This is a genomic window from Stenotrophomonas sp. STEN033 (assembly GCF_056856655.1).
Genome location: NZ_JBXFWM010000022.1, coordinates 1 through 54,567, shown reverse-complemented (window position 1 = coordinate 54,567; position 54,567 = coordinate 1). Strand labels below are relative to the sequence as shown.

The window sequence follows — 54,567 nt, the reverse complement described above, 5'->3', positions numbered from 1 at the left end:
TCGGTCGGCTGTGCACTGGCCACCGACATGACCACCTTGCTGTTCTTCCGCGCGCTGCAGGGGTTGTCGGCCGGCGTGGGTTACATCATCGGCCGCGCCGTCATCCGTGATCTCTATGATGGCGATGATGCGCAGCGCCTGATGAGCCAGGTTTCGATGATCTTCTCCATCGCCCCGGCCATCGCCCCGATCATCGGCGGTTGGCTGCTGGGCTGGAGCAACTGGCAGGGGATCTTCTGGTTCCTGGTGGCGTTCTCCACGGCCTTGTTGCTGATCACCATGACCTGGTTGCCGGAAACCCATCCGCCGCATGCGCGGCTGTCCCTGCATCCGGCACGCCTGCTGCGCGATTACATCAGCATCGCCCGCAATCCACGCTTCCTGCGGTTGGCGGCGGCGGGCTCGTTTGGCTTTGGCGGCTTGTTCCTGTACATCGCCTCGGCACCGGCCTTCATCCTGGATCTGTTGCAGCTGAACGAGCGCCAGTTCGCCTGGCTGTTCATCCCCACCATTGGCGGTATGGCCCTGGGTGCCTATGCCTCGGGGCGTGCGGCCGGGCGCATGGACGGCGCGCGCGCGGTGCGCATCGGCTACGGCTGTATTGCCGTGGCGACGTTGTACAACATCGGCTACAACGCGCTGGCAACGCAGATGAGCGTGCCATGGGCGGTGCTGTCACTGCCATTGAGTTCGTTCGGGGTGGCGCTGATCTTCCCGATCCTCAGCCTGGCGATCCTGGACATGTACCCGCGCCAGCGCGGTACAGCCTCCTCCATGCAGGCCTTCAGCACCTTGCTGACCAATTCCATCATCGCTGGACTGTTGTCGCCGCTGCTCAGCCGTAGCGGGCTGTGGTTGGCGATCGGCGCAGGCCTGTTTGCCGTAGCCAGCGCAGCGGCCTGGAAATGGGAACGCAACAGCCTGCGCGCCCAGCGTGCGGCGGTCGAACCCTGAGTTCACCACCACGTCATCACCTCCATAAGCGACAATAGCGTCGCCGCCATCACCGGCGACCGTTCACGAGTACTCAACGATGTCGATCCAATCCAAGGGCCGCCGCGAGGCGAAGAAGAAGCTGGCCGAGCGCGAGCGCAACCAGGCCGAGGCCAACCCGCCGGCAAAGGCCAAGGTTGAACCACATGCCGAGCTGCGTGACCAGCACCGTGCGCTGTTGGCCGGCATCGTCCGCCGCGATGGTGAATGGGTGCTGGGCATGGACGGCAAGATTGCCGGCGAGACCACCAGTGCCGCACGCGTACTTGCGCTGATCATGCAGGCCGCCGAATGGCATGAGAACAACGACACCCCGGTACGGCTGATGTATTCGGATGCACTCAAGGACGCCGCGCACGCGGAAGCGGCCGAGCAGGGCATCGACTTCGATACCTACAAGCGCAATCTGGCTGGTGAGCTGGGTGTGACCGGCAAGGCGGCGGCAGGTACGCATTGAGGCTGCGCGCAAGCTTGAAGCCGACAAGGGCGCCGTTGGCGCCCTTGTCGTCTGCAAACGGCACAATCTGCGCTATCCATTGTGGGAGCGGCGTAGGTCGCGACACACGTACAGAGCCCCCACCGCAGCGGGGCTTGGCCGTTGCTGAAACTGTTGCCAAGGCTGGTTCGAGGTCCTGCTTTATTCCATCGGTGAAGCCCCTGCCGAGCACGGCTCGGTGCTTTGGATCATTCCATCGGTGAAGCCCCTGCCGGGCACGGCTCGGTGCTTTGGATCATTCCATCGGTGAAGCCCCTGCCGAGCACGGTTCGGTGCTTTGGATCATTCCATCGGTGAAGCCCCTGCCGAGCACGGCTCGGTGCTTTGGATCATTCCATCGGTGAAGCCCCTGCCGAGCACGGCTGGGCACTACGGGGAATACGCGCGGGCAAGCGGCTTGCACTGCGGAATTCGGCAGGGGGCAACGCCTTGGCTGCAGCGTCGTCGGATATCAAGGCTTCCCTGATCTGCCGCACCAGTGGGTGATCGCGATTGGGTTCTGCCTTTCCCTGGCAAGCGCGCAGTTCTCCCTGGTGGCGGCGGCATCCGCAGGCGACGGGCTGCCGGCAGGTGTGGAACTGCATGCCATCAGGACCAGCAGCATTGGCATTGCGCACGGCAGGCGGGTGAGAAGCGTCATCGATTCGCTTGTTCCTTGAGCGTGGGAGCCGTCTGGAGATTCCGCGGCAGCCGCAGGCCTGTGCGGGCTCGGTATTGGAGTGTAAAAAGTCGCAGGCGCCGTTGTGGCTATAATCCTGCCACGACGTCCCCTGAGCATGGAGGCACACCCGATGTCTGTTGCAGCTATTCCCGATGTCTCGCTGGTTGACAACAGCGAGCAGCGTACCCCCTTGATTCTGGTGCTGGACTGCTCCGGCAGCATGAGCGGGGCGCCCATTGCGCAGTTGAATGCCGGGCTGAAGCTGCTGGAGCAGGAGCTCAAAGGCGATGTGATCGCCGCCAAGCGCGTGCGTGTGCTGCTGATCGAGTACGGCGACATGGACCATGCGGCGATCACCGGTGACTGGTGCGATGCGATGGATTTCAGTGCGCCGGAGCTTTCCGCCAATGGCACCACGCCGACGGGTGCGGCGGTGGAACTGGCGCTGCAGGAAATCGAAGACGAAAAAGCCCGCTTCCGCCAGGCTGGCGTGGCCTATACACGGCCATGGCTGTTCCTGATGTCCGATGGCAATCCCACTGACGCCTGGGAGGCGGTGGCCGAACGTTGCCGCGATGCCGAACAGGCGAACAAGGTGGCGGTGTTTCCGATTGGGGTAGGCAACGCCGACATCGGCGTGCTCGGTCAGTTCAGCCGCAACGGCGAGCGCGGCGTGAAGCGGCTGCAGGGGCTGCAGTTCAAGGAACTTTTCATGTGGCTCAGTGCCAGCATGCGGGTGGTGTCCAACTCGACCCCCGGTGGCCAGGTACAGCTGCCGTCGACGGACAGCTGGTCGCACGTGTCGGTTTGAACATGCGCTGGCGGGTGATGGCCGCATCGGCCACGGGGCGCTCCCATCTTGATCGTGGGCAGCCCTGCCAGGATGCCTATGCATCCTCCTGTGTCGGCGGCGTACTGGTTGCTGCTGTCTGCGACGGCGCGGGCTCGGCCTCGCATAGTGATGCGGGGGCTGGGCTGGTGTCTTCGGCGGTGGTGGCCGCGGTAGCCGCGCACCGTCAGCTGGGCAGTCATCCTGCCGGGCTGGAAGTCGATGCGGTCAGGACGATCATCGAGGCGGCACTCGTCGCGGCGCGTGAGCAGCTGGCCGCCATGGCGGCGGCACGTCAGTTGACGCTCGCCGACCACGCCTGCACCTTGGTAGGTGTGGTGGCGGACGCGCGCGGTGGCTGGTTCTTCCATGTGGGTGATGGCGTCGCGGCCTGTGAGTTCGCGCCGCCGCAGCCGGCGGCGGTGTCGTTGCCAGCCAATGGCGAGTATGCCAACGAGACCTGGTTCGTCACCGGTGGCAACTGGCGCGAGCAGTTGCGTCTGACACGATTTGCCGGCAGCGTGCAGGCCATTGTGCTGATGTCCGATGGCGTGCAGCCGTTTGCGATGACGCGTGATGGCAGCGGTTTGTTCCAACCCTTCATCGCACCGGTGCTGCGCTACCTGGGCGGCGTGGATGCCACGCATGGCAGCCAGGCCTTGCAGGCGACGCTGGCCGATCCACGTACCGATCACATCACCGGCGACGACAAGACGTTGCTGGTGGCGTTGCCGGCCTAGGCGCATGGCTGCGCAAGCCGGCGACCTCATCTACGACGAGCAGCGTACGCCGCTGTCCCTGGGCCGGCTGCTGAAGAGCGGTGGAGCGGGCAGTGTGTTCCTGATCAAGGAACGCCCGCTGGAGGTTGCCAAGCTCTACCATTCCAACAAGGGCGGTCAGGTCTACGAACGCAAAGTGCGGGCGATGCTGGAGCTGCGCCCGGACCTGCCCGATGTCGAGGACAAGGGCGTGCGCCAGGTGCAGATTGCGTGGCCTACCGGCTTGCTGCGCGACAAGGCGGGCGGCTTCCTGGGCTTCACCATGCCGGTGCTGGATGTGGCAGCCACCAGCGACCTGGAACATGTGCTGCAGGAGCGGCAGGCGCGCGAAGAAGGGCTGCCCACCGCGTTGGGCCCGAAGATGACCCTGGCCGCCAATCTGGCGGTGATGCTGGCAGCGCTGCACGAACGCCAGCACTACGTGGTGGACCTGAAGCCGCTCAATGTGCGCTTCTATCGCAAGTCCCTGTTCATCGCGATGCTGGATTGCGATGGCTTCAGCATCCAGGGCAAGGGCGAACGTTTTCTTTCCGAACAGGTCACTACCGATTACCTGGCTGCCGAATTCCAACAGCGCGGCGTTGTCGCCGGCGAGGAAGAGGCACAGGACCGGTTTGCGCTGGCGGTGATGGTGTTCCAGCTGCTCAACTCGGGCCTGCACCCCTATAGCGGCCGGCCCAACGGGGCGACATTGCCCAGTGATCTGCCTGGGCGGATTGCGGCCCATCTCTATCCCTATGCACAGGGCAAGGGCGAGACGCGAATACTGCCTTCGCCGGTCAGTGGCCATGCGGCGTTCCCGGCCGAGCTGCGTGACATGTTCGATCGTGCGTTCGCCAGCCAGGCACGGCGGCGCCCGGCTGCGGCGGAATGGTCATCGTTGTTGCTGCGCTATGCACGTCGTAGCAACGGCTTGTTGGTGAAATGTGCGAAGGACGGCGCGCATCAACATTTCAGCGGCCTGCCGTGTGCAGGCTGTGCGCGTGCCGAGTTGCTGGCAAGCAGCGCGCGTGCCGCGCAGTCGCGGGCAAGGCAGACGACTGCCACCGGCACGAAAGCTGCGCGTGTACCACGCCGTACCCGCGCCGCCACACCCAATGTGGCGGCGGCCCTGACCGCGGCAACGCCGGCACCGGCGACGCAGCCGATTGGGCTGGGTATGCGGGTGTTTTTTGCGGTCGTTGGGCCGGTGCTGTTGGGCTGGGCAACCACCTGGGGAATGGCGGCCTATCGTGACTACCTGTCGGACAAGGATCCAGGCTGGTGGTTGACGCTGGGGCTGGGCTTCCAGAGTGGCCTGCTGTTGGCGGCGGTGCTGCTGTTCATCGTGTGCGTGCCCGTGCTGATTCTGAGCAAACGTCCATGAAAGTTGCCATCGGCATATTCGTCGCGCTGCTGATGCTGCTGTTGGTGACGGTGTTTGCTGGCTGGGTGGGCGTTTACATCTATGGCGGCGTCGAGTGGATTGGGCATCTGTTCGCCACGGGCATATTGCCGGATGGTAGGGCTGCGTTCCGTGCTGGCGTGCTGGTGGGTAGCCTGGTTTCGGTAGGTTCGCTGCTGCGTGTGGCGATCAAGGACAAGTCCCATGCGTATGCCGGCGCGGCGTTGATTGTGGGGCTTGGGTTTGCCTTCATGCTGTTTGCCACCCGCTTGTCTCCCTACGTCATGGTTGCGGAGGACGCGACGCAGAGCGTGGATGTGGCAACCGCTTCACCTGCAGCCAGGCGCAGCGAGATGCCCGAATGGTATTCGCGCAGCAGCTACGAGCGCGACGCGGCTGGAAAGGTGCATGCATTGGCCAGGGCTGCTGCACGCCAAGATCAGTTGGGGGTAGATGCGGGACTGGAAGAGCTGCAGCGATGGGCGCGCAGCGGAGTGCGTATTGGCGGCGACCGCGAGGCGTTCAACGCCGCGCGGGACAGGTTCAATGCCACCTTCGACATACCGGAGGGCCGTGAAAAAAAAGGAAAGCTCAGCCGGGAGCGGCATGCAGCGCTGAGGGCGATGTGGCAGGCGGTACCCGAGGTGGATATCGCCGGACGGCGGGTGCTCGTGCAGGAGATGACAGTGCTTGCGTTTGCGTTGCGGCTGAAGGCCGAGCGTGGCACCGCTCAGGATGCAACGGCGGACGACGACGGGGTGCTGGATGAAAAACTCATCGAGCTGATTCGGCTGCAGGAGGCCATCCTCGGCTATGCACCGAGGTCTGCCGAGTTCTGGTCCAGTTATGCGGCTACCATCGTGGATGCCGACGAAGAGGTGGCGTTGGGAGCGTTGCTGATTGCCGATCAACTGCGGCGTTCGGCCGCATCCGGTCGCTCTGCGATGCGCATGTCGATCAGCGATGAGATGCTGTTTCAATCGGATATGCGGATAGGCACCAGCCTGTTGCCACGGGCCTCGGTCGCGCGTCTGAGCGTTCTTGAAGCGCGTGCTGCGGCAATCAACGGTACGACCGCGCCGGTAGATGGCGATACCCCGACTGAAGCGGGAGAGACGGCATCTGCAGAGCAGGCGCTGCCCGCACCGCAGTTCGTGCACACCGGCAAGGGCTTGTTGCCTTCGCCGCGACCAACGCCTCCCGGGGGGCTGCCTGCGCACGCTACGGAGGCGTTGGTGCGGGTTGACCTGCCGTCCGCCGGGTTTGAACAGCAGCAGCGGCCGGTCGTGCTGCCGCCATCGGGTTTAAGCAGTGGTGGCAGCGTGCTGGTGGCGGTTGATGTACTGGCCGATGGCAGCATCAGCTCGGTCCTGATCGAGCGCAGCAGCGGCGACCCGGCATTGGATGACGCGGTGCGGTGGTCGGCGCGGCGCTGGAAAGCGCTGACGCCTATCGCCGCGAAGGGCGAGCGGCGGCGGGTGCAGTTGCGCTTCGAATCGCCGGTGCCGGTCGAGGAGATCCCTGGCTGGCCGCCACCGCCCATGGTGCCGGGCAGGGAGCCGGTGGCGGCAGCGGACACGGTGCCGACACCACGCCCGGTTTCGCCGTTCGCCGTGCAGCACTTGCAGGAGCTGTTGGCACGCCAGGCGCGTTTCAATCCGGCGCGCTATCCCGCCGCCGCCTGGAAGGAAAAAGCGGGTGGCAGGGTGGTGTTGGCAATCCGGCTGGCAGGTTCCGGCGAGGTTCGCGGTGTCAGCATCGCCCAGAGCAGCGGCAATGCACTGCTGGATAGTGCCGCCCGCGAAGCTGCCTTGGGCTGGCGTGTCTCCCCTGGGGAAGCGGCAGCCGATGTGGATGAAGTGACGCTGCATCTGCCGGTGGTATTCAGGGCGGAGTAGGGCCGTTGATCAAGATTCGCTCGGTTCCCCGCTACAGCGCACCGTGTGGCCAAGGCCCGGCGAAATCGAAGAAGTGTGGTGTTGTGCTGCAAGAACGGCCGGGAGCCGTGCTTGCGGACCGTTACAGTCCGTGGCGTTCGAAGAGCGCGCGGTAGATGTTCGGCTCTTGCCCGTTGGCTGAGAACATGGGGTGTCGAGGATCGCGCTGCCACACTTCCAGCATGTTTGCGATTCTCAGTAGCTCGGCAATGAACGCCTGCTGCCGTGATGCCTTGGTGCTCTTAGTCGTTGCAGCATGTTCGGCAATGCTCGTGCATTCTTCGTAGAAATCACGGGAAATATTGTCCCGTCGTATGCCAAGCTTTGACAGTTCGTCCGCGAGAATCCTGGGGCCGGACCATTCGATGGGATTGCGGGAAGTCGGGAGGCAGATAGTGATCGCCGCCACAATGAAAGCCATTACAAGGATGAGAAGCGGTATCAATTCTTGGCTCCAGTTGCGTGCATGTTCCAAGCCGTTTCAATGCATCAAGAGAGGACAGGGCGAGATGGCTGCTGTCCGCAGTCCTGCTCAATAGTCACGCGCTGCATCGAACCATTGCTGTGCAAGATCATCGTTCACGCCCAGGCGCAGGGCATGCTCGGAACGGCCGAGCTGCCAGATCGCCTCGCCGAGGTCGTCGCGTTCGGAGGTTTCGATGCCCTTGAGCGTATTGAAGTGTATGGTGAAACGGGTAAGGGCAGCTTCCCCTTCGGCGAGAGTTTGTGCAGCTTTCAATGCCGCCAAAGCTGCATCGAACGCTTCATTGGCCTGCTTCGCCAAGCGCTTTGGCCACGCCGAAAAGGGGCGGCCGAATTCGCTTTCCCACCAACTGGCTTCGCGAAGCTGCGAGACCGACGCATGTCCGGTCCACGGGCGCTGTTGGGCGCGTGCCTTCAGTTGCTGACGCAGGCGCTTGCCTGCAGCTTCTTCGACATTGAAGGCAATCAAACCATCCAGCGCGGGCCAGCAGCTCAGTGCTGGCAGGCCTGCCAATGACGGCATGTAGCGCAGCTGCAGGCTCTGTAGCTGCGGCTGTGCTGCAAGCGCTTCAAGATCGACGAAATTGCCATACAGGCTCAGCGACTTCAGATGCATGAAGCGCGACAGGCATTTCAGCGAGATCGGGCGTGCCATCGGCGTGTTGACCAGCATCAGGTCGTGGACGTCATGCAGTTCGCCCATGTCCGGCAGTTCGAAAACAGTGGCTTGCCTGCGTGAACCCGTATCCGGGGCAAGCGACAGGGAGCGGGGCAGTTGCCCCAGGGTCGAGAAGCGACTGATATCGCCGGAGACACTGAGGTGGAGATTTGCCGCGATTTCCTGCCCTGGCAGGAGCAGCTGCAGGCTGGCTTCAGCGTGGTCCAGTTGAATCGCCAAGGTGCGGATGTTGGATTGGGCAGCATCGACTACGGTGTCCGTATCGAGTACAGGCACCCAGGTCAGCTGCTCGATGGGACGCTGGCGGGCCCATTCGAAGATGCTCTGATCCGCGCCTGTGTAATGGATCACCCGTGGCCAGGGTGACCCAGCGGGCGTGGCGAACGGATTGAAGACTGCCCAGTTGATCCGGAGATCAGGGGCAACCTGAAGATCGGATTTGCCTGCAGCTGCGGCAGGTGCAATCACCAGGCTGCCTACGCCAAGCGTACGCACCAAGGTGTGGCTGCCTGCGCCGGTGAGGTCCAGCGGATAGCTGCCTGGCCCGGTGAGTGTGGCATCAACGCGGTTGTCTGTTGCGGTGTCTCTGCTGCCCATGTTCATCCTTGGCGTGGCCGCCGCTCATCCATGTGGTTCTGGCGTTGCTGCGTGTGCTGGTGCCGGCGCAACAAGACCTGCGGGGAATTGTATTTCTGTTTCCCGATGTGCGTGGATAACCATGCCATGCCAATGTGTCAAGGCGCGCATGCTGGACTGTGGCGTCCTTTGCGTTCGCGCGCGGCTCTGGTCGTTGCTGCTGTTTTGTATGTCTGCAGGGCCGACAGACAAAGGGCGCCATCATGGCGCCCTTTGCTTGCATGACCCGCGGGTCTGCTTACGGTGCCGAAGGCTGTGCCGGTGCAGCGGCAGGTGCAGCCGCGGGTGCCGCTGCCTGCCAGCCACACATCTGGCCTTCGTTCTGCTGCTTCAGCCATTCCTGCAGCGGTGCGAAGTATTCCAGCATCGGGCCGGCGTCGAGCTTCTCGGTGCCGGTCAGTTCCTTCAACGTGGCCTGCCACGGCTGGCTGGAGCCCTTGCTCAGCATGGCCCAGAACTTCTGCCCGGCTTCCTTGTTGCCGTAGAAGCTGCACTCGTTGAGCGGGCCGGTGTAGCCGGACGCGTCGCACAGGCCCTTGTAGAACTGGTACTGCAGGATGCGCGCCAGGAAGTAACGCAGGTACGGGGTGTTGCCCGGCACGTGGTACTTGGCACCGGCGTCGAAGAACTCCTCGCCGCGTGCGCTGGCCGGGGCCACGCCTTGGTACTGCGCCTTCAGTTCCCACCACTTCTGGTTGTACTGGTCCGGCTTGATCGAGCCGTCGAACACGCCCCAGCGCCAGCGGTCGATCATCAGCCCGAACGGCAGGAACGACACGCCCGACATCGCCATGCGCATCTGCGCATTGATGGTGGCTTCGCGGCTTTCCTGCTGCGCGCCGACCAGGCCGATCGAGTTGAGGTACTTGGGCGTCATCGCCAGCACGATGGTGTCGCCGATGGCTTCGTGGAAGCCGTCGTTGGCACCGCCCTGGAACAACGGCGGCAGCGGGTTGTAGGCCAGGTCGTAATAGATGTGGCCCAGCTCGTGATAGATGGTGGTGAAGTTTTCTTCGTTCGGGGTGATGCACATCTTGGTGCGCACGTCCGGGCCAACATCCTTGCCGTCGCCGCCCATGTTCATGTCCCAGGCGCTGGCGTGGCAGACCACGTTGCGGTCCAGCGGCTTGATGAACTGGGTGTTCTGCCAGTAGCTCTCCGGCAGCTTGGGCATGCCCAGCGAGACGTAGAAGTCCTGCGCGCGCTCGGTCATCTGCCGGGCGGTGACCAGCTCGGCCTCACGCTGTGCCTTGAAGCGGCTCGCCGGGTCGGCACCACCGGCCTTGGCCAGTGCAGCGCTCAGGTTGGTCTGGTACTGCTTTTCCAGCGCGGCGGTGATGTCCAGGCTGCCCGCGTTCGGGTACGGCGCGGTCATGTCCCACAGGTTGCTCCAGTCCTGCTGCCACATGTTGCCGGTCAGGTGCGCGGCAATCATGCCGCCGCCGACTTCGGCCTTGTCCTTGCCGTATTCCTTGTCCAGCTTGGCGCGGGTATAGCAATGCACCTGCTCGTACAGCGGCTTGACCTGCTCCCACAGGCGGTCGGTTTCCGGGCCAACCTGGTCGGCCGGCATGTCGTAGCCGCTGCGCCACATCTGGCCGGCATCGGTATAGCCCAGTTCGCGGGCGCCTTCGTTGACCAGTTCGACGAAGCGCTGGTAGTTGGCGCGCGACGGCACGGCGGTGGACTGCCAGCCCTGCCAGGCGTCGAGTTGCTTGTCGTAGTCACGCGAGGTGGCCAGCACCTTCTCAAGGTCGCCCAGCTGGCGGCAGTTCTTGTTGTCGCCTTCGCCCACGCAGTAGGTGCCGGCGCCGTAATCGCCTTCCAGCTTGGTGGCGATGCCGGCCAGTTCGGCCAGCTTCTGCGGGTCGCGCGGGGCGGGCATCGAGGTCATCAGCTTGAGCAGGCTGATGGCGCGCTTGGTGTCGGCGCTCATCGGCTGGCCGTCGTACTTGTTGGCCTGCTCGATCCAGCCATTGAGCACGGTCAGCCAGCGTTCGTTGGCCTTGGCCGCCACGCGTGCGGAATCGTCATTGATATAGGTGGACGACAGCCACTGCGCCGAGGTCATCTCCGGGTACATGGCCTTGTACTCGGCATTGACGCGAGCGATGAACTGGTCGGCGCTTTCGGCCGGTGCGGCCTGGGTGGTGGCCGGCTTGGCGGTGTCGGTGGCGGCGTCCTTTTTACAGGCAGCCAGCGAGAGCACGGCCACGCCGACGGCGGCGGCCAGGACCAAATGACGATTCTTCACAGCAAACCCCGGTTTGTAAGTACCGGCGAAGGCTAGTGGGGCGGCGGCCGGGCCGCAAGTGGGGAAAGGGAGGCACCCCGGTAGTGCCGAGCCATGCTCGGCAGGAGCGTTACCGGTTGAGCCTTCTGCCGAGCATGGCTCGGCACTACATACGGCCTTAAGTGCAGGGGGCGAACAGGTCGCGGGATCGGTCATACACCGACGTCTGCACCTGCATCAGCCCAAGCACCGAGGGGAACAGGTTGTCCTGGTCGGTGCGCTGCGCAGCGCGGTGACGCACGCAGCTCATGTCCAGGCCACGATCCGCCGTGAACCCGGGCGAGAACCACATCACCATCGGTACCCGGGTCTGTTCCTCCGGTGCGATCGCATACGGTACGCCATGCAGATACAGACCCTTCTCACCCAGCGATTCGCCGTGGTCGGACAGGTAGATCATTGCCGTGTCGTAGTCGTCCATGCCGCGCAGGGTGGCAATGGTGCGGGTCAGGAAATGATCGGTGTAACGGATCGCATTGTCGTAGCTGTTGACGATGTCCTCGCGACTGCACTTGCCCAGGTCCGCTGTGTCACAGGTGGGGGCGAACTGGCGGAACTGCGCCGGATAGCGTTGGAAGTAGCTCGGGCCGTGATTGCCCAACTGGTGCAGGACGAGTACGCGATCGCCGGGCTTGGCACGGACCTGCGTGGCGAGGTTTTCCAGAAGAATCTCATCCATGCAGCGGCCGTCGGCGCACAGGCCCGGTGTGGTCGCACCGTCCAGGCGCTGGATGTCCAGACCCTCGCAGACGCCCTTGCAGCCGGACTGATTGTCGCGCCACAGCGTGGCGATGCCAGCGTGCTCCAGCACGTGCAGCAGGGATTGGTGGGCACGGATCTTCTTCTCGTCGTAATCGTGGCGGCCAAACGGCGAGAACATGCACGGCAGTGAAACTTCGGTGCTGGTGCCACAGGAGTGCATGTCCGGGAAGTTGATCACGCCGGTCTGCGCCAGCTCCGGGGTGGTCTGGCGGGCGTAGCCGTTCAAGCCCCAGTTCTGTGCGCGCACGGTTTCGCCGACCACCAGCACCAGCAGGCGTGGCTTGCTGCCCGCAGCGCGAGGAAGGGCCTTGGCGTCGGTGCCCAGCGGCAGCTTGGGCTGCTTCTGCATCGGGCTGGCACTGGCGAGGTTCTGCTTCAGCGCGATCAGATAATTGACCGGCGTGGCCAGGTAACGCACCTCGCGGTGGTTGCGCATCAATGCGGAGATGTTCTGGAATGACAGCATCGTTCCGGCACCGCCTGCCACGATGACGCCAAGCAGGAAGGCAATACGCCACAGCAATGTGCGCGACCAGCTGCGCTTGCGCAGCCGCACGCGCCACAGCAACAAGGTCGGCAGCAGGCCGTAGCCGAGCAGCGGCAGCAGCAATGCCGGCGTCATCAGCTCGCGTGATTCCTTGTGGTCGGTGGCCAGTACATTGCGCAGCATGTCCGCGTCCAGATAGACGTTGTAGCTGTTCATGTAATGGGTGGCGAAGGCGGTGGTGATGAACAACACCGTCAGCACCACTTTGGCATTCCAGCGCCAGACCAGCAGGCCGAAGAGGATTGCGTGCACGCTTACCAGCAACGCAAACAGCGACACCGCGAACAGGATGCTGCTCGGGTTGGTGGCGATCGCGCTGCGCCAGAACAGGGTGTTGCAGACCAGGGCGAAAAACACACTGGCCAACAGGATCAGGGCCTCGGTGCTGATCTCGGGGCGCCAGTTGCGCAGGCGCGACCAGGAGAGCTGCAGTCTGGCAGGGCGGGGGACAGCGACGCTCATGCGTTCTCTCCAAGGGTGCCAGGTACGGCGGGCGACAGGAATGTGGTTGATGCAGATGCCGGGAACAGCCACAGATAGAGGGCAGTGGCGACCAGCCAACTGATCGTCAGGGACCAAAGGTCATGCGAGGCAAAGTGGGCGCCACGCAATTGCTGGGCCAGGCCGAACACCATGCCGACCAGCAGGGCAACGCCCAGTGCCGGCCAACGCCATTGCGGGCGTACCTGCAACATGAAGAAGAACAGCGCCACCCAGGCATAACCCGAGCCGGCATGGCCGGCCGGGAAGCAGGCGGCGTGGCCCAGTGCCACCGGACGCTGTTCGAACAGGCCGATGAAGGGGCGCAGGCCGCCATAGCGTTCCAGGTCCCAGGGGCAGTCCATGTGGGTCCAGGACTTGAGCAGCGCGATGATGCTGGTGGATAGCGCCACCGAGGACAGCAGGTAGGCCAGCGGCCGTCGCAGCGGCCGCCAGCGCAGGTCGACGCAGCTGCGGATCAACGCCAGTATGACCAGCAGCGCGACGAACCAGGTCAGGTTGCGGCCGCCCTTGTGGATCAGGTGGCTGGTCCACCATGCGTTCTTGTAGAGCCATTCGCCGCCCTGCCAACGGAACAGCTGGTCAGCAAGCCATTGATCGCCATTGCCGGCCATCAGCAGCAGGCTGCCGAGGGCGGCGAACAGCAGCGGCAACAACACCGTACGTGCGACAAAGCTCAGGCGGCCGCGCTCGGTAGCCGGTTGCAGGGCGGTGGTCGTGGGCGGTTGCAACATGGAGCAGGGGCACCATCAGGCTGGGTGCGGCCATGCTGTGCCGGCTTGTGTCGGAGACCGGTCGGAACGTTGTCGTTATTTTGTCAGTGCTTCAGTTTCGTCGCGGGCATGGTTACGACGCCTTGATCGTAAGAGCGGCCATGCCGAAGAGGCATGGCCACGCCCGTGCAGGCTTCGGTGCGCCGGTGTCAGCAAACCTGCCCCGATGGGCTGGCGTCAATCGCCGTCGCTTTCCAGTGCATCCTCGCCACCGGCGACAACACCATGGGTCCTGGCAACGCAGTCCGCACGCAGGGCGGTGCCGGGCAGCAGCTGCCAGTTGTTGCGATTGGCACTGCCGATGTCGATGATCTGGCTGCGATCGGCACAGGGCGACATGGCCTTGTCCAGCACGAACAGCCAGCGCCGCCGCGGATCTTCACTTACCCACCGCGCCGCGTCCTCCCATTGCTGGGCGAGCGGGCGTTTGAAGCCGAAATCGGTGGCCTGGGGGTCGGTCTGCAGCAGGTTCTGTTCGCGCCAGGCCACCATGCCAAGTTGTGCATCCGGGCCGATGCGTTCGCGCACCTTGCCCATCACCAGCGATGCCGAACTGTAAGGATCAAGTGCGGGCATCGCGCCCAGGCCGTACATGGCCCAGAGCAGCACCGTGCACAGCACCACCGCCAGCCCGGCGCGGCGCAGGCGCAATGTCACTACCAGCAGCAGCGAGGCGGTACCGAAGCCAATCAGCCACCAGCCGACGTGCGGCAAGACCCACGGATCGATCGCACGCTTGACCGCGTTGCGCTGGGCCCAGCCATCGCCATGGACGGCGCCATAGCCGACCACCAGGGTGGCCACGGCCAGCAGCAGCACGTACAGCAACAGCAGCCAGCGCACGCCGGTGCGTCGCAACAGGCCTGGCAGCAATGGGGCGGCAGCTACCGCCAGGGCTGGCAGCATCGGCAGGATGTAGACCTCGCGCTTGCCCGGGCTGGCACTGAAGAAGAGCAGTACCAGCAGTGCCCAGCCCAGCAGCAGGAGGTAGCGTGGATCGGCACGGCGGCAACGGCGCCACCAGGCTGGCAGGAGCCACGGTGCCAGCAGGCTGCCCGGCAGCCACAACGTCGCCATCACCTGCAGGTAGTACCAGAACGGTTGGTGATGGTGCCAGGCGTTGGCGTAGCGGGTGCCGGTCTGCTTGAACAGCAGTTCTTTGGCATAGGACTGCAGGTGCGGCTCGGGGTTCTGCAACAAGGCAATGGCCAATGGGCCGAGCCAGATCGCGGTGCCCGCCAGAAAGGCGGGCAGCAGCAGCCACCAGCCCCAGCTGCGACCCGGACCTGGGGCCTGCGGGTGACGCCAGCGCCAGGCCATCCACGGCAGCAGCATCAGCAAGGGCAGGAAACCCACGCCCTTGGTCACGGTGCCGGCGCCGGCTGCGAAGGCTGCCAAGGCCAGCGCCCACCAGTTCGGGCCGAGCAGCAGATGCCGCACCAGCCCCCATAGCGCCAGCGTGGTCATGCCGACCAGCACCATGTCGATCTGCGCACGTTTGGCCATCAGCCCGAACTGGATGCAGACGAACAGCCCGATGACAGCATAGCGGGCGATCTGGCGGTTCCAAAGCCGCCGGCTCATGTCCCAGGTCAGCCACAGGGTGAGCAGGGCGGCGAGCAACGAGGGCACCAGGAAGGACAGGTTCCAGTCGCCGATGAGCTTGTAGGTGGCGGCCTGGATCCACATGAAGGTGGCCGGCTTTTCCGCGTAGAGCTCGCTGCCGCGGTGCGGCAGCAGCCATTGCCCGGTCTCGACCATGTGCCGTGCGGCGAGCACGAAGCGAGGCTCGTCCGGAGGTTGCGGCGAACGCATGCCGAGCCCGGCGAACAGGCTGGCGATGACCAGCGCGATCAGGATGGCGAACCACAGTCTGTTGGACGAAGAGCGGGGCGGATTCGGGCGCACGGGCGGCTCGGTGGCAGAGGCTGGCGGGATGATGCCGCAATTGGCGTTGGAAACACGTCGAAACCGGAATGGCGAGTGGTTGCAGCGCGTTCCGACGACAATTCGACGGCAGCGGCGCTAGGATACGTCGGTAATGCCTCGGCCCGGGGCAGCAAGGTCATGCCCGCATGCGGCTGCTGGTCATCGAAGACAATCGCAATCTGATCGCCAACCTGTTCGATTATTTCGAAGCGCGCGGGCATACCCTCGACGTCGCCCCGGACGGCATCACCGGCCTGCACCTGGCCGGTACCCAGAACTACGATGCCATCCTGCTGGACTGGATGCTGCCACGCATGGAAGGGCCGGAGGTGCTGCGCAAACTTCGCGAGGACTTCCGTTCCGAAGTGCCGGTGATCATGCTCACTGCCCGCGACGAGCTGCCGGACAAGATCACCGGCTTCCGCGCCGGCGCCGATGATTACCTGACCAAGCCGTTCGCGCTGCCGGAGCTGGAAGTGCGGTTGGAGGCGGTGCTGGCACGCACGCACGGGCGTAATCCGCGCAAGCTGCTGGAAGTGCACGATCTGCAGCTGGACCTGGCCACGTTGGAGGCGCAGCGTGGTGGACAGGTGCTGCACCTGTATCCGGCCTGCCGCAAATTGCTGGAAGTGCTGATGCGGGCCAGCCCGGCGGCGGTGACCCGGGACCAGCTGGAATATGCGCTATGGGGCGACGAACCACCGGATGGCGACATGCTCAGGTCGCATATCTATGAGCTGCGGCGTGCGGTCGATGGCCCGTTCGAGCAGAAGCTGCTGCAGACCCTGCCGCGTGTCGGCTACCGCTTGTCCGCGCCCGCAGCAGCCGTGCAGCCATGAAGCGGCGCACACTGCGCCGCAAGCTACTTGGCTGGCTGGCGGCGTATGTCGCGCTGGTGACGTTGGCGGTGTTCAGCGCGGCCAACTATGTGCACGAACATGCCGAGCACGCGGTGTGGCGTTCGTTGTTGAATACCGAGCTGGACAGCATCATCGGTCAGATGCGGGTCGATCCAACTTACCATTGGCAGGATTCGGATACCTTGCGTTTTTACGCTGCCCATGAGCCTGCGGGTATACCCGAGACTCTGGGGCGCCTGCACCCAGGCTTGCATGATGGTGCCTTGCTGGAAGGCAAGCAGGCGGCGGTGATGGTGCGCGATACCAGCGATTTTGGTCGGGTGGTATTGGCCCTGGATATCTCCGACTTCGGCGAACTTGAACATTTCGTCACGCGTTGGGCGCTGCTGGCCGGTGTGGGCTTGTTGCTGGTGACCTTGTTGATGTCCTGGGTGGGCATGAACCGCCTGGTGCGCCCTCTGTCAGTGCTCGCGCAGGACATCGCCAAGCTGAGTCCCGAGCGTCGCCGGCAACAGGTGCGGGTGGACAAGCGCGGCAGTACCGAGCTGGAGGTGATCGCCGGTGCCTTGAATGATTACCTGCAGCGCAATGAACATTTCGTCGAGCGCGAGCGCGCGTTCATCAGTACCGCCAGCCATGAGCTGCGTACGCCGATCGCGGTGATCACCGGTGCCGCCGAGCTGGCGCTGGAGCAACCGGGGTTGCCGGAGAGGGTGCGCCAGCAGTTGCTGCGCGTGCGCAATACATCGACCGGCATGGAGCAGCTGATCCAGTTGTTGCTGGTGCTCGCGCGCGATCCGGCCAAACTGGCCGCGATGAGTGAATTGGTAGCCCTGGATGAACTGTTGCCGGAAATCATCGAAGACCATCGCTACCTGGCCAAGGGCAAGGAGCTGGAACTGGTGCTCCTGGAACGTGCTCCGTGCCAGCTGCTCGCGCCGCTGGCGGTGGTGCAGGCAGCGATTGGCAACCTGCTGCGCAATGCCATCGAGAATAGTGATCGCGGCGTGATTCGGCTGGGGATATCTGCCAATGCCGTGCTGACCATTGAGGATCCCGGGCACGGCATGAGCCCGGAAGAAGTCGCCCAGGTATACGCGCGGATGACCAAGGGCGAGCGCAATCCGGGCGGTGGTATTGGCCTGGACCTGATCGCCCGACTATGCGATCACCTGGGCTGGCAGCTGGAAATCCATTCGCAGCCGGAGCGGGGCACGCGGGTCACCTTGGATATGGGGAGTTCCAGGCCGCGGTAGGAGCGCATTATCTGTAGAGCGCAGCCATGCTGCGCTGGGGCTTTACCGGGGAAGGCTTCTGCCGGGCATGGCTCGGCACTACAGGCTCACGGTGGCAACAGCTCGCGCTCGATCAGCCAGCGCTTTGCATCGTCGGCGTCCTGCTCGAACCAGGCCTGGGTCGAACCCAAGCGGTAGGTGTAGCCCCAGCTGTCCATGTCGGCCATCAGCCGCGCGCTGCCTACGCCCGGCAGTTGCCCGGCCAGCACGATCTGCAGGTAGCAGGTGGCGTCTTCCTCGGGGACCGAGTCGGTGGCATCGGTATGCACGTTCGCGCGCCGCTCGGGTGGCAGCACGATCAGGTGGCAGGATTCGTGCAGCATCGAATGCACCGGCGTGTCATCGCGTACATAGACGTCGCAGGCGATGATGCCGGCCTCGGGCTCGCCCCAGTAACTGCCGGGAATCTTCCCGCCTGCGGCAACATGGTTCAGGCGCAGGCCGTGGCGTGCGAGCAGGTCCGCAGCGTCGGTCCAGCGGATATCGCCAACGCACAGCACGGGCTGGGTTGGTTCGTTGGCAGGGCTTTCGTTCACGGGCACTGGAGTCCCGGCGGCCGTAGCCGCCGGAATCTGATCACTTGTCGTCGGGCAGGGCCACGGAAATGTCGAGCACGTCGTTGGCACCATCCTTGACCAGGTCAACCTTGACCGCGTCGGCGTCGATGTTGACGTACTTCTTGATCACTTCCAGCAGCTCACGCTGCAGCAGCGGCAGGTAATCCGGACCGCCGCGGGTGCTGCGTTCCTGCGCGATGATGATCTGCAGGCGGTTCTTCGCGGTTTCGGCGGTGGTCTTCTTCTGTCTCAGGAAGTCGAGCAGTCCCATGCTTATCCTCCAAACAACTTGCTGAAGAAGCCCTTCTTCTCCACGGTGGTGAAGCGCATCGGGCGCTCTTCACCGAGGATGCGGCCGACGGCGTCCTCGTAGGCCTGGCCTGCCGGCGACTCGGCATCCAGGATGACCGGCTCGCCCTTGTTGGAGGCGTTGAGCACGTCGCCGGATTCGGGGATGACGCCGATGGCCTTCAGTCCCAGTACTTCTTCCACGTCGGTGATGCTCAGCATCTCGCCGCTTTCAACACGCGAGGGGCTGTAGCGGGTCAGCAGCAGGTAGGCCGGCACGGCCTTGCCGGCTTCGGCGTTGGCGGTCTTGGAGTCGAGCAGGCCGATGATGCGGTCCGAGTCACGCACCGAGGACACTTCCGGATTGACCACGACAACGGCGCGATCGGCGAAATACATCGCCAGGAACGCACCCTTCTCGATGCCGGCCGGGGAGTCGCAGATGATGAAGTCGAAGCCGTCAGCGGCCAGGTCCTTGAGGACCTTCTCCACGCCTTCCTTGTTCAATGCGTCCTTGTCGCGGGTCTGCGAGGCGGCCAGCACGTACAGGTTGTCGAAGCGCTTGTCCTTGATCAGCGCCTGCTTCAGCGTGGCTTCGCCGTGCACGACGTTGACGAAGTCATATACCACGCGACGCTCGCAGCCCATGATCAGGTCAAGGTTGCGCAGGCCGACGTCGAAGTCGATGACGGCGACCTTCTTGCCGCGGCGGGCGAGGCCACAGGCGATGCTGGCGCTTGAGGTGGTCTTGCCGACGCCGCCCTTGCCGGAGGTGACTACGATGATTTCAGCCAAAGGATCTCTCCTGAATGTCGTTGTGAGCTGCGTCAATCCAGCGCAGCAATCATGATCTGGTCCTGTTCCAGCCATACCTGCACGGCCTTGCCGCGCAGGTTGTCCGGAATATCGTCCAGTACCTTATACCGTCCTGCAATCGCGACCAGTTCAGCGTGGAAGTCGCGACAGAAAATGCGTGCGCTGGTGTTGCCCTGGGCACCGGCCAATGCGCGGCCACGCAGCGTACCGTAGATATGGATGCTGCCGTCGGCGATGACCTCGGCACCGGCACCCACCGTTGAGAGTACGGTCAGGTCGCAGTTCTCGGCGTAGAGCTGTTGTCCCGAGCGCACCGTGGTCAACTGCATCCGGCCCGGCTGCGGTGCGGCGTCGGCGCTGGGCGACGCGGCCGGGGGTGTCGCCGCGGCAGTGGTGCGCTTGCTCTGCTTGGGAGCGGCGGCGGCTGGCGCGGGTGCCGGTTCGGCTTCCAGCGGTTCGTATTGGGCGCGGAACTTGGCCAGTACCGGCAGGCCCAACTGCTGGGACAGGGTTTCTGTCTCGCTGGTGCCGTAGGCCAGCGCCACCGGCAGTACGCCCGCTTCGCGCAGGCCGTTGACCAGCTGCTGCGCGGTGGCCAGGTCCGGGAGTTGGCTCAAGCCGCCGAAATCCAGGATCACCGCCGCGCGGCCGAATAATTTGGGTGCACGTGCCACGCGCTCGCGCATTTCCTGGGCCAGGCGCTCCACGTCGAGGGTGCGGATGCGCAGGTTGGCAATGCCCACCTGCCCGATTTTCAGTTCACCAGCCTGTTCGTAATCCAAATTCACTGCCATCTCAGGTTCCGGTCGGCCGCTGTTGCAGCAGCCGGCGTGTGTTGCCTACCCAGGGAAGGTCGGGCAGGTTGTCGCCATAGGTTTCTTTTACCCACTCGTAGCTGCACAGATCCTTGAGCAGCATGCTGGCCCGCACATCCACCGAGGGCATGGTGTTCTGGCCGACTTCGCGGAAACCGAAGCTGCCATGGAACAGCAATGCGGCGTCGGCGCCGTGGTCGAGGAATACCTCGCAGGCCATCTGCGGGTAGCGCAGCTCGGCGTAGCTCTGGGCATCGGCATAGAACGCACGGCCGACACCGCCGCCGCGGCGGCGGCTGGCCACCACGATGCGGTCGATATAGAAGAAGCTGGGGTAGCGCTGCTGGAACCAGGCGAAATTGCAGCTGTCATGGGCACTGTTGCTGCCGTAGCCGACCAGGAACCCCGCCATGTTGCCGTCGCGTTCGGCAACCCGGAAGTATTCGGCGGTTTCGTAGAAACGGCGGAGCTTGGCTGCATCCAGCGGGAGAATCGCAAGACCAGCATTGTTGTTCAGTGCCAGGACGGAATCGAGCTCGTGCTCGCGCACGTCGCGGATAACAATCGACATTGTGACTCCGTGGGGTATCGCGGTCGGCCCAGAGGGCTGTGGCGCGATTATCGCATGGGTGGCACGAGCCGGGCGAGCCACGCGCCACGGTTGCCATGCATGACTTCCGAGGGAGGGCGCCGGGGCGGCCGGGTCCTTACCATGCACGGATGTTGGGATACCTCAGCCATACCCGCGTCCTCCGCCTGGCCGGCCTGTTTACCTGGGCCCTGGTCAGCCTGCCCCTAGTCTACACCCAGTACGCACCGGAGGAGGGCGTGCTGCAACCGGCCGCCGGCGAGGCGGTCTGGCTGTTCGTGGCCTACCTGACGTTCGGTGGCTGCTACTTCTGGCTGACCCGCGGGCTCAATGCCGCCGGCCACACCAGCTGGTACGACCGCCTGGCACTGCTGCTGCTGACGGTGTCTGCGCTGGTGGTCAGCTACCTGTCCGCCACTGGCCTGGGCAGCATCCTGATGATGGTCGCGGCCGGGGTGATCCCGTGGTTGCTGAGTCGCTGGGTGGGTGTTGTCTGGCTGGTCCTGAGCCAGCTGGCGGTACTGCCGGTCTACAACCTGATCCTGGGCCTGCCGCTGTTCGAGGCCTTGCTGCAGTCGCTGTTGTACGGCGGTTTCTCTATGTTCATCTTTGTCACGAGCCTGGTGGCAAGGCAGCAGACCCAGGCGCGGGAGGAGCAGCGGCGCTTGAATGCCGAACTGCGCGCTACCCGCTTGTTGCTGGCCGAGAGCGCCCGGGTCAATGAGCGCACGCGTATTTCCCGTGAATTGCACGACCTGCTCGGCCATCACCTGACCGCGTTGAGCCTGAACCTGGAAGTGGCCGGGCACATCACCGAGGGCCAGGCGCAGGAGCATGTGCGGCAGGCACATACCTTGGCCAAGCTGCTGTTGACCGACGTGCGCGAGGCGGTCAGCCAGCTGCGCGAGAGCGGCGCGATCGACCTTGCGGCGGCGCTGCGGCCCTTGACCGAGCGGGTGCCATCGCTGGATATCCACCTGCAGATCGAGGATCCGTTCAGTGTCGAGGATCCCGAGCGCGCCCATGTACTGCTGCGCTGCACGCAGGAGATCATCACCAATGCGGTACGCCATGCCGGTGCCCGCAATCTATGGATCAAGGTGGAGCGGGACGCGGCCCAGGTGGTCATCAGTGCGCATGATGACGGCATCGGTGGCGATTTCGAGGAAATAATGCCAGGCAATGGCTTGCGCGGCATGCGCGAGCGGCTGGCGCAGTATGGGGGCGTGCTGGATGTGTCGGCGCGAAGCGGTGAGGGTTTCCGTCTTCGCGCCAGCCTGCCGCTGGTTACCAATATGATGTTGGCCTCAGGGCCGCAAGGAGTGCATTGATGATCCGTGTCTGTCTGGTCGACGACCAAACCCTGGTGCGGCAGGGCATCCGTTCGTTGCTGGCGCTGGACGACGGCATCGAGGTGGTCGCCGAGGCCACCGACGGGCGCCAGGCGGTGGAGATGATTCCGCAGGTGCAGCCCGATGTGGTGCTGATGGACATGCGCATGCCGGTGATGTCGGGGCTGGAGGCGCTGCAGACGCTGAGCCGGGCCGGTACGTTGCCACCATCGATCATCCTGACCACCTTCGATGATGACCAGCTGGTGCTGGCCGGGCTCAAGGCCGGTGCCAAGGGCTATCTGCTGAAGGATGTGACCCTGGAGCAGCTGGTCGGCGCCATCCGTACCGTGGCCAATGGCGGCTCGCTGGTGCAACCGGCGGTGACCCAGCGCCTGCTGTCGGGGCTGGAGCACATGCGCAATGAGTTCGTCAGCCTGGACCGGCCGGATCCGCTGACCGATCGCGAGACCGAGATCCTGCGGCTGATGGCCAGCGGTTTTTCCAACAAGGAGATCGCCAACTCATTGGGTGTGGCCGAGGGCACGATCAAGAACCACGTGTCCAATATTCTTTCCAAGTTGGGCGTCCGCGACCGTACCCGTGCCGTACTCAAGGCCTTTGAACTGCAGCTGGTGTGAGCCACAGGCCGCACGGTGGCTGTCCGGCCCGCATGAATGCGCCACCGGGGTTCGCCGCGGGGCGGGCAGGCGGTGATCGGGGAAAAGTTGCCTGCAGTACTGGTGCTGGACACCTCGGACGGTGGAAAATAGCGCGGCTAAGGCGAAATACAGCCCCAGCTATCGGGTGAAGGCGCGTAGGGTTGGTGGTTGATACGCTACCCTGCGGCCTATCGATGAGATAGCGCATTCTGGTAATGGAAACCGGCATGCCAAATGTGGTGAACAACCTGCGAAAAGCCTGATAGGATGGGGGCTTCGCTTCAATCAACCCGGCCGTGGGATCGGCCCCGGAGACTCCTGAATGACCCGTATTATCGAGTTCCTGATCGCTTTGGGGATCGTAGCTGGCCTGTTTGTCCTCATTGGCGTGTGTCTGCCGGGCGAACGCCACATTACCGAAAGCATCGAAACCAATCGCAAGATGACGATCGTGTATGACACGGTCAACAGCCTGCGCCGCTTCAAGGATTGGAATCCGCTGGTGCTGCGCGACAAGGCCGTGGAGCTGAAGTTCAGCGGTCCGGACGCCGGCAAGGGCGCACGCATGGACTATTCCTCCAAGGACCTGGGCCAGGGCAGCTGGCAGATCACCGATAGCGAGAAGAACAAGCGCGTCGTGATTGCCATTGAAGACCCGACCCGCGGTACCGACAAGGTGACCTCGTTCACCCTGGAGCCGACCGGCAAGAACGACCGCAACGTCAAGATCACCCAGGACTACAGCGTCAAGTACGGCTTCGACCTGTTCGGTCGCTACGCCGGCCTGTACGTCAGCCGCCACATCGGTGACGACCTGAAGCTGGGCCTGTCGCGCATGGCCAACATGCTGGCCTCGGTGCCGAACGTTGACTACGCCGCTGCCGAAGCCCCGCTGACCGATCTGAAGGTTGTCCAGGTGCCGGCCGAGAACCTGCTGGTGGTCAACGCCGGCAACATCGACCGCAACAACGACGCCATCCAGAAGTCGATCGACGACAACATGGAGTGGATCAAGCGTGCGATGGATGCCAATGGCCTGGTTGCAGCGGGTCCGGTGCGCATCGTCACCACCGATTTCGGTGCTGAGAAGTACGCCTTCGACGTGGCTCTGCCGGTTCGCAAGGGCAGCGCTGCTGCACCGGCTGCCGACAAGGCCGCTGACAAGAAGGACGGCGAAGCTGCTGCCCCGGCCGTCGCTGCCACCCCGGCTGCTGCCGGTGATGCTGCCGAGCTGAGCGTCAAGATCCCCGCGGGCAACCCGGTGACCTACCTGCACGCACCGGCCCACCGTTCGGCATTTGCTTCCTACACCGGCCACATGGCTGGCCTGGATCTGGCCCGTAACGGCCTGCGTGCCTGGGCTACCACCACCGGCAACGAAGTTGTTGATCGTCCGTATGAGTCGTGGAAGGGTGGTGTGGCCAAGGCCTTCACCGTCGATGGTTCCTACGACCTCTACTGGGCGGTCAAGTAATCATCGGGTTGTTGTCGATGATCTGATCGAGAAAACGCGCCGCTTCCAGCGGCGCGTTTTTTTTGTGCAAAGCGTTTGCAGGATTGATGGGAGAGCGAGATGTTGGGAGTGGAACGGCGTGCGCGTAAGCCCTCGTTTCTTGCGTTCTGTGGTGGCTTGTTGGCGGCGGCGGCGATTGGTTTGTCGGCCTACGCCTCACATGGCGTGAGCGAGCCGCTGGCACAGTCACATCTGAATACTGCGTCCTTGTATGCATTCGGCCACGGGGTGGTGCTGGTGGGCCTGGGTGCTTCTTCGGTGAACCAGTTGGGCCGGGGGGCCCTGTATGTATTGCTGCTGGGGACGTTGTTGTTCTCCGGCAGCCTGGTGGGCAATGTGCTGATGCATTGGCCCACCCGGTTGGCGCCAGCCGGTGGCATTACCTTGATGGGCGGCTGGCTGCTGCTCGCACTCAGTGCCTTGCGTCGCTGAGCCATGCCCCGCTACCGGCGCGGTTTTGATATCGATGAGGCGCAGGCGCACCTGCAGCGGGTGGACAAGCGTCTGGCCAGCTGGGTGCGCCGCGTTGGACCGTTGCCGGCGCCGCAAGGCTGGGCGCGTTCGTTCGACCCGGTAGATGCGTTGGCGCGGGCTATCCTGTTCCAGCAACTCAGTGGCAAGGCTGCCTCGACGATAGTTGGACGGGTGGAAGCGGCGATTGGCAGCAAACGACTGCACGCTGCAAGTCTTGAACTGATTGATGACCCGGGGTTGCGTGCATGTGGTGTATCCGGCAACAAGGCCTTGGCGCTGCGTGACCTGGCCCGGCGCGAGCGCGCGGGCGAACTGCCGAGCTTGCGGCAGATGTCGGTGATGGATCACCAGTCCATCGTCGACGCCTTGGTGGCAGTACGTGGCATCGGCCGCTGGACAGTGGAGATGATGCTGATGTTCCGGCTCGGCCGGCCTGACATTCTGCCGGTCGATGACCTCGGCATCCGCAAGGGCGCGCAGCGTGTGGACGGTAGCGAGACCATGCTGACGCCCAAGGCCTTGGCCGAGCGCGGCGAGCGCTGGGGCCCGTACCGCACCTGGGCCAGCCTGTACCTGTGGCGTATCGCCGACTTCAGCGCCGATCCGAAGCAGAAGACCAATCGTTCGCAGGATTGAGCAGCACGGCAGTGCGCGTGGCTGCTTTTTGCAGGAGCGGCGTAAGCCGCGAAGCCAGTAGAGCGTCAGCACCGAGTTTCTGCCTACCAGGTCGCATCCGCCTCAGCGTCGAGCCGGGTGCTCATCTTGGTTGCGATTTTGCCCGGCAGCCCGGTTGCGTCAGCGTCGCGGCTTACGCCGCTCCTACAAGTCCGAAGCGCTGCGATAGCACCAGTGCCAGGGTTCGTAGACGATGCCGTGCGGGTTGTCGCGCGGGTAGCTCATGTGGAAACCGAAGCGCGCGGCGTGCTGCTGCAACCAGGCGAAGCCTGCGGTGTGTTCGAAGGATTCCTCGGCCGGCGGTTCGCCAGGCGCGCCGATATCCAGCGCGTTGCCACCGTGGTGTTCGCTGTAGCCAGGCGCGGCATTGACGGTGAGGATCTCGTCTACGCTCAGGCCGCGTGCCAGCTTGCGCTCGAAGATGCCGAGCTGATAGTCGTGACTGCGATAGCCGGAGATTGCGTCCAGCGCCAAGCCATCAACGGCAGCGGCGTGCTGCATACGCTGCCAGCCGCGCGCAGCAGCACCGGTCAGCCACAGTGGACGACGGTAACGATCGAAGCCCGCCAGGCGCAGATGCGCCGGTTCGGCGACCAGCGGTAAGCCGGTCTGCGCCGCATAGGCATCGGCATCCAGGTTCAGTTGCTGCAGGTGCAGATGCAGCTGATGTAGCGGCAGGCTGCCGCTCGGCGGTGGAATGCGGGAGGACTGCGTGCGCAGGGCTTGCAGTGCGGTCAACGCAAAGTCGATGCCGGGTTCGTCCGCCAACCTAGTCACCAGGGGCATCAGTCCACCGCGCAGCTGCGCAGCCAAATAGCGCCCATCGCGCTTGCGGCGCAGTACATGTGTTGCCCGGGACAGCACCCGGGCGTCGTCGCTGCTGCGCGCGCGCAACAGGCCGCCGGGCCATATCTCGATGTCCGGTGTGTTGATCAGGATGTGGGGAGCATTGCGCATGCGCGCAGCTTAGGCCCGTGCGCCGTCGGCGGCCAGTCGCTTGAGTTCATCCAGCAACGCGCGCGGCTGCTCGGGGCTTACCAGCACGCAGTTGCCATCGCGCAACGGGATCACCAGTACGCGGCTGTCGTCGGTGATCAGGCAGAAGCCCTTGCCGCCATCCTTCATGTGGAAGTGCCCGGCGCGAAAACCGGGAAACTGGAAGCCGTTGGATTTCATGCCCGGTTTGAAGTCCGGGTTTTCGGCGAAGTTGACGATGCGTGCGCGGTCCAGGCGCATCGAACTCAGCGGTACGCGCCGGGTGTACAGGGTGCTGGCAATGGTCAGTTGCTGGGCATCCAGGCGCAGCTCGCGGCGACGGTAGGCCAGCGTCAATGCGGCCCCAACCAAGGGCAGCACCAGCCAGCCGCCCCAGGAGTTGAACGACGTGGTGAACGGCAGCTTGCCGGCGAACAGGCGGATCAAGGGATCGATGCTCATCACCAGCAACATCGGCCCCCATAACCAGAACAGCAGCGAGCTGGTGGGCTTGGCCACCCTCAAGGCTGCATCGAACACTGCGGCACGGGGCGCGGTGGTGCTCATGGCTGCGCCTTCAGCCAGTGCGCGATGTCGTTGATCATCGTGGCATCGACATGCCCCGGTCGCGCGTATTCCTCCAGCGAGCTCTTGCCTTCACCGGCGATGCCCAGGTGATTGAGGGCGGGGTAGTGATGGAAGCGGTAGCGATCGCCGGCCAGTCCCTGCTTCCAGCGTTGCCAATCGGCATCCACCACCTGGAAGTCGCGCCCGCCCTGCAGCAGCAATGCCGGCAGTTGGCTGTCGCGCACATCGGCGATCGGGTCGACCTGCTCCAGCTGCTGCCAGAAACGGCCGGGGGTATCCATCAGGCGTGCATCCGGGTTGCTGCGTACCGCCGCGATGGCCGCATCCAGTGCCTGCAGGTGGGCCTGTTCTTCGGTGCTGATGTTGCCATCCAGGCCGACCATGTAGCGGTTCTGTTCGGCCAGCAGGTCCAGCAGGGGCCGCGCGGGCGCCGCAAACAATACCAATCCTGCGAGCTTCCCCTTGCTGGCCTTGGCAATGCGTCCGGCCAGCAGGCCGCCCTGGCTGTGACCGAGCAGATAGATATGGCGTGGATCAATGCTGGCAGTGCTGGCCAAGGCGGTGACCGCGGCGACGGCATCGTCGGTGGTTTCATCGTCGATGCTGAAGCTGCCCTGGAAATCCTGCGGCCTTGCGTGGGTGCGCTTGTCATAGCGCAGCACGGCGATGCCCTGCGCGGCGAGTCCGCGGGCGATGTCCAGGAATGGGCGATTGGGGCCGCTGCTCTCGTCCCGGTCCTGCGGACCGGAGCCATGCACCAGCACCACGGCCGGGAACGGGCCTTTGCCCTTGGGCAGGGCAAGGGTGCCGGGCAGGCCTGCCTTGCCGGGTGCGCTGCCAGGTACGGTGAACGGCTGCTCGTTGAAGTTTGCATCGCTGGCGGGTGCGGCTGCCGGCGCGGCGGCGGCTGGCTGCAGCAGGAAGCCGGCAATCTTGTCGTTCTGGTCCAGGGCCACGCGCGCCTGCAGCTGCCCGTTGGCATAGTTCAAGGGAATGACGACGATGCGATGGCCATCGGCTTCGCTGGTATGGGCCTGGCCGCGCTGGCCTGCCGCGCCCATCTGCGCGGGCAGTGATTCCCATACCGCCTTGAGCTTGTCCGCGGGGACCGCGGCCTTCATCTGCGTGGAAAAACTGGCCTCCGCTTCGCTGTAGTGACCCGCGTCAAGCTGATCGAGCAGGCGCGTGGCCAGCGCTGCGGGTGTTTCCGCCGCCATGCCGGGCGCGGTGATGAGCAGTAGGGCGGTAGCGATCCCGGCGAGCCGCGCCTTCATCACTGTTCCTTCTTGAAGATGAGCATGGCCGGTGACAGCTGGCCGTAGTGCACCATGTTGACCAGTTCCCAGCCGAGGTTGCCTTGTTTGGTCAGCTCCGCCTGGATCTTCTCGGCGGTAGGGCCACCCTTGAGCATCGAGGCAGACAGTTCGATGGTGAGGTATTGCCAACGCTTGCTCATTGTTCTTCCTTGTCATCAGCTTTGGATTTGGGAAGACGCCCGGCCTTGCGCAGGGCATCGCGGATCACATACTCGATCTGCGCGTTGAGGCTGCGCAGTTCGTCATCGGCCCAGCGCTGGGCAGCCGCCAGAACTTCAGCGTTGATGCGCAGCGGATAGGCCTTCTTCTCGCTCACCGGCGGGGTGCTCCGTTGTTGCCGCGACGCAGGTGCAGCACCAGCGAAATGCCCAATGCATTGACCGCGACCACCAGCGCGATGATCACGCCGTAGGCGATGTTGCGGTTGTCGCCGGCCAGATAGACGCCGGTGGCGGCCACGAACATGCACAGCGCGATCAAGGCCCAGCGCAGCCCCATGCCGCGTGCGTGCGCGGTGCCCGGGCGCCCGCTCCACACCGCGAAGCAAAGAGCGGGGATGCCGGTGGCAGCGATGATCAGGGGGGCATAGACATTCACTACGGTTACCTCGTTACGTTGTTCAGTACAGCGAGCCAGCGTTGACGATGGGCTGGGTGCCGCGGTCCGAGCACAGCACGGTCAACAGGTTGCTGACCATGTGCGCCTTGCGCTCCTCGTCGAGGGTGACGACGGCGTTCTTCTGCAGTTCCAGCAGTGCCATCTCGACCATGCCGACGGCACCGGCGACGATCTGCGTGCGTGCGGCAATCACCGCGCTGGCCTGCTGGCGCTGCAGCATGGCCTGGGCGATCTCCGGGGCGTAGGCGAGGTGGCTGATGCGCGCATCGAGCACCTGCACGCCGGCATCGGCCAGGCGCTCGGCCAGTTCGTCCTTCAGGTGCTGGGAGATCTCGGTGGCGTGGCTGCGCAGGGCCAGCTGGCCTTCGGTGTGCTGGTCATAGGGATAGCTGGTCGCCATCGCGCGCAGCGCCGACTCGGACTGGATGTGCACGAAGCTCTCGTAGTCGTCGACGTTGTAGACCGCTTCGGACGCGTCGGCCACCTGCCAGACGATGACTGCGGCGATCTCGATCGGCGAGCCGTCCAGCTCGTTGACCTTGAGCTTGCCGCTTTCGAAGTTGCGCACGCGCTGGCTGACCTTGCGCTTGGTGTAGAAGGGGTTGTTCCAGCGCAGGCCGTTGTCCTTGACCGTGCCGACGTACTTGCCGAACAGACTGATCACCGCCGCCTGGTTGGGCTGGACCATGTACAGGCCGGCGCTGAGGAAGATGCCCACGGTGATCAGCACGATGCCGGCAAGCACCAGCAATCCGCCGCCGCCGATGCCGTTGTTGGTGACGAACACCGCGCCGATGATGGACGCTGCGCCAGCCAGCATCAGCACGATGGTGCCGAGCAGGGTGGAGATGCCGGGGAGGGAACCGAGGGACTTCTCTTTCATGGCACATCTTCCGTGGTGGTTGGGTTGAAAGATATCAAATTGATATCAACATGCAAGCGATTCTGGCGCAGCCTTCCGCCGGGCCGGGAACCCGTAGCCCGGGTAAGCGCCAGCGCACCCGGGGAGTAGGCTGGCCCGCGATCGCCACGGTCTTTCCGCGCTTTCCCCCGGGTGCGCTGGCGCTTACCCGGGCTACGATGTCCCCTCGCTGGGCGGCGTTGCCTAGAATAGGCACCCTCTTTAGCGTCTCCCGGACCTGTCTGATGATCACCCTCGGTACCCCGCTGTCCCCCTCTGCCACCCGCGTGCTGCTGCTTGGTTCGGGCGAACTGGGCAAGGAGGTTGCGATTGAGCTGCAGCGCTTCGGGGTGGAAGTGATTGCTGCCGATCGTTATGCCAATGCCCCGGCCATGCAGGTGGCGCACCGCAGCCACGTGTTGGACATGCTCGACCCGGCCGCGCTGAAGGCGCTGATCGCGCAGGAGCAACCGCATCTGGTGGTGCCGGAGATCGAGGCCATCCACACCGAAACCCTGGTGCAGCTGGAAGCCGAGCAGGGCCTGCGGGTGATCCCAACCGCGCGCGCGGCGCGCCTGACCATGGACCGCGAAGGCATTCGTCGCCTGGCCGCCGAGACCCTGGGGCTGCCGACCTCGCCGTATCGCTTTGTCGATACCGAAGCCGAATACCACGAAGCCGTCGCCGCCATCGGCCTGCCCTGCGTGGTCAAGCCGGTGATGTCGTCCTCCGGCAAGGGCCAGAGCACGCTGCGCAGCGACGCCGACATCGGCCCGGCCTGGGAGTACGCACAGACCGGCGGCCGCGCTGGTGCTGGCCGTTGCATCGTCGAAGGCTTCATCGATTTTGATTACGAGATCACCCTGTTGACCGTGCGCCATGCCGGTGGCACCGCGTTCTGCGACCCGGTCGGCCACCTGCAGAAGGACGGTGACTACCGTGAAAGCTGGCAGCCGCAGGTGATGTCGGCCAAGGCGCTGGAAGGCGCGCAGCAGATTGCCCGCGCCATCACCGATGACCTCGGCGGCTGGGGACTGTTCGGTGTGGAGTTGTTCGTGAAGGGCGACGCGGTGTGGTTCAGCGAAGTTTCGCCGCGTCCGCATGACACCGGCCTGGTCACCCTGGTATCGCAGGAGCTGAGCGAGTTCGCCCTGCACGCACGCGCCATCCTTGGCCTGCCGATCCCGAACATTCGCCACAACGGCGCTTCGGCATCGTGTGCGATGCTGGCGCAGGGCCATGGCGTGCCGTTCTTCAGCAACGTCGCTGAAGCATTGATCCATCCGGACTCGGCGCTGCGCCTGTTCGGCAAGCCGATGGTGCAGGGCCAGCGTCGCGTTGGCGTGACCCTGGCACGTGCCGCCGATGTGGAGCAGGCGCGTGCGATTGCACGCGATGCGGCAGCGGCAATCGGGATTGAGTTGCGCTGAGCGCTCAGCCCCCTCCCTTTACCGAAGGCAAGGGGAGGGTTGGGGAGGGGTAAAGCTTTGCTGCCCTGATGCAGCTCCCGCACCAGCCGTCGCCCGCGCGCTTGTGGGAGCGGCGTAAGCCGCGAAGCTGGCAATGCTGCAGCAGCGGGATGCATCGTCATCTGTTGATGTACGCGCTTCGTGGCTTACGCCGCTCCTACAATGGCAGGCGAGCATCATCAGTCGCGAAGCTGACATTGCTGAGTGTCATGGTCCTTGCGATCTGGTGGTGCAGCTGCTTCGCGGCTTACGCCGCTCCCACAAAAACCAGAAGCCAAAAAAAACGCCGGCCAAGCCGGCGTTTTTTTACTTCACATCCACCCAGACAAGGTGGTGATCGCTGCCATCGGCGATCTTCGCCTCCGGGCTGTCATTGGCGGGCCAGAACACGCCGCTGCCGATATAGCTCAGGCCGGTGGAAGGCAACACGTAGTCCAGGCGCATCGTGCCCGAGCGCGGGCCGAAATCGCCGGTTGCATGTTGCGGCGCGCCGCGGCGGACGATGCCTTTCTCTGCGTAGGCCAGGCTGGTCTGTTCGGCGCCGACGCTGGTCGGGGTCGGGTAGCGCAACACGCGCGGGTGCTCGAGCAATTCGAGGATGGCGTCGTGACGGCCATCACCGTCGGCCGGATCGTTGTTCAGATCGCCGACGATGACGAAGCGCGCGTCGGCGGCCAAGCCACCACAGCTGCCCTTGTCATCGCACAGCCACGGCTTGTCGCCGCCATCGAGGTATTCCTTCCACAGCCGCAGTTCGTCGTGGTTGCGGGCGGCGTTGCGCTTCTCCTTGCCATCAAACACCGGCGGGGTGGGGTGGGAAGCCAATACGTGGATGGTGCCCAGCGGGGTGCTCACCGGCACATCCCAGTGCGATTTGGAGGACAGTCGCAGCTGTGACCACACCGCATCCGGCCAGAACGACTTGCCGGTGCTGGGGTCGGTCGGGCGCAATGCGCCGGGCATCGTGCTCCACTTCAGCAGCTGGAAGCTACGTACCGCCGCCTCATCGATCGGATACCTGGACAACACCAGCATGCCGTACTGGCCGGGGTGCAGGCCGTAGCCCCAGGCGTCGTTGCCGCGTTCGCGGCCCTTGCCGCCGACGCTGCCGTTGTTGTCCAGGTCCAGGCCGCTGGGTACGCCGGTATTGACCGGGGCCAGGTAACGATACGGGTACTTCAGGGCTGCGCCGCCGCCCGCCTGGGCGACTTCGAGATAGCGTTGCTGGAACAGGTCGGCGGCGCGGTGCGCGTCGTCGAAATCGAATTCGTTGAGCAGGACCAGATCCGGCCGCGTCTGCTGCAGCACGGCAGCAATCTTGCGCGCGTGCGCACTGTCGCCCTGCAGTTCACGGATCAGGCCGCCTTCTTCATCGGAATACAGCGAGGTGTTGTAGGTCGCCAGCCGCAACTGGGCGGGCGCGCCGGTGTCGGCGCTACCGCTGGGTGAGGTGGAACAGGCTGCCAACAGCAGGGTCATCGGGGCGAGTAGGGTTGAGATGCGCATCTGCCGATTTTCTCACGTCGCCATGACGATAGGGCGAAATGACGGCATCGCAAAAACGCGAACGCCCCGCAAGCGGGGCGTCCACGGACAGTGCGGCAACGTTGCTTAGAACGTGCAGCCCATCGCGCCGAAGCTGGTCTTGGCCTGTTCCAGCGCGGTCTTGCACTGGTTGGCCAGCTCGGTCTTGTCGGTCACGCCAGCCCAGGCGCTACGCGACTGCTCGATGCCCTGCTTCATCATGTCGCGCTGGGCTTCGGGAACCTTGTCGCTGATGCATGCGTAGACCTTTTCCAGGTACTGGTCGCATTCCGGAACGCCGGTGCCGGCCTTGACGGTGTCGGTGGATGGTGCCGGGGTGACTACGGCCGCCGGTGCTGCCGGAGCGGCCGCCGGGGTGGCTGCCGGTGCGTCGGTGGCCGGGGTTTCGGCCTTCTTGCAGCCGGCGAGGGCCAGGGTGCCAATGGCAGCCAGAATCAGTAGTTGGGTCTTCACGCATTACTCCTGTTGAATGGATACTTCCTTGCGCCATCACGGTGCGCGATGACATTCCTATTCTGCATAAATCCCGGTTAAATATGTATCAAGGCCGCTTGAAATTGAGCTGCGTCTCAATCAGGGCAGGGTACTGCCAGGGTCCTGTTCGCCCTGCACCCAACGCTTGCCGTCGAAATACTCCAGCGGATGGAAGCGGCGCTTGTAGTCCATCTTGCGGTGGCCGTCGATCCAATAGCCCAGGTACAAATGCGGCAAGCCGTTGCGCTGCGCCCAGGCGATCTGCTGGAGGATGCCGAAGGTGCCGAGGCTGCGTTTTTCCTGCTCGGGGTCAAAGAATGTATAGACCGCCGACAAACCCAGGTCGGTGACGTCGGTGACCGCGACGGCCAGCAGTTGCCCGCGCTTGCCGGCCACGCCCGGGGTGCGGATCTCCATGAAACGGCCATGTGACCAGCTGCCGATCAGGAACTGGTCGAACTCATGCGGGCCGTGTTCGTCCATGCCGCCCTTGGCATGGCGATGGGTCAGGTAGCGTTGATAGAGCGCGAACTGCTCGTCCGTCCGTTCGGCCGGCAGGATCCGGCACTGCAGGTCGGCGTTATGTGCCAGGCAGCGGCGCTGGCTGCGATCCGGGTTGAAACGGTCGACCGGAATGCGCACCGGTACGCAGGCACGACAGCTTTCGCAGTGGGGCCGGTAGACCAGATCGCCGGAGCGGCGGAAACCCCAGGTCAATGCCATCGGGTAGAGCGCGCCCAGGCGCTCGTCCTGCGGATCCAGCACAAGATCGCGGGCCTGCCGTTCCGGCCAGTAGCCACAGGGGTGCTCGCCGGTCTGGAACAGGCGCAGTTCGTCGTTGTTTTCACCGTGGGCTGCCATGTGCACAGCATAGCCGTGGCGCGTCGCAAAACCTGCGCCTGTCTGCGCGATGAATATCGCCGGCCCGCCGGTCAACCGCTGCGGTGGCCCGCGCGTTGACCGTAGCGAGGACGCAATGCCGCGTCCGCTGTCTCACCACGGAGTCACACCATGACCAAGACCCACCGCAAACCCTTCCTCCTGCTGGCGATGCTGCTGGCCACCTCGGCAACCGGCTTGGTGTTCGCGGCTGCGCCGACCGGCCCAAACCCGGCGCCACCGCGTCTGGATACCAACAATGATGGCGTGGTCGATCGTCAGGAAGCGGCGGCGCGTCCGCATCTGGCGCAGCGTTTCGACGAGCTGGACAAGAACAAGGATGGCAAGCTGTCGCGCGAGGAAATGGCGCAGATGCGCCATGACGGCCGTCACGGCGGTGATCGCCATGGCGGCCATCGCGGCCACCGCGATGGCGGCTTCATGCGTGGCATGGATACCGATAACGATGGCCGCATCAGCGCTGCCGAGTACCAGGCCAACTTCACCCGTCTGGACGTCAACAAGGACGGCTATATCGACCAGGCCGATCGCCAGGCCCGTGCCGAACAGCGCCGTGCCGAGTGGTTTGCCAAGGCCGATACCAACAAGGATGGCAAGTTGAGCCCGGCCGAACTGGAGGCCGCGCGCAAGGACGGCCACCGCGAGCACCGTGGCCCGCGCGGCCCGATGCCGCCGCAGGCTCCCGCTGCGAAGTAAGTGCTACAAAGGCGCCGATCGACAACACACCCGCTGGCAGCAGCGGGTGTGTTTTTTCGTTTGCTCAAGTGCGCAACAGGGAGAAAGCCACTGCGGCAACGACCAGCAACGAGGAACTGATGACCGCGCCACGCCCGAACAGGCTGCGATACACCCAACTGGGACCGGCGCGGCCATGCTGCGCTGCGTCGCGTGCCAGCATCAAGGCCATGGTGCGGGGCAGGGTGACCAGGTACTGGTAGTTCAGCGCAATCATGCCAACTGCCAGCAGGAGCAGCCCGGCAGTGGTGCCCAGCCGAAGCACGATGCCACTCAGCGCGCTGATGCAGAACAACAGAGCAGTGAGGGTATGCAGGCGCATGAAGCGCAGTACCTGGCTACGTTCTGTTTGGGTATGTGCGAAATGCAGCAGATAGAGGCTGGAGAAGAGCGCAGCCAAGGTGCCGAACACCATGGCACCCAGCACTACCCACATGTCGAAGGGATTGGGGAATACGGTGTTCAGGGTTGCGCCCAGCCCTCCCGCCGCGGCACCGCCGAATACGGTATTGGTGCCCAGTCCGCCAAGGCCGACTTTGCCGGCGCTACTGCCTGCCACGCCAAGCGAAGTTGAGAGAATGACCGCACTGGCGGTGCCCGGTGCGGCCAGCATCAAGGTGGAACTGACCAATGCCGCGAATGCGGTACCTGGCGCGGTATTGCGGGCAAACTCACCGAAGCGTCTGAGCATTTCCTCGCGCACGCTGGCGCGCGCGCGCGACAGGCGCTTGCGCACAGCTGCGTCGCTCAGGCCCAGCAGCATGGCCACCTGTTGCGAACTCTGCCCTTCGCGGTAGTACAGCAGCAGGGTTTCGCGGCTGTCCTCGGGCAGGGCCGAGATGATTTCCTCGGCGACCAGTTCTTCCTCCACCCGCGCCATCGCGTCGACACCGTTGGGCGAGGGATCGGCGGCCATGCCGATGGCGATTTCCGCAGCCTCGCCGCTGAGCGGACGGTTGCGGTTGGCGCGCAGCCAGTCGCGGGCCAGGTTGCGGGTGATCTGCCGCAGCCAGGGCAGGAAGCTGGAGCTGTTGTTGAGCTGGGTGAGCTGCTGCCAGGCCTTGATGAAGGCTTCCTGGGCGATGTCCTCGCTGGCCTGCACATCGCGGGTGATGGCCAGGGCGATCGCGGTCACCGTGTTCTGGCAGGCCACCACGATGCGCCCATAGGACTGCGTGCAGCCCTGGCGGGCGGCAGGCAGCTCGTTCTGCAGCAGGATTTCCAGCGTTTCGGTGCTCATCGGACAGGCCTTTTCGACGGTACTGCCAAACAGGACGGGCACCGAAGCCCGATGTGACCGATTATTTTTCCGGTGCCGGTGCCGGTGCCGGTGCCGGTGCCGCCGGCGGGGTGTCGGGCTGGGACTGGATGCGTACGCGGAACTCGTCTTCGCTGGCTTGCGGCTGGGCAGGCCGTGCCTGTGCCGGGTTGGCGGCCGGCGTCGTGGCTGCCGGTGCCGGTGCCGTGCGATGGCGCATCATGATCACCAATGCCACGCCGGCAATCACCACCAGCAGCGCGATGCGGATGCGCCAGGCCCAGTTGCGGCCAGTGCCGGCCTCGGCCGGGGGCTCGCGGAAGGCGTACTCTGCGGTGGGATGGTCGCGGCGGGTGGTGTCGAGCAGGCGCTTGTCACGCAGGATCTCGCGCGCACGTGGCTGGTCATTGGCATGCACCACCCAGACCGAAGGCAGGTTCTCGTTGTTGACCTTGTCGGTATAGCTGAACTGGCCGCGGCGCTTGCTGTGGTACGAGCGGCCGTTGGTGACGCGCACCTCGATGCCGGCATCACGCAGGATCTCTGCCACGCCTTCGGCATTTTCGACGCGCTGGCTGCTGAAAATCTTGCGCATGGTTCAGCCCTTGCTCGCTTCGTTGTCGTCGGGGGTCACGCGGATCAGGCCTTCCTGCGCGGTGCTGGCGACCAGCACGCCATCGCGGGTATAGAACTGGCCACGCGCCAGGCCGCGCGAATCCTGCGCACTGGGGCTGTCCAGCGAGTACAGCAGCCAGTCGTCGGCGCGGAACGGGCGGTGGAACCAGATCGCATGGTCGAGCGAGGCCATCTGCACATGCGGCTGGTAGTAGCTGATGCCGTGCGGGAAGGTGGCCGTGCCGAGCAGATGGAAGTCGGAGGCATAGGCCAGCAACGCCTGGTGCAGCTCCGGTGCATCGCCGATCTTCTCGTTCAAGCGCAGCCACACCTGGTGATAGGGCGGGCGCTTGGGCGGGTTCAGTTCGTCGCGCGGATAGACGTGGCGGAATTCGAACGGACCGCCGCGCGAAAGCCAGCGCTGCACCTTCACCGGCAAGCGCTCCAGCACATCGGCCGGCAGTGGACGGCTCGGCTCGATGTCCTCGGGCTGCGGCACATCCGGCATCTTGTGCTGGTGTTCGGCGCCACGCTCGGCCTGCTGGAACGAGGCCGCGCAGAAGAAAATCACTTTGCCGTGCTGGATGGCGGTGACCCGGCGCACCGAGAAGCTGCCGCCATCACGGGTGCGGTCCACGTCATAGACGATGGGGTGGTCGATGTTGCCGGCGCGCAGGAAATAGGCATGCAGCGAATGCACGTGACGGCCGTTCTCGACCGTGGCCTGGGCGGCGGCCAGCGCCTGCCCCAGCACCTGCCCGCCGAACACGTATTTGGTGCCGATATCGCGGCTCTGGCCACGGAACAGGTTGTCCTCCAGCCGCTCCAACGACAGCAGGTCAATCAGTTCGGAGACCACGGGTTCAGGCGTGTTGGACAAGGCGGCGGCCTTCTTTTCGACAGGCCGCGATTATATAAGGCGAGGAGTGAGTTAAGAGGAGTAAGGAGTAAGAAGGGCCAGAAGTGAGTCAAGAGGAGTGAGGAGTAAGAAGGGCGAGAAGTGAGTCAAGAGGAGTAAGGAGTAAGTAAGGGCGAGAAGTGAGTCAAGAGGAGTAAGGAGTAAGTAAGGGCAACAGCCGCAGCCACAGCCACTCCACGGCCACTGCAGGCTCCAGGTTCTTGCTCTTGCCCCTGCTTTTACTCTCTGCTCACTCCTATTCACTCGTTTCTAGCTCTTGCCCCTGCTTTTACTCTCTGCCCACTCCTATTCACTCGTTTCTAGCTCTTGCCCCTGCTTTTACTCGTTGCTCACTCCTATTCACTCGTTTATAGCTCCTGCCCCTGCTTTTACTCGTTGCTCACTCCTCTCCCCTCGTTCCTAGCTCTTGCCCAGGCGAGCCGCCAGGGCCTGCAAGGCGCCCTGCGCATCCGGCGAGAACCAGGCTTCGACAAAGCGCTCCAGCTGGATGTGCTCGGCCTGCATGGCCTCGTGCAGGTCGGCGCGGGCGATGGCGCGGGTCTGCAGCATCGGCTGCGGCGGCAGCTTGAGTTGGGCCTGCAGCCAGCCGATGGCGCGTTCGACCACCTGCGCTGCGCCGTCGGCCAGTTCATCGACCAGGCCGATCTCCAGGGCGCGCTCGGCGCTGACCAACTGGCCGCCGGTCAGCAAGACGCCGGCACGGTGGTGACCGACCACGCGACGCATCAGGCGCTGGATGCCTTCCGGCGCGACCAGGCCCACCTGTACCTCGTTCAGGCCGATCACATAGGGTTTTGCCGGGTCAGCGCTGCGCGCCATCACCCGGTAATCGCAGCACAGTGCAAGCACGCAGCCGCCGGCCGGCGAGTGACCGGTCAGCGCGGCTACCACCGGGACGCGGCTTTCGGCCAATACACGCGCAGCGCCGAAGAAAGCCTGCCAGCTGTCCATCAGTTTGCGCTTGTCATCGCCATGCGAGAGCAGGTGCGGCACGTCCATGCCGCCGGTGAAGATGCGTTCGCTGCCGGAAAGCACGATGCCGTGCACGTCGTCGGTCATCGCAAGGGTGACGGCGGCAATCAGTGCGCGGCACAGTTCGGTATCCAGCGCGTTGACCGGCGGCCGCGCCAGGCGCAGTTCGCGGATGGGGCCATGGTTGATCACTTCGATGAGCGTGGTCATGCTGCGGTTTCTCGAACGGCAAGGAGTCGTGGCCTGATGATAACCAAACCATTCGTGTGCGTACTGTTGGCCCTGTGTGCGTTCGAGGCCAGCGCCGCTGCACCGGCCTGCGTGAGCCTCGAGCAGGGTTGGGTGCGGTTGACCCCGGGCGCGATGCGGATGGCGGCCGGCTTTGCGCGTATCCGCAACGGCTGTGCCAGCGAGGTGGTGGTGGTGGGCGCGGGCAGCAAGGCCTTTGGCGATGTATCGCTGCATGAAACCACGGTGGTGCAGGGCGTCAGCCGGATGCGCGAGATCGAGCGGTTGCCGATCGCCGCTGGGGCTGTTGCCGAGCTGAAGCCGGGCGGTCTGCACTTGATGCTGATGCAGCCGGAAGTGCCGCTGGCGGAGGGCGCGCAGCTGCCCTTACGGTTGAGCCTGGAAGACGGAACCAAGGTCGACGGAATGCTGCAGGTACGGCGCGACGCGCCTGCGCGTTGATCAGGCCTGGGCCTGCTTCAACCAGTCGCGCGGCGACATTCCGGTTCTGGAGGCGAACACGCGCGAGAGCGCCGAGGCATTGGCATAGCCCAGCTCATCGGCCAGCGTCTTGATCGGTCGGCCTTGCCGCAGCCGGCGCTGGGCCAGTGCGATGCGCCAATCGGTGAGGTAGTCCAGCGGCGTCTGCCCGACGATGTCGCGGAAGCTGTTGGCAAACGCGGTGCGCGACATGCCGGCTTGTTCGGCCAGGCTGGTGAGTGTCCAGCTTTCGCCGGGGCGATCGTGCATTGCCGCCAAGGCACGCGACAAGCGCTGATCCGACAGGCCGGTGATGAAGCCGGCGGGAATCCCTGCTTCCTGCGGATGATCGAGCAGCCAGCGCAGCAGTTGGATGACCACCACTTCGAACAGACGATCGGTGAGCAGGCGTTGGCCGCAGCGGACGTTGTCGGTTTCGTTGAACAGCAGCTCCAGCGTCATCGCCAGGCCGGGGATACGTGCCAGCGGCAGTGCGATCAACGAGGGCAGGCCACGTACCAGCGGATGGGCGATGCCGCCATCGAAGTCCAGGCGTGCACAGGTGAAATCGGCGCCCTCGCGTGGCGGGTTGTGGAAGCGATGGCTGAACGGTCGTGGATAGAACAGCAGGGTCGGCTCCTCGAAGTGCATCGAGGTCGGGATATCGCGGCTGCCGGGATGGCTGACCTCGAGCCGGCCACGCCGCAGCACGTGCAGGTAGGCGTGGCCTTCACCTGCATCGAAGCTGGTCAGTCCGCATAGCGGACCGGAGTGGAACAGCTGCGCCTGGAAGCGGAAATTTTCCAGGACGCCTGCCAGGCGATCCACGGGCGGGAGGCTGCTCATCTGTATCAATTGGTTTGTTTGCTGGACTGATCGTATCAAATCGTTCGGATCAGGGCGGGATACTTCTTTCACGGGCTGATGGCCCGGCAAGCATCCCAACCGATCAGGAGATCGCCATGTCACGCATCAATCTTGAAACCCAGACCGTCCCCGCCGCCAGCCAGCCGCTGCTGGCACAGATCCACCAGGCCTTCGGCGCGACGCCGAACATGTTCAAGGCAGTGTCCAATTCCCCGGCTGCACTGCAGAGCATGTGGGCTGCGTTCGGCGCACTGGGCAAGGGCAGCCTTGGCAGCAAGCTCGGCGAACAGATCGCCGTTGCCATCGCCAACCGCAACCGTTGCGAGTACTGCCTGGCCGCGCACACCGTGTTGGGGCAGAAGGCCGGCGCCAGTGCGGCTGAGATGACGTCGGCACAGTCGGGCCAGTCCGAAGACGCGCGCACTGCGGCGGCATTGCGATTCGCGCTGAAAGTGGTGGAGCAGCGTGCGCAGCTGGATGATGCCGATGTGGCGGCGTTGCGAAGCGCAGGCTTCGGTGACGAGCAGATCGTCGAGATTCTTGCCCATGTGGCGTTGAACCTGTTCACCAACTACATCAACGTGGCGCTGGATGTGCCGGTGGATTTTCCGAAGGTTGCGTTGAAGTAAGGCAGTGAATGCGGGCAGGTTGAGGCCACGCTCGCAACTGCAGATCAAGCCCCTCTCCCTCCGGGAGAGGGGTTGGGGAGAGGGTGCGAGCGAAGCCTGGCATTGCTTGCAACGCCAGCGCTGAACCGACCCTCATCCCGCCCCTTCGGGGCACCTTCTCCCGGAGGGAGAAGGGTCAGGCTAGGTCAGCTCGAAGCACCCCGCACAGCCTCCGGCAAGGGCGCACTCTTGCCGGTCTGCGTATCCATCCAGACCACCACCACATTGCCGTCCGAATACAGCTTGCTGTCGTCGTTCTGGTCAACGATGCGGTGACCAATGGTCACGCTGCTGTTGCCCAGGCGCTCAACAAACAACTCGACCACGATGTCGTTCGGCCACACGATCGGCAGGCGATAGTTGATGTTGGTATTGGCCACCACCGGCGCGATGCGATCCGTCATCGACACGCCTTCCACGCCCAGCATCCAGCGCACGCGCGCTTCTTCCAGGTAGGAGACGTACTTGGCGTTGTTGACGTGGCCCATCGAGTCCATGTCACGCCAGCGCACACTGATGGGTACGCGGGCCAGTTGCTTGTGTTCGTTGCTCATTTTGCAGCCTTCTTCTTGGCGGGGGCGGCAGCCTTCTTGGCTGCTGCTTTCTTGACCGGCTTCTCCTTGCGCGGCGGGCGCGCATCAGGCTTGTTGGCCACTGCCGCCGGTTGCTCCGGGCGCGCGCTGGTCGAGGGCAGCATCTTGGCCAGGAACTGGCCGGTGTAGGAGTCCGGATGTGCGGCCACGTCCTCCGGCGTGCCGGTGACCAGCACCGTGCCGCCGCGATGGCCGCCTTCCGGACCCAGGTCAACGATCCAGTCCGCGGTCTTGATCACGTCCAGGTTGTGCTCGATCACCACCACCGTATTGCCCTCGTCACGCAGCTTGTGCAGCACGCCGAGCAAAGCCTCGATGTCATGGAAATGCAGGCCGGTGGTGGGTTCGTCGAGGATGTACAGCGTGCGGCCGGTATCGCGGCGCGACAGTTCCTTGGACAGCTTCACGCGCTGCGCTTCACCACCGGACAGCGTGGTCGCGCTCTGGCCCAGTTTGATGTAGCTCAGGCCCACGTCCATCAGCGTTTCCAGCTTGCGTGCGATCGACGGCACCGGCTCGAACAGGCGCAGTGCATCTTCGACGGTCATTTCCAGCACGTCGTTGATGTTGAAGCCCTTGTAGAGGATCTCCAGCGTCTCGCGGTTGTAGCGCTTGCCGTGGCAAACGTCGCAAGGCACATACACGTCCGGCAGGAAGTGCATTTCCACCTTGATCAGGCCATCGCCCTGGCAGGCCTCGCAGCGGCCGCCGCGCACGTTGAAGCTGAAACGGCCCGGCGAGTAACCACGCGCACGCGCCTCCGGTACCTGTGCGTACAGCTCGCGCAGCGGCGTGAACAGACCGGTATAGGTTGCCGGGTTGGAGCGCGGGGTGCGGCCGATCGGCGACTGGTCGATGTCGACGACCTTGTCGAACAGATCCAGGCCTTCGACGCTCTTGTACTTGGCGATGGGGTGCGAAGAACCGTTGATCTCGTTGGCCGCCAGCGAGAACAAGGTGTCGTTGATCAGCGTCGACTTGCCCGAGCCGGACACGCCGGTCACGCAGGTCAACAGGCCGGACGGGATATCCAGATCCACGTTCTTCAGGTTGTTGCCGCTGGCGCCACGCAGGCGCAGCGTCATCTTCGGGTTGGGCTTGTGGCGGCGCGCCGGGATCTCGATCTGGCGTTTGCCCGACAGGTATTGGCCGGTCAGCGAACGCGGTGCATCCAGCAGGTCCTGCAGCTGGCCCTGGCCGACGATCTCGCCGCCGTGCACGCCTGCGCCCGGGCCGATGTCGACCACGTAGTCGGCCAGGCGGATCGCGTCTTCGTCATGCTCGACCACGATCACCGTATTGCCCAGGTCGCGCAGTCGGGTGAGGGTGCCGAGCAGGCGTTCGTTGTCGCGTTGGTGCAGGCCGATGGAGGGTTCGTCGAGCACGTACATCACGCCGACCAAGCCGGCGCCGATCTGCGAGGCAAGACGAATGCGCTGCGCTTCACCGCCGGACAAGGTGTCGGCCTTGCGCTCCAGGGTGAGGTAATCCAGGCCGACGTCGACCAGGAAGCCCAGTCGCTCACTGATCTCCTTGACGATCTTGGTGGCGATCTCGCCGCGCCAGCCGGGCAGGCTCAACTCGCCGAAAAAGCGTTTGGCTTCGTCGATCGGCAGCACCGCGATTTCCGGCAGCGGGCGATCAGCGACGAAGACATTGCGTGCCGCCTTGTTCAAGCGCGCGCCCTTGCACTCCGGGCACGGCCGCGAGCTGATGTACTTGGCCAGTTCCTCACGCACCGCCGGCGATTCGGTCTCGCGGTAGCGGCGTTCGAGGTTGGGGATGATGCCTTCGAAGCGGTGCTTGCGCTGGTTGCGGCCACCGGCTTCGGTGAAATAGGTGAAGGTGATCTGCTCTTCGCCGCTGCCGTAGAGCACAGCCTGCTTGACGTTGTCCGGCAGCGACTGCCAGCTGGCGTCCACATCGAACTTGTAGTGCTTGGCCAGCGAGGCGATCAGCTGGAAGTAATAGGCGTTGCGACGGTCCCAGCCGCGCACCGCACCGGCAGCCAGCGACAGTTCCGGATGCACGACCACGCGGTTCGGATCGAAGAACTCGGCCACGCCCAGGCCATCGCAGCCCGGGCAGGCGCCGACCGGCGAATTGAACGAGAACAGGCGCGGTTCCAGCTCCGGCAGTGCGTAGTCGCAGACCGGGCAGCTGTACTTGGAGGAAAACAGCTGCGGCGTGCTGTCGGCGGCATCCAGCGCCATCACCGTGGCCATGCCATCGCCAAGCTTCAGCGCGGTCTCGAAGCTCTCGGCCAGGCGCTGCTTGATGTCTTCGCGCGGGCGGAAACGGTCGATCACCGCTTCGATGGTGTGCTTCTGGCGCAGGGTCAGCGCCGGTACTTCGTCGATCTCGTAGAGCTCGCCATCAACGCGCACGCGCACGAAGCCCTGCGCACGCAGCTGGTCGAAGACCTGCGCGTGTTCGCCCTTGCGCTCGCGGATGACCGGGGCCAGCAGCATGTAGCGCTGTTCCGGATCCAGGGTCAGGACCTGGTCGACCATCTGGCTGACGGTCTGTGCCTCCAGCGGGTAGCCGTGGTCGGGGCAGCGCGGGCTGCCGACGCGGGCGTAGAGCAGGCGCAGGTAGTCGTAGATCTCGGTGATGGTGCCGACGGTCGAGCGCGGGTTGTGCGAGGTCGACTTCTGCTCGATCGAGATCGCCGGCGACAGGCCTTCGATGTGGTCCAGGTCGGGCTTTTCCATCACGCTCAGGAACTGCCGCGCATATGCCGACAGCGACTCGACATAGCGGCGCTGGCCCTCGGCATAGATGGTGTCGAACGCCAGCGAGGACTTGCCCGAACCGGACAGGCCGGTGATCACGATCAGCTTGTCGCGGGGCAGGTCGAGGTCGATGTTCTTGAGGTTGTGCGTCCGCGCACCGCGGATGCGGATGAAATCCATCGCCATGGGAAATCCGGTTTGGACCGCTGCCGGCTGGGCCGGTAGCAGGAGGTGTGGGGGCGTCGCTGACGGCAGTCAATCAGCCTAGCGGCCTTGTCATTTGGGGGCAATTGCCAGTTTTGCCAGTGCTGTTTCCCGCCAGTGGGCCGGTTGTCGGCTGCGGGCCTGAATCGGGGTTCAGGCCCCGCGGGTCAGGGCAGGGGGTGGGTTGACCCGAGCTCGGTCTGCCCGGTAAAATCCCGCTTCTGTCCGCCCTCGACGGCGGGCAAGGCGACCACAATAACTACAGAGGAAGTCTGGTCATGTATGCAGTTCTGGTAACTGGCGGTAAGCAGTACCGCGTCGTTCAGGGTGAAACCCTGCGCGTGGAAAAACTCGAAGTCGAAGCCGGCAACGAGATCAAGTTCGACAACATCCTGATGCTCGGCGATGCCGACGGCATCAAGCTGGGTGATGCGCTGAAGGGCGCTTCGGTGACCGCCAAGGTTGTGGCCCACGGCCGCGCCGACAAGGTCCGGATCATCAAGTTCCGTCGCCGCAAGCACCACATGAAGCGTCAGGGTCACCGTCAGTACTACACCGAAATCGAAATCACCGGCATCGCCGGCTAATTGCTAAGGAGAATCCGTCATGGCACATAAAAAGGGCGTAGGTTCCTCGCGCAACGGTCGCGATTCCAACCCGAAATACCTCGGCGTCAAGATCTTCGGTGGCCAGGCCATCGAAGCTGGCAACATCATCGTGCGTCAGCGCGGCACCCAGTTCCACCCGGGTACCGGCGTCGGCCTGGGCCGTGACCACACGCTGTTCGCGCTGGTCGATGGCAAGGTTGAGTTCACGGTGAAGGGTGCCAACAAGCGCCGCACCGTCAACGTCGTCACGGAAGCTTAATTCCGTACGCGCAAGCCGCCCATACTCCGGTGTGGGCTGCTGACGAGAGCCCCGCTTCGGCGGGGTTTTTCGTTGCTTGAAGAACATTTCGCGGGCATCCTGGCCCGTTTTCCCCGGCAGCGCCGGGGCCGGTAGAATCCAGCGGTCGGGCAGCTTGCCTGCCGCCATCAGTGGGCAACCAGAATCATGAAACTTGTAGACGAAGCGGAGATCCAGGTCATCGCTGGCAACGGCGGCAATGGCTGCATCGGCTTTCGCCGCGAGAAGTTCATTCCGCTCGGTGGCCCGGATGGTGGTGACGGCGGCAATGGCGGCAGCGTCTGGATCCGTGCCGACGAAAACCTGAACACCCTGGTCGACTTCCGCCATGACCGCATTTTCAAGGCGCAGCGCGGCGAGAACGGCATGGGCCGCCAGGCCTATGGCAAGGGTGGCGAAGACCTGATCATCACCGTGCCGGTGGGTACCGTGGTGATGAATGTCGATACCGATGAAGTCATTGGTGACATGACCACGCATGGCGACCGCCTGCTGGTGGCCAAGGGCGGCAAGGGTGGCTTGGGCAACATGCACTTCAAGAGCTCCACCAACCGCGCGCCGCGTCAGGCGCTGCCGGGCGAGGAGGGCGAGGAGCGCCTGCTCAAGCTGGAGCTGAAGCTGCTGGCCGATGTCGGCCTGCTGGGCTTCCCCAATGCTGGCAAGAGCACCCTGATCCGTGCCGTTTCGGCGGCGACGCCGAAGGTGGCCGATTACCCGTTCACCACCTTGTACCCGAACCTGGGTGTGGTGAAGGTTGAGAATTACCGCAGCTTCGTGATCGCCGATATTCCGGGCCTGATCGAGGGTGCGGCCGATGGTGCCGGCCTGGGCGCGCAGTTCCTGCGTCACCTGCAGCGCACCCGTCTGTTGCTGCACCTCGTCGACATTTCGCCGATGGAAGGTGGTGTGGAGGGTATCTCGCCGATCGAGCAGGTGCGTGCGATCGAGCGCGAGCTGGGCAAGCACGACCCGGAGCTGCTGAAGAAGCCGCGCTGGCTGGTGCTGAACAAGGCCGACCTGATGTTCGAGGACGAGGCCAAGGCGGCTGCCGAGCAGGTGGTGGCCGAGCTGGGCTGGGAGCAGCCCTGGTATCTGGTGTCAGCCCTGGGCCGTGAGGGCACCTGGCCGATCATGAAGGACATCATGGCTTTCTTTGACCAGCAGAAGATGCTGGAGGAAGAGGAGCGTCACGCGCAGGGCCTTTGATTCAACAGGCCAGTGCCGGATCAAGAGCGCCGCTTCCCTTAACGGGAAGCGGCGTTTTTTTGTTTCACGATGACTCCAGTACCGCAATTCGCTGGACTACGCCAAGGCTCGATACAGCAGGTTTATCAATCACTTAGGCGAGTTCAACATATGCCGGTGCTTTCCGAAACCTGACCCGGCTTCCCCTCGCGTGGCTCCCATGCGGCTCTTGGAAACCGGGCTTTCCGAGGGGTCATCATGGCGAAGATCAAGCTCACCAAGTCCGCAGTCGATGCGGCACAACCTCAAGACAAGGCCATCGAACTGCGGGATACCGTGGTGCCCGGCTTCCTGTGCAAGATCACCCCGGCGGGCCGCAAGGTGTTCATGCTCCAGTACCGCACGAACGCGGGCGAGCGCCGTAAGCCCGCCCTGGGCCAATACGGGGAATTGACCGTCGATCAGGCACGCACAATGGCGCAGGAGTGGCTGGCCGAGGTGCGCAAAGGTGGCGACCCAAGCGCGGCCAAGAACGCCGCCCGCAAGGCACCGACTATGAAGGAGTTTTGCCACACCTTCATGGAGGACTACTCCAAGCAGCGCAACAAGCCCAGCACGCAGCGCGGCTACCAGGGAGTCATTGACCGTTGCATCATCCCGATCATGGGCCGGATGAAGGTGCAGGACGTAAAGCGCCCGGACGTGGCCACGCTGATGAAGAAGCTGGCCTACAAGCAGGCCGAGGCGAACCGCACCTTCGGCGTGCTGCGCAAGATGTTCAACCTGGCCGAAGTATGGGGGCTGCGCCCTGATGGGACGAACCCATGCCGCCACGTCCCGATGTACCCACCCGGCAAGGAAACCCGGCTCATCGTGGACGATGAACTGGTGCGGATCTTCCGCCAGTTGGAGTCGCTGGAGGCGGAAGGACTGGAGAACTACGTCATCCCGCTGGCGATTCGCCTGCAATTCGAGTTCGCTGCCCGCCGCTCCGAAATCTGCCCGCTGGAGTGGGACTGGATTGATCTGGAAAAGCGCCGCGTCGTCTGGCCCGACAGCAAGACCGGCGGCATTTCCAAGCCCATGAGTGAGGAAGCCTATCGGCTACTGTCCACAGCGCCGCGCCGGGAAGGTTGCCCCTATGTCCTGCCGTCGCCGAATGACCCGACCCGGCACATGACCCACGGCGAACACTATGGCGGCTGGACGCGTGTGCTCAAGGCCGCTGGTGTACCGCACGTCGGCACGCATGGCATCCGCCACCGTGCGACAACCGACATTGCCAATTCGGGCGTGCCGACCAAGGTGGGCATGAAGCTGACGGGCCACAAGACCGTGGCGATGTTCATGCACTACGTCCACACCGAGGACAAGCCGGTGCGTGATGCGGCCGAACTGGTGGCGAATCGGCGGCTGGCGATTACGGGTGCGCGCCGCACGGAGGAAATGGCGATATGAACTGCCTGCGAGCTTTCACGTCTTGCCCCGCTGCGCCGGTGGTGCGGCGGCATCCTGATGCTGATCCTGCCGGCCCAATTGTCGCAACGCTGTCGCGACAATTCAGGCGCTTGCCATCTATACCTGAACGGATATAATCATGATAGAGAAACGCAAGCTCCTGTACTGGGAAGGCTCATCGAAGAAGGACTTCAAGGAGTTTCCCGTCCCCGTGCAGAAGGACATGGGCGTGTCATTGTTCGTCGTCCAGTTGGGCGGCACGCCGGACTCGGCCAAGCCCTGGAAGGGACTCGGTTCTGGGGTGTACGAATTGGTGGAAGACCATCGGGGCGACACCTTCCGTGCGGTTTACACAGTGAAGATCGGGGACGCGGTGCATGTGCTGCATGCGTTCCAGAAGAAGTCCAAGTCCGGCATCGCTACGCCGCAGCCGGATGTGGAGTTGATCGAGAAGCGGTTGAAGGCAGTGCTCGCCCGCTACGCAGCGAACAGGAGAACATTATGAGTCGCAAAGATACCCCTCAAGGCACCGACAACGTGCTGCTGGATCTCGGTTTCGACGATGCGGAAGAATTGTCGGCGAAGGCCGCGCTCGCGCTCAAACTCAACGAACTAATTGACCAGCGCGACCTGAGCCAGACCGAAGCCGCCCACATCACCGGCATGACCCAGCCCAAGGTGTCCCAGGTTCGCCGCTACAAGCTCCAGAACATTTCGCTGGAGCGCTTGATGCAGGCGCTGGTGTCGCTGGATCAGCATGTGGAAATCGTGGTGCAGCCGGCCCGTCACGAGTACGCGCCAGGCATTACGGTCGCGGCCTGACTTCCATGGAAAGCCCGATCATTGAACCCTTGCTGGACGACATGGCTGCGCTGCATGAAGCCAGCGCGATCAGTCAGGAGACGCTGCAGGAGTTCGCCGCACTACTGACGCTATCCGGGCCTGTCGATTCCCGTATCACTGATACGAGAATTTCTGAGCAGCGGGCCTCTCAATCGTAGACATCCCGGGAGGCAGTGGCGGGTTCGCAAGCTGCCCATCTGGATTTCCTAGACAGTGTCTCGGAAATTCACTCGTGCTGGGCTGGCTTGTGGCTGAGCCAATTCGCCAGACAGTGCCTAGCTCACCAAGCCGGATGCAAATCTGTTTCTGGAACTAGGTTTTCCACCTGAGGAAGCCGAGCGGCTGTACCTGGCGTCGGAGAAGCAGATCATTGAAACGGAGCAGATCAAGGAAAGGTTCATTTCCGAGGTCGCCCGGCGTTGACCCTTGATGCCTGTGGCCTTTGTTGGTTGCCCAACTACAGACGGATGCTGGCAGACTTCGGTGTTGCAAACTGTTCGGGTTCTTTGCCGAGTGGGAAGCCAACGATATAAAGCACCGTGGCGAGCATCGGCTTCACATCTGCACCTGTTCCCCACTTCACCTGAATCTTGCGCGTGGCGTAGCGCAGTGAGACGCCGAGCACCTTGAGCGCGTCGATGTGGGATTGCAGCTCATCGTATATCTCGAATTTCTGCGTTTCGTTATAGGCATCGGCACAATCCCGATACTCACGCAGGTAGTCCACCAGCATCGCGAAGGTTTCGTCGGCCTCGCGAGGCAGCTCAAAAGCCGGTTCTGACAAGTCCATTGAGCAAGTTTCTGCCAGCTTGGCCAATTGCTTACCAGTAGTCAGCGGAGTCGCCGTCAAGGTGACGTGCTCCTGGTCGAACTTTTCCTTCGCAGCCTTGGCGTCTTCTTCGGATGGAATGACGAACGGCTTGTTGAGCGCGTCAATGTCCTCAAGCTCGAACGCTCGGGCAAGGGCTCGGCGGGTGTCAAGGCTGGCGACTTGGCCTTGCTCTACACGCTGGATCGTCCGCACGTTGAGGCCGGAAATCGCGGACAACTGTTCCTGTGACCACTGCCGCATCTCGCGGAACAGCTTGATGCAAGCGGCCAGTTCGGTCGGAGTCAGCAGACGGGATTGTTGGGCATGTTCTGTAGCGCTCATGGAAAGGCTCCTTCGTTCTCATTCGATGTGGCGAAGTATGGGGAGCCAGGAACAACGACAACACGACAGCAACCCGACAGTAGGCCGACATTTCAGAACTATAAGGGTCTTATGCGGTTCGCTCCAAAGGATTATTCAAACAGTGAATCAGTGCGTCCCGGCGTACCGCCGTCGGGCTCGCGGGCTGCGCCCTGCGCTTCGTGCCGAATCACAGCCATTCGGCGCTGATCCCTGACGCCTTCGGCCTGGATCGTTGATCCGGGCCTGCGCGTGCTGCGCACTTGCCGGCGGCGGGTGTGTGGCTGAGTGGGGTGTAGGCGGTCTTGCTGTTCCCTTCACCGTATCACGGCGTTCGCAGCGTCAAGGGCTGCGCGTGCTTGCACGCTTGCGCCCTGGCGGTCGGCTACGCCCCCTGACTGCTTTGCGCTGCGCCGTGCTGCCCACGGTTCCGGGCAATTCCGCCCGAGCAACCGGAGCACGATCATGTCGCAACTGTCCTTTTCCTCGTTCGATAACGCTTTGCTGGTGCGTGACGCCCAAGGGCGCTACCTCCCGGCATCGGTGGATCAAATTCTTGAAGCTGCACGCCAGGCCATCGAGCTGAAGATGCAGCGCGGTGCTGAGTTCACTTCCCCGGCGCTGGTCAAAGAATACCTGCACAACAAGCTGGCAGGTTTCGAGCATGAAGTCTTTGCGGTGCTGTTTCTGGATGCACGCCATCGGCTGATCGAGTACCGGGAGATGTTCCACGGCACCATCGACAGTGCATCGGTGTATCCGCGTGAAGTGGTCAAGGAGGCGTTGCGGCTCAATGCTGCGGCGGTCATCCTCTCGCACAACCATCCGAGCGGAAATCCTGAGCCAAGCAATGCCGACCAGGTGCTGACACAGCGACTCAAGGAAGCGCTGGGGCTGGTGGAGGTACGCACGTTGGATCACATGATCGTAGCGGGTGTAGGAACGGTGTCGTTCGCCGAGCGAGGGCTAATATAATTTTCGGGGCTTCGGCCCTTTTCTCCGGCCTCAAATACATCTTGGGAAGAGCTGCTCTGCTTATCATCAAGAATGCTCGTATCTTGTACGGCTTTGTCGTCTTCTGAATTTGACTCTTGCCCTGTAGGGGGAGCTACTTCCAAATTTCTGCCCTCTCTCTGGGTAGGGCTAACTTTTAAAGCCGACTCTTCAATATCAGAATTAAGTAATGATTGCGACTCCCTATTTTTATCATTGGCGCCAACAGGTTCTGCCGAGTAGAAAAAAGGGGTAATAATAAAAAGGGCAATAAAAACAAATGAAGCGGCAATCATTCCATTAATGGTGGACTTCGCTGTTTTCTTATATAGGCGAATGGCATCAAGCACCGGATGTAATGCCAACTCTCGATAGTCCGACCGGGTTAGTGCTATGTGAATGTTTTTATGCCAACGCCTCATGTTGCGCAACTCATTTACCAATGATTTAGAGCTAACATGATGCTGAAGAACAATGCTTGCCCATGTAATCGCTAGTACGACGCAGCAGAAAATTATCCCAGCAACTGCCCAGGTGTTCTTCTGAGAGGTCAGCAATGTAAGGCGGACACCTAGCCCCGTTGCCAGTGCAGCCAGACCAATCACAAAACCTGCAGAAAGTCTATGAATGCGCTCTACGATACGCGAAACATCTTCTCCAACCGCCTTTCTGAGGTCGGCCATAGCTTTTACCGTTTCTGCTGACTTTGATCTCACATAGGCGCGATGATCAAGCCGAGCCCCATCAAGGGCTTCTTGCAGAGATTCAGGCAATACGGTTAGCCACTCCGCGACTCCATTGGAGTCGGAGTCTCTGACAATCGAAGAAAGACGTCGCACAAGAACTTCATGCCGGGCTTCCGTGTCCTGCTTTACAAGTATCCAATCGGCAGCTTGGCATATTTTCGAGTAAGCGTTGCTATCCTGGCATTTTTCTCCGAGTGAGAAAGTGCGCTTTCTCGCGCCATTGATGGATACTTTCGTTGTATCTTCTTTCCAGACATCCGAAACAAGTAGTGTTGCCAGATTTTTAGTTGCCAGAGTCTTCCATATATTCCACGGCTCGCCGCCGCCGTCATGACCTACTAGTATCCAACGATAGGGGTCTGCCGGAACAGTGTTGCCGGTCAAGTCTCGTACTACGCCTTTTCTAGGGTCGATTGCATCTGAATCAGGCTCCAAGCACGGCAAGCCAGGCAAAGGTTCACCATCCCAAGGCAGGACAGAAAATCCTCTGGTTTTGAATCCATTAAAAGAACTTGGCACCAATAGCTCGCTAGCCAATGTCAGCGCCTTGTCTTCCAAGGCTGCCGAGAATCCTGCTAGTGACGCAAAGAAAATCCTGCCTCCTATTGGCTTCTTGATTACAAGGGTGACATCCTCATTCGCAATGGCATCTGTGGAGATCTCGGAAAATTCGCCATCACGGATAGAAATCGACCAAGCCTCAGATTTCTTTTCCGAGAAATCTTTGAAGGCCTGCTTGAAATCGTCCGATTTTTCAGGAGAGACATGCCCGGAAATGTCGATTTGCCCGATGGTTTCTCGGATGTTGGCATGCTCCCCCAAAGAATCAATCAGGGATGCGAGGCATTTTTTCGAGTTCATCGTTACGTTCCAGGCCGGTAGAGCGTATGGTTATTTCAACGCCTCCATTCCCCTCTGTTTTTATCTCTACGTTCTTGTTTTCTTCATGCCCGGCACTAAACAAGAGAGTAATCCCCTCGTTTGTGACTACTCGTCGGTACTCGGCTGGTGGTGGGGTGGCTCCCTCAAACTTGAATGCTTCTGTGCTTATATTCTTGCTGGCGAGTTTGCTCTTGAAGGTTTTGAGGATTGCGGCCTCTGGAGCCACTCCTTGCAATACGGCACCAAGAAATTCCTCTGGTTTTTCAAAGTCAAACCCTTCAAGCCTTGACATGGCTGCTCGTACAAACCGCTTGGGAGCTTTAGCAACTTCTGGGGGGACCTCGCTCTTGTGCGCCTTGATGGACTCGACTGCCGCATCTTCGAGGCGTTTGGTCAGTTCGACAGGTTCAAGGGCTCGGCGTATATCCAGGAAATTTGCAAAGTGTTGAGTGGCATCGCGGTAGCGACCGGACGAATGGTCAATTACAACGATTGATGATTGAACGTCTCCATCCGATTCAGAGCTATTACTTCTTTGGAATCGTATGACTGCAGATTTCTGCATAGCCTTGCGATCCTTCGTAAATGTTTCCACAAGCGTCTGCAAATCAGGAACAGGGTTTCCGTCTGCATCCAATATCGGCTTGCCCTTGTCATCCTTAATGTAGGAGTAAGATACAACTTGCTGGTGCTCATATTTTATGACGGCGACAAGTCGGTTATCACCTTCCGTTTTTAAGGAGAAAAGCATCAATACGCCGGGTGCAAGTCGCTTATCTTGTTTTACTTTCTCTTTGAATCTATCCGCCAGGTCGTGCGAGACTTTAACAAATTCATCTTTCGCGCCCTGACTCGGCAAGGCTCGATAAAGAAGGCCCGGAATTCCTGCGCCCGGGAGAAATTCATACGCGGCTCCACGAAGAGTTTCTTTAACTCGCTCAACGAAAAAATCCACACATTGCGGTGGTTTGACTTCTGCTAAGAAAACGGGGGACTCTGATGCTGGATCGACAACGTGGAAGATCATTCGCTCAATGGTGAGGCTTTCTGCCTCTTTTTCGCTAAGAATGCTCATCAACACCCCGTTTTCATATTGAATTTATTTAAATAATGTGAGAGCTATATTTTTCCTCACATTATTTTGGCGCTGGCAATATTTTCCTTTAAGGCAAGCCAAATAGTTTTTTGGTGCCAACCTGCCCCAAGTATGTAATTTATCAGAAATTCATAACATCTGGAGACATCCTTGCGTCTCCGCTTCGCGAACCGCGCTGCTCCAGGTTCGCTATCCGCTCATCCCTGACGGGACTGGCATTCGCCAGCCTTCCACATCCCTGACGCCTACGGCCCGGCTTCCAGCTTCGGGCCTGCGCGCTTCGCTTGCGTGCGGTTCGGCACACAGGGACGGCCGTTGCCATGTCCAGCCGTCTCCCCTGACTTCATCACCTTGTCCGCGACTGTAGCCCGCTTCCGCGTGCCATCAAGGCGCGCAGGGCCGTGTCCTCGGCTACGCCTGCGGGCCGCACCACCCCCTGCGCTTGTTTCCTTGACGGCCCCCGTCCGCGCGCTCCTGACCGTCGCGGGCGATGAACTCAGGAAAGACGGTGGCAACAGGGCCAACCGGGTTCCTCGTGCCGACCGCACCGAACAGCCACAAAGGCTGGGCTCCGAATCTTGGAATCCGGTGTGCGGTGAACAGCAAACCCTTTTTTTTCTTTGTCAGGAGAAAGACCATGCAACTCGCATCCCGTTTCGCTTCCCGTTCC

General features: G+C 63.1%; 57 protein-coding genes (1 of these 57 only partly in view). 25 read left to right on the top strand and 32 right to left on the bottom strand.

Going from position 1 to position 54,567, the window contains the following annotated elements; all coding sequences use genetic code 11:
• The 6 genes from AC1VXC_RS09910 to AC1VXC_RS09885 form a co-directional block, all read left to right on the top strand.
• Window positions 1-954, top strand: the 3' portion of a protein-coding gene (locus AC1VXC_RS09910) for a multidrug effflux MFS transporter (RefSeq protein ID WP_481539466.1). It extends 267 nt beyond the left edge of the window; only the last 954 of its 1,221 coding nucleotides appear in the window; its start codon lies beyond the left edge, outside the window; its stop codon occupies window positions 952-954.
• Window positions 955-1,033: 79 nt separating this feature from the next.
• Window positions 1,034-1,450, top strand: a complete 417-nt coding sequence (locus AC1VXC_RS09905; protein WP_313172964.1) for a hypothetical protein — start codon at window positions 1,034-1,036, stop codon at window positions 1,448-1,450.
• Between the two features lie 830 nt (window positions 1,451-2,280).
• Window positions 2,281-2,961, top strand: coding sequence for a vWA domain-containing protein (locus AC1VXC_RS09900; protein ID WP_481539465.1), 681 nt, complete (start codon window positions 2,281-2,283; stop codon window positions 2,959-2,961).
• Window positions 2,962-2,963: 2 nt separating this feature from the next.
• On the top strand, window positions 2,964-3,719 hold the full coding sequence (locus tag AC1VXC_RS09895) for a PP2C family serine/threonine-protein phosphatase (protein WP_313173004.1): 756 nt from the start codon (window positions 2,964-2,966) through the stop codon (window positions 3,717-3,719).
• Window positions 3,720-3,723: 4 nt separating this feature from the next.
• Window positions 3,724-5,124 carry a hypothetical protein gene (locus AC1VXC_RS09890; RefSeq protein WP_481539464.1) on the top strand — a complete coding sequence of 467 codons (1,401 nt, stop codon included), beginning with the start codon at window positions 3,724-3,726 and terminating at the stop codon, window positions 5,122-5,124.
• Window positions 5,121-7,040, top strand: a complete 1,920-nt coding sequence (locus AC1VXC_RS09885; protein ID WP_481539463.1) for an energy transducer TonB family protein — start codon at window positions 5,121-5,123, stop codon at window positions 7,038-7,040. The genes AC1VXC_RS09890 and AC1VXC_RS09885 overlap by 4 nt, the downstream gene beginning before the upstream one ends.
• Before the next feature lie 121 nt (window positions 7,041-7,161).
• Here AC1VXC_RS09885 and AC1VXC_RS09880 read toward each other — a convergent pair whose 3' ends face one another.
• The 6 genes from AC1VXC_RS09880 to AC1VXC_RS09855 all read right to left on the bottom strand — a co-directional run bounded on the left by AC1VXC_RS09880 (window position 7,162) and on the right by AC1VXC_RS09855 (window position 15,661).
• Window positions 7,162-7,554: a hypothetical protein gene (locus AC1VXC_RS09880; RefSeq protein ID WP_313493621.1), complete on the bottom strand. Its 393-nt coding sequence runs from the start codon at window positions 7,552-7,554 to the stop codon at window positions 7,162-7,164.
• 57 nt (window positions 7,555-7,611) lie between these two features.
• On the bottom strand, window positions 7,612-8,838 hold the full coding sequence (locus AC1VXC_RS09875) for a hypothetical protein (protein WP_481539462.1): 1,227 nt from the start codon (window positions 8,836-8,838) through the stop codon (window positions 7,612-7,614).
• A gap of 277 nt (window positions 8,839-9,115) precedes the next feature.
• Complete coding sequence (locus tag AC1VXC_RS09870) at window positions 9,116-11,131, bottom strand: M2 family metallopeptidase (protein ID WP_481539461.1); 2,016 nt, start codon at window positions 11,129-11,131, stop codon at window positions 9,116-9,118.
• Window positions 11,132-11,288: 157 nt separating this feature from the next.
• The gene (locus tag AC1VXC_RS09865; protein WP_481539505.1) at window positions 11,289-12,941 is read right to left on the bottom strand and encodes a phosphoethanolamine transferase; all 1,653 of its coding nucleotides are present in this window, start codon (window positions 12,939-12,941) and stop codon (window positions 11,289-11,291) included.
• Window positions 12,938-13,714 (bottom strand): phosphatase PAP2 family protein, encoded by a 777-nt coding sequence (locus tag AC1VXC_RS09860; RefSeq protein WP_481539504.1) that lies wholly within the window; start codon window positions 13,712-13,714, stop codon window positions 12,938-12,940. The genes AC1VXC_RS09865 and AC1VXC_RS09860 overlap by 4 nt, the downstream gene beginning before the upstream one ends.
• A 216-nt stretch (window positions 13,715-13,930) precedes the next feature.
• The gene (locus AC1VXC_RS09855; protein WP_481539503.1) at window positions 13,931-15,661 is read right to left on the bottom strand and encodes an ArnT family glycosyltransferase; all 1,731 of its coding nucleotides are present in this window, start codon (window positions 15,659-15,661) and stop codon (window positions 13,931-13,933) included.
• A 167-nt stretch (window positions 15,662-15,828) separates the two neighbouring features.
• Here AC1VXC_RS09855 and AC1VXC_RS09850 point away from each other — a divergent pair, with 167 nt between their 5' ends.
• Both AC1VXC_RS09850 and AC1VXC_RS09845 read left to right on the top strand, forming a co-directional pair.
• A complete protein-coding gene (locus AC1VXC_RS09850; protein WP_481539502.1) occupies window positions 15,829-16,521 on the top strand; it encodes a response regulator transcription factor in 693 nt (230 codons plus the stop codon).
• Entirely contained in the window at window positions 16,518-17,798 is a 1,281-nt protein-coding gene (locus tag AC1VXC_RS09845; RefSeq protein WP_481539501.1) for a sensor histidine kinase, read from the top strand. Before AC1VXC_RS09850 ends, AC1VXC_RS09845 begins: the two co-directional genes overlap by 4 nt.
• An 86-nt stretch (window positions 17,799-17,884) precedes the next feature.
• Here the strand turns inward: AC1VXC_RS09845 and AC1VXC_RS09840 are convergent, their stop codons facing one another.
• The 5 genes from AC1VXC_RS09840 to AC1VXC_RS09820 are packed head-to-tail and all read right to left on the bottom strand — an operon-like array spanning window position 17,885 to window position 20,884.
• Window positions 17,885-18,373, bottom strand: coding sequence for a hypothetical protein (locus AC1VXC_RS09840; protein ID WP_481539500.1), 489 nt, complete (start codon window positions 18,371-18,373; stop codon window positions 17,885-17,887).
• A gap of 40 nt (window positions 18,374-18,413) precedes the next feature.
• The gene (gene minE, locus AC1VXC_RS09835) at window positions 18,414-18,665 is read right to left on the bottom strand and encodes a cell division topological specificity factor MinE (RefSeq protein ID WP_282271139.1); all 252 of its coding nucleotides are present in this window, start codon (window positions 18,663-18,665) and stop codon (window positions 18,414-18,416) included.
• Window positions 18,666-18,667: 2 nt separating this feature from the next.
• Window positions 18,668-19,477 carry a septum site-determining protein MinD gene (gene minD / locus AC1VXC_RS09830; RefSeq protein WP_313172976.1) on the bottom strand — a complete coding sequence of 270 codons (810 nt, stop codon included), beginning with the start codon at window positions 19,475-19,477 and terminating at the stop codon, window positions 18,668-18,670.
• A gap of 32 nt (window positions 19,478-19,509) precedes the next feature.
• Window positions 19,510-20,292: a septum site-determining protein MinC gene (minC, locus tag AC1VXC_RS09825; RefSeq protein WP_313172977.1), complete on the bottom strand. Its 783-nt coding sequence runs from the start codon at window positions 20,290-20,292 to the stop codon at window positions 19,510-19,512.
• Between the two features lies 1 nt (window position 20,293).
• The gene (locus AC1VXC_RS09820; protein ID WP_303747064.1) at window positions 20,294-20,884 is read right to left on the bottom strand and encodes a GNAT family N-acetyltransferase; all 591 of its coding nucleotides are present in this window, start codon (window positions 20,882-20,884) and stop codon (window positions 20,294-20,296) included.
• Between the two features lie 149 nt (window positions 20,885-21,033).
• On the opposite strand from AC1VXC_RS09820, the gene AC1VXC_RS09815 reads away from it, so the two are divergent.
• From AC1VXC_RS09815 to AC1VXC_RS09795, 5 genes are all read left to right on the top strand, one after another.
• Window positions 21,034-22,233 (top strand): sensor histidine kinase, encoded by a 1,200-nt coding sequence (locus AC1VXC_RS09815; RefSeq protein ID WP_313172978.1) that lies wholly within the window; start codon window positions 21,034-21,036, stop codon window positions 22,231-22,233.
• A complete protein-coding gene (locus tag AC1VXC_RS09810) occupies window positions 22,233-22,874 on the top strand; it encodes a response regulator (protein ID WP_313172979.1) in 642 nt (213 codons plus the stop codon). The genes AC1VXC_RS09815 and AC1VXC_RS09810 overlap by 1 nt, the downstream gene beginning before the upstream one ends.
• A 343-nt stretch (window positions 22,875-23,217) precedes the next feature.
• Window positions 23,218-24,369, top strand: a complete 1,152-nt coding sequence (locus AC1VXC_RS09805) for a polyketide cyclase (RefSeq protein WP_481539499.1) — start codon at window positions 23,218-23,220, stop codon at window positions 24,367-24,369.
• A gap of 99 nt (window positions 24,370-24,468) precedes the next feature.
• Window positions 24,469-24,840, top strand: a complete 372-nt coding sequence (locus AC1VXC_RS09800; protein ID WP_313172981.1) for a DUF423 domain-containing protein — start codon at window positions 24,469-24,471, stop codon at window positions 24,838-24,840.
• A gap of 3 nt (window positions 24,841-24,843) precedes the next feature.
• Window positions 24,844-25,518 carry a DNA-3-methyladenine glycosylase family protein gene (locus AC1VXC_RS09795; RefSeq protein ID WP_481539498.1) on the top strand — a complete coding sequence of 225 codons (675 nt, stop codon included), beginning with the start codon at window positions 24,844-24,846 and terminating at the stop codon, window positions 25,516-25,518.
• 183 nt (window positions 25,519-25,701) lie between these two features.
• On the opposite strand, the gene AC1VXC_RS09790 is transcribed toward AC1VXC_RS09795, so the two are convergent.
• Genes AC1VXC_RS09790 through AC1VXC_RS09760 form a run of 7 tightly spaced genes read right to left on the bottom strand, consistent with a single transcriptional unit; the run spans window position 25,702 to window position 29,937 of the window.
• Entirely contained in the window at window positions 25,702-26,514 is an 813-nt protein-coding gene (locus tag AC1VXC_RS09790; RefSeq protein ID WP_481539497.1) for a M15 family metallopeptidase, read from the bottom strand.
• Window positions 26,515-26,523: 9 nt separating this feature from the next.
• Complete coding sequence (locus AC1VXC_RS09785; RefSeq protein WP_313172984.1) at window positions 26,524-27,099, bottom strand: PH domain-containing protein; 576 nt, start codon at window positions 27,097-27,099, stop codon at window positions 26,524-26,526.
• Entirely contained in the window at window positions 27,096-28,394 is a 1,299-nt protein-coding gene (locus AC1VXC_RS09780; protein ID WP_481539496.1) for an alpha/beta hydrolase, read from the bottom strand. Before AC1VXC_RS09780 ends, AC1VXC_RS09785 begins: the two co-directional genes overlap by 4 nt.
• Window positions 28,394-28,576 carry a DUF4177 domain-containing protein gene (locus AC1VXC_RS09775; protein WP_313172986.1) on the bottom strand — a complete coding sequence of 61 codons (183 nt, stop codon included), beginning with the start codon at window positions 28,574-28,576 and terminating at the stop codon, window positions 28,394-28,396. Before AC1VXC_RS09775 ends, AC1VXC_RS09780 begins: the two co-directional genes overlap by 1 nt.
• Window positions 28,573-28,752: a type II toxin-antitoxin system antitoxin gene (locus AC1VXC_RS09770; protein WP_481539495.1), complete on the bottom strand. Its 180-nt coding sequence runs from the start codon at window positions 28,750-28,752 to the stop codon at window positions 28,573-28,575. The genes AC1VXC_RS09775 and AC1VXC_RS09770 overlap by 4 nt, the downstream gene beginning before the upstream one ends.
• Entirely contained in the window at window positions 28,749-29,033 is a 285-nt protein-coding gene (locus AC1VXC_RS09765; protein WP_313172987.1) for a hypothetical protein, read from the bottom strand. Before AC1VXC_RS09765 ends, AC1VXC_RS09770 begins: the two co-directional genes overlap by 4 nt.
• A gap of 22 nt (window positions 29,034-29,055) precedes the next feature.
• A complete protein-coding gene (locus tag AC1VXC_RS09760; RefSeq protein ID WP_481539494.1) occupies window positions 29,056-29,937 on the bottom strand; it encodes an SPFH domain-containing protein in 882 nt (293 codons plus the stop codon).
• Window positions 29,938-30,200: 263 nt separating this feature from the next.
• Between AC1VXC_RS09760 and purT the strand changes: the two genes are divergently transcribed.
• Window positions 30,201-31,385: a formate-dependent phosphoribosylglycinamide formyltransferase gene (purT, locus tag AC1VXC_RS09755; protein WP_313172989.1), complete on the top strand. Its 1,185-nt coding sequence runs from the start codon at window positions 30,201-30,203 to the stop codon at window positions 31,383-31,385.
• A 345-nt stretch (window positions 31,386-31,730) separates the two neighbouring features.
• Here the strand turns inward: purT and AC1VXC_RS09750 are convergent, their stop codons facing one another.
• The 3 genes from AC1VXC_RS09750 to AC1VXC_RS09740 all read right to left on the bottom strand — a co-directional run bounded on the left by AC1VXC_RS09750 (window position 31,731) and on the right by AC1VXC_RS09740 (window position 34,304).
• Window positions 31,731-32,903: an endonuclease/exonuclease/phosphatase family protein gene (locus AC1VXC_RS09750; RefSeq protein ID WP_481527051.1), complete on the bottom strand. Its 1,173-nt coding sequence runs from the start codon at window positions 32,901-32,903 to the stop codon at window positions 31,731-31,733.
• Window positions 32,904-33,035: 132 nt separating this feature from the next.
• Entirely contained in the window at window positions 33,036-33,422 is a 387-nt protein-coding gene (locus AC1VXC_RS09745; protein WP_481539196.1) for a hypothetical protein, read from the bottom strand.
• 120 nt (window positions 33,423-33,542) lie between these two features.
• Window positions 33,543-34,304, bottom strand: coding sequence for an arginyltransferase (locus tag AC1VXC_RS09740; protein WP_481539195.1), 762 nt, complete (start codon window positions 34,302-34,304; stop codon window positions 33,543-33,545).
• Between the two features lie 150 nt (window positions 34,305-34,454).
• On the opposite strand from AC1VXC_RS09740, the gene AC1VXC_RS09735 reads away from it, so the two are divergent.
• Entirely contained in the window at window positions 34,455-35,039 is a 585-nt protein-coding gene (locus tag AC1VXC_RS09735; RefSeq protein WP_482995039.1) for an EF-hand domain-containing protein, read from the top strand.
• Window positions 35,040-35,103: 64 nt separating this feature from the next.
• Here the strand turns inward: AC1VXC_RS09735 and AC1VXC_RS09730 are convergent, their stop codons facing one another.
• The 4 genes from AC1VXC_RS09730 to AC1VXC_RS09715 form a co-directional block, all read right to left on the bottom strand.
• A complete protein-coding gene (locus AC1VXC_RS09730) occupies window positions 35,104-36,318 on the bottom strand; it encodes an RNA polymerase sigma factor (RefSeq protein ID WP_481539193.1) in 1,215 nt (404 codons plus the stop codon).
• A 61-nt stretch (window positions 36,319-36,379) separates the two neighbouring features.
• Window positions 36,380-36,931: a pathogenicity-like protein gene (locus tag AC1VXC_RS09725; protein ID WP_481539192.1), complete on the bottom strand. Its 552-nt coding sequence runs from the start codon at window positions 36,929-36,931 to the stop codon at window positions 36,380-36,382.
• Between the two features lie 3 nt (window positions 36,932-36,934).
• Window positions 36,935-37,831, bottom strand: coding sequence for an acyl-CoA thioesterase II (gene tesB, locus AC1VXC_RS09720; RefSeq protein ID WP_282271430.1), 897 nt, complete (start codon window positions 37,829-37,831; stop codon window positions 36,935-36,937).
• A gap of 438 nt (window positions 37,832-38,269) precedes the next feature.
• Window positions 38,270-39,052: an enoyl-CoA hydratase/isomerase family protein gene (locus AC1VXC_RS09715; protein WP_313172996.1), complete on the bottom strand. Its 783-nt coding sequence runs from the start codon at window positions 39,050-39,052 to the stop codon at window positions 38,270-38,272.
• A gap of 36 nt (window positions 39,053-39,088) precedes the next feature.
• On the opposite strand from AC1VXC_RS09715, the gene AC1VXC_RS09710 reads away from it, so the two are divergent.
• Window positions 39,089-39,532: a copper chaperone PCu(A)C gene (locus AC1VXC_RS09710; RefSeq protein WP_481539191.1), complete on the top strand. Its 444-nt coding sequence runs from the start codon at window positions 39,089-39,091 to the stop codon at window positions 39,530-39,532.
• On the opposite strand, the gene AC1VXC_RS09705 is transcribed toward AC1VXC_RS09710, so the two are convergent.
• A complete protein-coding gene (locus tag AC1VXC_RS09705; protein ID WP_481539190.1) occupies window positions 39,533-40,396 on the bottom strand; it encodes a cupin domain-containing protein in 864 nt (287 codons plus the stop codon). It abuts the gene before it with no gap.
• Window positions 40,397-40,512: 116 nt separating this feature from the next.
• Here AC1VXC_RS09705 and AC1VXC_RS09700 point away from each other — a divergent pair, with 116 nt between their 5' ends.
• Entirely contained in the window at window positions 40,513-41,046 is a 534-nt protein-coding gene (locus AC1VXC_RS09700) for a carboxymuconolactone decarboxylase family protein (RefSeq protein WP_312917459.1), read from the top strand.
• Window positions 41,047-41,231: 185 nt separating this feature from the next.
• Here the strand turns inward: AC1VXC_RS09700 and AC1VXC_RS09695 are convergent, their stop codons facing one another.
• Both AC1VXC_RS09695 and uvrA read right to left on the bottom strand, forming a co-directional pair.
• Window positions 41,232-41,639 (bottom strand): acyl-CoA thioesterase, encoded by a 408-nt coding sequence (locus AC1VXC_RS09695; protein ID WP_296248213.1) that lies wholly within the window; start codon window positions 41,637-41,639, stop codon window positions 41,232-41,234.
• Window positions 41,636-44,599, bottom strand: a complete 2,964-nt coding sequence (uvrA, locus tag AC1VXC_RS09690) for an excinuclease ABC subunit UvrA (RefSeq protein ID WP_481539189.1) — start codon at window positions 44,597-44,599, stop codon at window positions 41,636-41,638. The genes AC1VXC_RS09695 and uvrA overlap by 4 nt, the downstream gene beginning before the upstream one ends.
• Before the next feature lie 296 nt (window positions 44,600-44,895).
• Here uvrA and rplU point away from each other — a divergent pair, with 296 nt between their 5' ends.
• The 7 genes from rplU (at window position 44,896) to AC1VXC_RS09655 (ending at window position 49,167) form a co-directional block, all read left to right on the top strand.
• Window positions 44,896-45,204 (top strand): 50S ribosomal protein L21, encoded by a 309-nt coding sequence (gene rplU / locus AC1VXC_RS09685; protein WP_282269142.1) that lies wholly within the window; start codon window positions 44,896-44,898, stop codon window positions 45,202-45,204.
• A gap of 19 nt (window positions 45,205-45,223) precedes the next feature.
• A complete protein-coding gene (gene rpmA, locus AC1VXC_RS09680) occupies window positions 45,224-45,484 on the top strand; it encodes a 50S ribosomal protein L27 (protein WP_293715524.1) in 261 nt (86 codons plus the stop codon).
• Between the two features lie 186 nt (window positions 45,485-45,670).
• Window positions 45,671-46,729, top strand: a complete 1,059-nt coding sequence (gene obgE / locus AC1VXC_RS09675; protein ID WP_313169172.1) for a GTPase ObgE — start codon at window positions 45,671-45,673, stop codon at window positions 46,727-46,729.
• A 237-nt stretch (window positions 46,730-46,966) separates the two neighbouring features.
• Window positions 46,967-48,166 carry a tyrosine-type recombinase/integrase gene (locus AC1VXC_RS09670; protein WP_006473279.1) on the top strand — a complete coding sequence of 400 codons (1,200 nt, stop codon included), beginning with the start codon at window positions 46,967-46,969 and terminating at the stop codon, window positions 48,164-48,166.
• A gap of 139 nt (window positions 48,167-48,305) precedes the next feature.
• The gene (locus AC1VXC_RS09665; protein ID WP_006473280.1) at window positions 48,306-48,671 is read left to right on the top strand and encodes a type II toxin-antitoxin system RelE/ParE family toxin; all 366 of its coding nucleotides are present in this window, start codon (window positions 48,306-48,308) and stop codon (window positions 48,669-48,671) included.
• Entirely contained in the window at window positions 48,668-48,988 is a 321-nt protein-coding gene (locus AC1VXC_RS09660) for a helix-turn-helix domain-containing protein (RefSeq protein ID WP_006473281.1), read from the top strand. Before AC1VXC_RS09665 ends, AC1VXC_RS09660 begins: the two co-directional genes overlap by 4 nt.
• Before the next feature lie 5 nt (window positions 48,989-48,993).
• Window positions 48,994-49,167 (top strand): hypothetical protein, encoded by a 174-nt coding sequence (locus tag AC1VXC_RS09655; RefSeq protein WP_006473282.1) that lies wholly within the window; start codon window positions 48,994-48,996, stop codon window positions 49,165-49,167.
• Between the two features lie 299 nt (window positions 49,168-49,466).
• On the opposite strand, the gene AC1VXC_RS09650 is transcribed toward AC1VXC_RS09655, so the two are convergent.
• Window positions 49,467-50,162: a helix-turn-helix domain-containing protein gene (locus AC1VXC_RS09650; RefSeq protein WP_012076332.1), complete on the bottom strand. Its 696-nt coding sequence runs from the start codon at window positions 50,160-50,162 to the stop codon at window positions 49,467-49,469.
• A 483-nt stretch (window positions 50,163-50,645) separates the two neighbouring features.
• On the opposite strand from AC1VXC_RS09650, the gene radC reads away from it, so the two are divergent.
• A complete protein-coding gene (gene radC, locus AC1VXC_RS09645; protein WP_006473290.1) occupies window positions 50,646-51,155 on the top strand; it encodes a RadC family protein in 510 nt (169 codons plus the stop codon).
• Here radC and AC1VXC_RS09640 read toward each other — a convergent pair.
• From AC1VXC_RS09640 to AC1VXC_RS09630, 3 genes are all read right to left on the bottom strand, one after another.
• On the bottom strand, window positions 51,098-52,780 hold the full coding sequence (locus AC1VXC_RS09640) for a hypothetical protein (protein WP_240112395.1): 1,683 nt from the start codon (window positions 52,778-52,780) through the stop codon (window positions 51,098-51,100). The two genes, radC and AC1VXC_RS09640, sit on opposite strands and share 58 nt — an antisense overlap.
• Entirely contained in the window at window positions 52,746-53,876 is a 1,131-nt protein-coding gene (locus AC1VXC_RS09635) for a nucleoid-associated protein (protein ID WP_006473292.1), read from the bottom strand. The genes AC1VXC_RS09640 and AC1VXC_RS09635 overlap by 35 nt, the downstream gene beginning before the upstream one ends.
• A 432-nt stretch (window positions 53,877-54,308) precedes the next feature.
• Window positions 54,309-54,567 (bottom strand): hypothetical protein (locus AC1VXC_RS09630; protein ID WP_482995038.1); only part of this gene is annotated, 259 nt, incomplete at its 5' end.

Excerpts from the sequence above, each read along its gene's own strand:
- AC1VXC_RS09905 (WP_313172964.1), top strand. The coding sequence starts at position 1,034 with ATGTCGATCCAATCCAAGGGCCGCCGCGAGGCGAAGAAGAAGCTGGCC.
- AC1VXC_RS09900 (WP_481539465.1), top strand. The coding sequence starts at position 2,281 with ATGTCTGTTGCAGCTATTCCCGATGTCTCGCTGGTTGACAACAGCGAG.
- AC1VXC_RS09895 (WP_313173004.1), top strand. The coding sequence starts at position 2,964 with ATGCGCTGGCGGGTGATGGCCGCATCGGCCACGGGGCGCTCCCATCTT.
- AC1VXC_RS09890 (WP_481539464.1), top strand. The coding sequence starts at position 3,724 with ATGGCTGCGCAAGCCGGCGACCTCATCTACGACGAGCAGCGTACGCCG.
- AC1VXC_RS09885 (WP_481539463.1), top strand. The coding sequence starts at position 5,121 with ATGAAAGTTGCCATCGGCATATTCGTCGCGCTGCTGATGCTGCTGTTG.
- AC1VXC_RS09875 (WP_481539462.1), bottom strand. The coding sequence starts at position 8,838 with ATGGGCAGCAGAGACACCGCAACAGACAACCGCGTTGATGCCACACTC.
- AC1VXC_RS09865 (WP_481539505.1), bottom strand. The coding sequence starts at position 12,941 with ATGAGCGTCGCTGTCCCCCGCCCTGCCAGACTGCAGCTCTCCTGGTCG.
- AC1VXC_RS09860 (WP_481539504.1), bottom strand. The coding sequence starts at position 13,714 with ATGTTGCAACCGCCCACGACCACCGCCCTGCAACCGGCTACCGAGCGC.
- AC1VXC_RS09850 (WP_481539502.1), top strand. The coding sequence starts at position 15,829 with ATGCGGCTGCTGGTCATCGAAGACAATCGCAATCTGATCGCCAACCTG.
- AC1VXC_RS09845 (WP_481539501.1), top strand. The coding sequence starts at position 16,518 with ATGAAGCGGCGCACACTGCGCCGCAAGCTACTTGGCTGGCTGGCGGCG.
- minE (WP_282271139.1), bottom strand. The coding sequence starts at position 18,665 with ATGGGACTGCTCGACTTCCTGAGACAGAAGAAGACCACCGCCGAAACC.
- minC (WP_313172977.1), bottom strand. The coding sequence starts at position 20,292 with ATGGCAGTGAATTTGGATTACGAACAGGCTGGTGAACTGAAAATCGGG.
- AC1VXC_RS09820 (WP_303747064.1), bottom strand. The coding sequence starts at position 20,884 with ATGTCGATTGTTATCCGCGACGTGCGCGAGCACGAGCTCGATTCCGTC.
- AC1VXC_RS09815 (WP_313172978.1), top strand. The coding sequence starts at position 21,034 with ATGTTGGGATACCTCAGCCATACCCGCGTCCTCCGCCTGGCCGGCCTG.
- AC1VXC_RS09810 (WP_313172979.1), top strand. The coding sequence starts at position 22,233 with ATGATCCGTGTCTGTCTGGTCGACGACCAAACCCTGGTGCGGCAGGGC.
- AC1VXC_RS09805 (WP_481539499.1), top strand. The coding sequence starts at position 23,218 with ATGACCCGTATTATCGAGTTCCTGATCGCTTTGGGGATCGTAGCTGGC.
- AC1VXC_RS09800 (WP_313172981.1), top strand. The coding sequence starts at position 24,469 with ATGTTGGGAGTGGAACGGCGTGCGCGTAAGCCCTCGTTTCTTGCGTTC.
- AC1VXC_RS09795 (WP_481539498.1), top strand. The coding sequence starts at position 24,844 with ATGCCCCGCTACCGGCGCGGTTTTGATATCGATGAGGCGCAGGCGCAC.
- AC1VXC_RS09790 (WP_481539497.1), bottom strand. The coding sequence starts at position 26,514 with ATGCGCAATGCTCCCCACATCCTGATCAACACACCGGACATCGAGATA.
- AC1VXC_RS09785 (WP_313172984.1), bottom strand. The coding sequence starts at position 27,099 with ATGAGCACCACCGCGCCCCGTGCCGCAGTGTTCGATGCAGCCTTGAGG.
- AC1VXC_RS09780 (WP_481539496.1), bottom strand. The coding sequence starts at position 28,394 with ATGAAGGCGCGGCTCGCCGGGATCGCTACCGCCCTACTGCTCATCACC.
- AC1VXC_RS09775 (WP_313172986.1), bottom strand. The coding sequence starts at position 28,576 with ATGAGCAAGCGTTGGCAATACCTCACCATCGAACTGTCTGCCTCGATG.
- AC1VXC_RS09760 (WP_481539494.1), bottom strand. The coding sequence starts at position 29,937 with ATGAAAGAGAAGTCCCTCGGTTCCCTCCCCGGCATCTCCACCCTGCTC.
- purT (WP_313172989.1), top strand. The coding sequence starts at position 30,201 with ATGATCACCCTCGGTACCCCGCTGTCCCCCTCTGCCACCCGCGTGCTG.
- AC1VXC_RS09750 (WP_481527051.1), bottom strand. The coding sequence starts at position 32,903 with ATGACCCTGCTGTTGGCAGCCTGTTCCACCTCACCCAGCGGTAGCGCC.
- AC1VXC_RS09740 (WP_481539195.1), bottom strand. The coding sequence starts at position 34,304 with ATGGCAGCCCACGGTGAAAACAACGACGAACTGCGCCTGTTCCAGACC.
- AC1VXC_RS09735 (WP_482995039.1), top strand. The coding sequence starts at position 34,455 with ATGACCAAGACCCACCGCAAACCCTTCCTCCTGCTGGCGATGCTGCTG.
- AC1VXC_RS09730 (WP_481539193.1), bottom strand. The coding sequence starts at position 36,318 with ATGAGCACCGAAACGCTGGAAATCCTGCTGCAGAACGAGCTGCCTGCC.
- AC1VXC_RS09725 (WP_481539192.1), bottom strand. The coding sequence starts at position 36,931 with ATGCGCAAGATTTTCAGCAGCCAGCGCGTCGAAAATGCCGAAGGCGTG.
- AC1VXC_RS09715 (WP_313172996.1), bottom strand. The coding sequence starts at position 39,052 with ATGACCACGCTCATCGAAGTGATCAACCATGGCCCCATCCGCGAACTG.
- AC1VXC_RS09710 (WP_481539191.1), top strand. The coding sequence starts at position 39,089 with ATGATAACCAAACCATTCGTGTGCGTACTGTTGGCCCTGTGTGCGTTC.
- AC1VXC_RS09705 (WP_481539190.1), bottom strand. The coding sequence starts at position 40,396 with ATGAGCAGCCTCCCGCCCGTGGATCGCCTGGCAGGCGTCCTGGAAAAT.
- AC1VXC_RS09700 (WP_312917459.1), top strand. The coding sequence starts at position 40,513 with ATGTCACGCATCAATCTTGAAACCCAGACCGTCCCCGCCGCCAGCCAG.
- AC1VXC_RS09695 (WP_296248213.1), bottom strand. The coding sequence starts at position 41,639 with ATGAGCAACGAACACAAGCAACTGGCCCGCGTACCCATCAGTGTGCGC.
- uvrA (WP_481539189.1), bottom strand. The coding sequence starts at position 44,599 with ATGGCGATGGATTTCATCCGCATCCGCGGTGCGCGGACGCACAACCTC.
- rplU (WP_282269142.1), top strand. The coding sequence starts at position 44,896 with ATGTATGCAGTTCTGGTAACTGGCGGTAAGCAGTACCGCGTCGTTCAG.
- rpmA (WP_293715524.1), top strand. The coding sequence starts at position 45,224 with ATGGCACATAAAAAGGGCGTAGGTTCCTCGCGCAACGGTCGCGATTCC.
- obgE (WP_313169172.1), top strand. The coding sequence starts at position 45,671 with ATGAAACTTGTAGACGAAGCGGAGATCCAGGTCATCGCTGGCAACGGC.
- AC1VXC_RS09670 (WP_006473279.1), top strand. The coding sequence starts at position 46,967 with ATGGCGAAGATCAAGCTCACCAAGTCCGCAGTCGATGCGGCACAACCT.
- AC1VXC_RS09665 (WP_006473280.1), top strand. The coding sequence starts at position 48,306 with ATGATAGAGAAACGCAAGCTCCTGTACTGGGAAGGCTCATCGAAGAAG.
- AC1VXC_RS09660 (WP_006473281.1), top strand. The coding sequence starts at position 48,668 with ATGAGTCGCAAAGATACCCCTCAAGGCACCGACAACGTGCTGCTGGAT.
- AC1VXC_RS09655 (WP_006473282.1), top strand. The coding sequence starts at position 48,994 with ATGGAAAGCCCGATCATTGAACCCTTGCTGGACGACATGGCTGCGCTG.
- AC1VXC_RS09650 (WP_012076332.1), bottom strand. The coding sequence starts at position 50,162 with ATGAGCGCTACAGAACATGCCCAACAATCCCGTCTGCTGACTCCGACC.
- radC (WP_006473290.1), top strand. The coding sequence starts at position 50,646 with ATGTCGCAACTGTCCTTTTCCTCGTTCGATAACGCTTTGCTGGTGCGT.
- AC1VXC_RS09640 (WP_240112395.1), bottom strand. The coding sequence starts at position 52,780 with ATGAACTCGAAAAAATGCCTCGCATCCCTGATTGATTCTTTGGGGGAG.
- AC1VXC_RS09635 (WP_006473292.1), bottom strand. The coding sequence starts at position 53,876 with ATGAGCATTCTTAGCGAAAAAGAGGCAGAAAGCCTCACCATTGAGCGA.